The organism is Methylobacterium brachiatum (assembly GCF_020523825.1).
In the GTDB taxonomy this organism is placed as follows: Bacteria; Pseudomonadota; Alphaproteobacteria; order Rhizobiales; family Beijerinckiaceae; genus Methylobacterium; species Methylobacterium brachiatum.
This window is the reverse complement of record NZ_JAJALK010000003.1, coordinates 111,914-166,084: the sequence shown is the minus strand read 5'-3', so window position 1 is coordinate 166,084 and position 54,171 is coordinate 111,914. Positions and strand designations below refer to the sequence as shown.

57 protein-coding genes, 1 other RNA gene and 1 pseudogene (1 of these 59 running past the window's edge) are annotated in these 54,171 nt (G+C 70.3%); 29 read left to right on the top strand and 30 right to left on the bottom strand.

Going from position 1 to position 54,171, the window contains the following annotated elements:
* Positions 1-95 precede the first annotated feature (95 nt).
* Positions 96-848, bottom strand: a complete 753-nt coding sequence (locus LGR69_RS07855; RefSeq protein WP_230365687.1) for a L,D-transpeptidase — start codon at positions 846-848, stop codon at positions 96-98.
* A gap of 286 nt (positions 849-1,134) precedes the next feature.
* Between LGR69_RS07855 and LGR69_RS07850 the strand changes: the two genes are divergently transcribed.
* From LGR69_RS07850 to LGR69_RS07825, 6 genes are all read left to right on the top strand, one after another.
* Entirely contained in the window at positions 1,135-1,851 is a 717-nt protein-coding gene (locus tag LGR69_RS07850; RefSeq protein WP_007569187.1) for a protein phosphatase CheZ, read from the top strand.
* An 80-nt stretch (positions 1,852-1,931) separates the two neighbouring features.
* Positions 1,932-3,998, top strand: a complete 2,067-nt coding sequence (gene uvrC / locus LGR69_RS07845) for an excinuclease ABC subunit UvrC (RefSeq protein WP_230365685.1) — start codon at positions 1,932-1,934, stop codon at positions 3,996-3,998.
* A gap of 73 nt (positions 3,999-4,071) precedes the next feature.
* Entirely contained in the window at positions 4,072-4,671 is a 600-nt protein-coding gene (gene pgsA / locus LGR69_RS07840; protein WP_163006196.1) for a CDP-diacylglycerol--glycerol-3-phosphate 3-phosphatidyltransferase, read from the top strand.
* 89 nt (positions 4,672-4,760) lie between these two features.
* The gene (gene moaD, locus LGR69_RS07835) at positions 4,761-5,012 is read left to right on the top strand and encodes a molybdopterin converting factor subunit 1 (protein WP_230365684.1); all 252 of its coding nucleotides are present in this window, start codon (positions 4,761-4,763) and stop codon (positions 5,010-5,012) included.
* Between the two features lie 229 nt (positions 5,013-5,241).
* Positions 5,242-5,472, top strand: a complete 231-nt coding sequence (locus tag LGR69_RS07830; protein WP_007569193.1) for a hypothetical protein — start codon at positions 5,242-5,244, stop codon at positions 5,470-5,472.
* A 174-nt stretch (positions 5,473-5,646) separates the two neighbouring features.
* Positions 5,647-6,345, top strand: a complete 699-nt coding sequence (locus LGR69_RS07825) for a ribonuclease activity regulator RraA (protein ID WP_230365683.1) — start codon at positions 5,647-5,649, stop codon at positions 6,343-6,345.
* 58 nt (positions 6,346-6,403) lie between these two features.
* Here LGR69_RS07825 and LGR69_RS07820 read toward each other — a convergent pair whose 3' ends face one another.
* Positions 6,404-7,426, bottom strand: a complete 1,023-nt coding sequence (locus LGR69_RS07820; RefSeq protein ID WP_230365682.1) for an MDR family NADP-dependent oxidoreductase — start codon at positions 7,424-7,426, stop codon at positions 6,404-6,406.
* A 267-nt stretch (positions 7,427-7,693) separates the two neighbouring features.
* Here LGR69_RS07820 and LGR69_RS07815 point away from each other — a divergent pair, with 267 nt between their 5' ends.
* Together LGR69_RS07815 and LGR69_RS07810 are read left to right on the top strand one after the other, a co-directional pair.
* On the top strand, positions 7,694-8,260 hold the full coding sequence (locus tag LGR69_RS07815; RefSeq protein WP_230365914.1) for a TetR/AcrR family transcriptional regulator: 567 nt from the start codon (positions 7,694-7,696) through the stop codon (positions 8,258-8,260).
* Between the two features lie 234 nt (positions 8,261-8,494).
* On the top strand, positions 8,495-9,424 hold the full coding sequence (locus tag LGR69_RS07810) for a DMT family transporter (protein ID WP_230365681.1): 930 nt from the start codon (positions 8,495-8,497) through the stop codon (positions 9,422-9,424).
* A gap of 14 nt (positions 9,425-9,438) precedes the next feature.
* On the opposite strand, the gene LGR69_RS07805 is transcribed toward LGR69_RS07810, so the two are convergent.
* Positions 9,439-10,212 (bottom strand): SDR family NAD(P)-dependent oxidoreductase, encoded by a 774-nt coding sequence (locus tag LGR69_RS07805; protein WP_230365680.1) that lies wholly within the window; start codon positions 10,210-10,212, stop codon positions 9,439-9,441.
* Between the two features lie 190 nt (positions 10,213-10,402).
* Between LGR69_RS07805 and LGR69_RS07800 the strand changes: the two genes are divergently transcribed.
* Entirely contained in the window at positions 10,403-10,822 is a 420-nt protein-coding gene (locus LGR69_RS07800; protein ID WP_230365679.1) for a flagellar biosynthesis repressor FlbT, read from the top strand.
* Between the two features lie 16 nt (positions 10,823-10,838).
* On the opposite strand, the gene flaF is transcribed toward LGR69_RS07800, so the two are convergent.
* Positions 10,839-11,210: a flagellar biosynthesis regulator FlaF gene (gene flaF / locus LGR69_RS07795; protein ID WP_230365678.1), complete on the bottom strand. Its 372-nt coding sequence runs from the start codon at positions 11,208-11,210 to the stop codon at positions 10,839-10,841.
* Between the two features lie 169 nt (positions 11,211-11,379).
* On the opposite strand from flaF, the gene LGR69_RS07790 reads away from it, so the two are divergent.
* A complete protein-coding gene (locus LGR69_RS07790; RefSeq protein ID WP_050733344.1) occupies positions 11,380-11,622 on the top strand; it encodes a hypothetical protein in 243 nt (80 codons plus the stop codon).
* Positions 11,623-11,624: 2 nt separating this feature from the next.
* Here the strand turns inward: LGR69_RS07790 and LGR69_RS07785 are convergent, their stop codons facing one another.
* Entirely contained in the window at positions 11,625-11,765 is a 141-nt protein-coding gene (locus tag LGR69_RS07785) for a hypothetical protein (protein WP_007569207.1), read from the bottom strand.
* An 87-nt stretch (positions 11,766-11,852) separates the two neighbouring features.
* Entirely contained in the window at positions 11,853-12,170 is a 318-nt protein-coding gene (locus tag LGR69_RS07780) for a hypothetical protein (protein ID WP_047170971.1), read from the bottom strand.
* A 548-nt stretch (positions 12,171-12,718) separates the two neighbouring features.
* Between LGR69_RS07780 and LGR69_RS07775 the strand changes: the two genes are divergently transcribed.
* The gene (locus tag LGR69_RS07775) at positions 12,719-13,297 is read left to right on the top strand and encodes a hypothetical protein (protein ID WP_230365677.1); all 579 of its coding nucleotides are present in this window, start codon (positions 12,719-12,721) and stop codon (positions 13,295-13,297) included.
* Positions 13,298-13,427: 130 nt separating this feature from the next.
* On the opposite strand, the gene LGR69_RS07770 is transcribed toward LGR69_RS07775, so the two are convergent.
* Positions 13,428-13,937 carry a hypothetical protein gene (locus LGR69_RS07770; protein ID WP_007569212.1) on the bottom strand — a complete coding sequence of 170 codons (510 nt, stop codon included), beginning with the start codon at positions 13,935-13,937 and terminating at the stop codon, positions 13,428-13,430.
* Positions 13,938-14,403: 466 nt separating this feature from the next.
* Between LGR69_RS07770 and LGR69_RS07765 the strand changes: the two genes are divergently transcribed.
* From LGR69_RS07765 to LGR69_RS07735, 7 genes are all read left to right on the top strand, one after another.
* On the top strand, positions 14,404-15,132 hold the full coding sequence (locus tag LGR69_RS07765) for a Crp/Fnr family transcriptional regulator (RefSeq protein ID WP_230365676.1): 729 nt from the start codon (positions 14,404-14,406) through the stop codon (positions 15,130-15,132).
* A gap of 167 nt (positions 15,133-15,299) precedes the next feature.
* On the top strand, positions 15,300-16,019 hold the full coding sequence (locus LGR69_RS07760; RefSeq protein ID WP_230365675.1) for a cytochrome c biogenesis CcdA family protein: 720 nt from the start codon (positions 15,300-15,302) through the stop codon (positions 16,017-16,019).
* A gap of 86 nt (positions 16,020-16,105) precedes the next feature.
* Entirely contained in the window at positions 16,106-17,152 is a 1,047-nt protein-coding gene (selD, locus tag LGR69_RS07755) for a selenide, water dikinase SelD (protein WP_230365674.1), read from the top strand.
* Positions 17,153-17,228: 76 nt separating this feature from the next.
* Positions 17,229-19,205: a glycosyltransferase gene (locus LGR69_RS07750; RefSeq protein WP_230365673.1), complete on the top strand. Its 1,977-nt coding sequence runs from the start codon at positions 17,229-17,231 to the stop codon at positions 19,203-19,205.
* Positions 19,202-20,281, top strand: coding sequence for a glycosyltransferase (locus LGR69_RS07745; protein WP_230365672.1), 1,080 nt, complete (start codon positions 19,202-19,204; stop codon positions 20,279-20,281). The genes LGR69_RS07750 and LGR69_RS07745 overlap by 4 nt, the downstream gene beginning before the upstream one ends.
* 281 nt (positions 20,282-20,562) lie before the next feature.
* On the top strand, positions 20,563-22,041 hold the full coding sequence (locus tag LGR69_RS07740; RefSeq protein ID WP_122162421.1) for a GumC family protein: 1,479 nt from the start codon (positions 20,563-20,565) through the stop codon (positions 22,039-22,041).
* Positions 22,034-22,891: a WecB/TagA/CpsF family glycosyltransferase gene (locus tag LGR69_RS07735; protein WP_230365671.1), complete on the top strand. Its 858-nt coding sequence runs from the start codon at positions 22,034-22,036 to the stop codon at positions 22,889-22,891. The genes LGR69_RS07740 and LGR69_RS07735 overlap by 8 nt, the downstream gene beginning before the upstream one ends.
* 77 nt (positions 22,892-22,968) lie before the next feature.
* On the opposite strand, the gene LGR69_RS07730 is transcribed toward LGR69_RS07735, so the two are convergent.
* From LGR69_RS07730 to LGR69_RS07705, 6 genes are all read right to left on the bottom strand, one after another.
* Positions 22,969-23,535 carry an NUDIX domain-containing protein gene (locus LGR69_RS07730; protein WP_091862973.1) on the bottom strand — a complete coding sequence of 189 codons (567 nt, stop codon included), beginning with the start codon at positions 23,533-23,535 and terminating at the stop codon, positions 22,969-22,971.
* Positions 23,536-23,573: 38 nt separating this feature from the next.
* Positions 23,574-23,831: a sulfurtransferase TusA family protein gene (locus LGR69_RS07725; RefSeq protein WP_370881353.1), complete on the bottom strand. Its 258-nt coding sequence runs from the start codon at positions 23,829-23,831 to the stop codon at positions 23,574-23,576.
* Between the two features lie 25 nt (positions 23,832-23,856).
* Complete coding sequence (locus tag LGR69_RS07720; protein ID WP_230365670.1) at positions 23,857-24,180, bottom strand: hypothetical protein; 324 nt, start codon at positions 24,178-24,180, stop codon at positions 23,857-23,859.
* A gap of 193 nt (positions 24,181-24,373) precedes the next feature.
* Positions 24,374-24,769 (bottom strand): hypothetical protein, encoded by a 396-nt coding sequence (locus LGR69_RS07715; RefSeq protein ID WP_007569230.1) that lies wholly within the window; start codon positions 24,767-24,769, stop codon positions 24,374-24,376.
* 103 nt (positions 24,770-24,872) lie between these two features.
* Entirely contained in the window at positions 24,873-26,240 is a 1,368-nt protein-coding gene (locus tag LGR69_RS07710; RefSeq protein WP_230365669.1) for a glutamate--cysteine ligase, read from the bottom strand.
* A gap of 291 nt (positions 26,241-26,531) precedes the next feature.
* Positions 26,532-27,284: a 16S rRNA (uracil(1498)-N(3))-methyltransferase gene (locus LGR69_RS07705; protein WP_230365668.1), complete on the bottom strand. Its 753-nt coding sequence runs from the start codon at positions 27,282-27,284 to the stop codon at positions 26,532-26,534.
* Positions 27,285-27,515: 231 nt separating this feature from the next.
* Here LGR69_RS07705 and LGR69_RS07700 point away from each other — a divergent pair, with 231 nt between their 5' ends.
* Complete coding sequence (locus LGR69_RS07700; RefSeq protein WP_050733332.1) at positions 27,516-27,986, top strand: hypothetical protein; 471 nt, start codon at positions 27,516-27,518, stop codon at positions 27,984-27,986.
* A gap of 420 nt (positions 27,987-28,406) precedes the next feature.
* Positions 28,407-29,354 carry a 4-hydroxybenzoate octaprenyltransferase gene (ubiA, locus tag LGR69_RS07695; RefSeq protein ID WP_007565864.1) on the top strand — a complete coding sequence of 316 codons (948 nt, stop codon included), beginning with the start codon at positions 28,407-28,409 and terminating at the stop codon, positions 29,352-29,354.
* Between the two features lie 15 nt (positions 29,355-29,369).
* Here ubiA and LGR69_RS07690 read toward each other — a convergent pair whose 3' ends face one another.
* Positions 29,370-29,825, bottom strand: a complete 456-nt coding sequence (locus LGR69_RS07690; protein WP_230365667.1) for a DUF6101 family protein — start codon at positions 29,823-29,825, stop codon at positions 29,370-29,372.
* Between the two features lie 421 nt (positions 29,826-30,246).
* Here LGR69_RS07690 and LGR69_RS07685 point away from each other — a divergent pair, with 421 nt between their 5' ends.
* Positions 30,247-31,062: an inositol monophosphatase family protein gene (locus LGR69_RS07685; protein ID WP_007565866.1), complete on the top strand. Its 816-nt coding sequence runs from the start codon at positions 30,247-30,249 to the stop codon at positions 31,060-31,062.
* A 129-nt stretch (positions 31,063-31,191) separates the two neighbouring features.
* On the opposite strand, the gene LGR69_RS07680 is transcribed toward LGR69_RS07685, so the two are convergent.
* Together LGR69_RS07680 and LGR69_RS07675 are read right to left on the bottom strand one after the other, a co-directional pair.
* A complete protein-coding gene (locus LGR69_RS07680) occupies positions 31,192-31,428 on the bottom strand; it encodes a hypothetical protein (protein WP_007565867.1) in 237 nt (78 codons plus the stop codon).
* 160 nt (positions 31,429-31,588) lie between these two features.
* The gene (locus tag LGR69_RS07675; protein ID WP_007565868.1) at positions 31,589-31,798 is read right to left on the bottom strand and encodes a cold-shock protein; all 210 of its coding nucleotides are present in this window, start codon (positions 31,796-31,798) and stop codon (positions 31,589-31,591) included.
* Positions 31,799-32,114: 316 nt separating this feature from the next.
* Between LGR69_RS07675 and LGR69_RS07670 the strand changes: the two genes are divergently transcribed.
* Positions 32,115-32,504 (top strand): hypothetical protein, encoded by a 390-nt coding sequence (locus LGR69_RS07670; RefSeq protein ID WP_007565869.1) that lies wholly within the window; start codon positions 32,115-32,117, stop codon positions 32,502-32,504.
* 10 nt (positions 32,505-32,514) lie between these two features.
* On the opposite strand, the gene LGR69_RS07665 is transcribed toward LGR69_RS07670, so the two are convergent.
* Positions 32,515-32,718 (bottom strand): hypothetical protein, encoded by a 204-nt coding sequence (locus tag LGR69_RS07665; RefSeq protein ID WP_082316915.1) that lies wholly within the window; start codon positions 32,716-32,718, stop codon positions 32,515-32,517.
* Between the two features lie 147 nt (positions 32,719-32,865).
* Between LGR69_RS07665 and LGR69_RS07660 the strand changes: the two genes are divergently transcribed.
* Together LGR69_RS07660 and LGR69_RS07655 are read left to right on the top strand one after the other, a co-directional pair.
* Positions 32,866-33,444, top strand: a complete 579-nt coding sequence (locus LGR69_RS07660; protein WP_230365666.1) for a type 1 glutamine amidotransferase domain-containing protein — start codon at positions 32,866-32,868, stop codon at positions 33,442-33,444.
* Between the two features lie 270 nt (positions 33,445-33,714).
* Entirely contained in the window at positions 33,715-34,704 is a 990-nt protein-coding gene (locus LGR69_RS07655; RefSeq protein ID WP_230365665.1) for a hypothetical protein, read from the top strand.
* A gap of 4 nt (positions 34,705-34,708) precedes the next feature.
* Here the strand turns inward: LGR69_RS07655 and LGR69_RS07650 are convergent, their stop codons facing one another.
* Positions 34,709-36,367 (bottom strand): calcineurin-like phosphoesterase C-terminal domain-containing protein, encoded by a 1,659-nt coding sequence (locus LGR69_RS07650; RefSeq protein WP_230365664.1) that lies wholly within the window; start codon positions 36,365-36,367, stop codon positions 34,709-34,711.
* A gap of 140 nt (positions 36,368-36,507) precedes the next feature.
* Positions 36,508-37,806 carry a L,D-transpeptidase family protein gene (locus LGR69_RS07645; RefSeq protein ID WP_007565876.1) on the bottom strand — a complete coding sequence of 433 codons (1,299 nt, stop codon included), beginning with the start codon at positions 37,804-37,806 and terminating at the stop codon, positions 36,508-36,510.
* A gap of 360 nt (positions 37,807-38,166) precedes the next feature.
* On the opposite strand from LGR69_RS07645, the pseudogene LGR69_RS07640 reads away from it, so the two are divergent.
* A pseudogene (locus tag LGR69_RS07640) lies at positions 38,167-38,604 on the top strand (copper chaperone PCu(A)C); the annotation flags it as partial.
* Between the two features lie 354 nt (positions 38,605-38,958).
* The gene (gene rcdA / locus LGR69_RS07635) at positions 38,959-39,489 is read left to right on the top strand and encodes a protease adaptor protein RcdA (protein WP_007565878.1); all 531 of its coding nucleotides are present in this window, start codon (positions 38,959-38,961) and stop codon (positions 39,487-39,489) included.
* Positions 39,490-39,538: 49 nt separating this feature from the next.
* Here the strand turns inward: rcdA and LGR69_RS07630 are convergent, their stop codons facing one another.
* Both LGR69_RS07630 and rpmE read right to left on the bottom strand, forming a co-directional pair.
* Positions 39,539-40,318, bottom strand: coding sequence for a MetQ/NlpA family ABC transporter substrate-binding protein (locus LGR69_RS07630; RefSeq protein WP_230365663.1), 780 nt, complete (start codon positions 40,316-40,318; stop codon positions 39,539-39,541).
* Positions 40,319-40,763: 445 nt separating this feature from the next.
* Positions 40,764-41,012 (bottom strand): 50S ribosomal protein L31, encoded by a 249-nt coding sequence (rpmE, locus tag LGR69_RS07625; RefSeq protein ID WP_007565880.1) that lies wholly within the window; start codon positions 41,010-41,012, stop codon positions 40,764-40,766.
* Between the two features lie 242 nt (positions 41,013-41,254).
* Between rpmE and LGR69_RS07620 the strand changes: the two genes are divergently transcribed.
* A complete protein-coding gene (locus LGR69_RS07620) occupies positions 41,255-43,099 on the top strand; it encodes an ABC transporter transmembrane domain-containing protein (protein WP_230365662.1) in 1,845 nt (614 codons plus the stop codon).
* A 343-nt stretch (positions 43,100-43,442) separates the two neighbouring features.
* On the opposite strand, the gene LGR69_RS07615 is transcribed toward LGR69_RS07620, so the two are convergent.
* The 9 genes from LGR69_RS07615 to LGR69_RS07580 all read right to left on the bottom strand — a co-directional run bounded on the left by LGR69_RS07615 (position 43,443) and on the right by LGR69_RS07580 (position 50,604).
* Positions 43,443-44,165: a hypothetical protein gene (locus LGR69_RS07615; protein WP_230365661.1), complete on the bottom strand. Its 723-nt coding sequence runs from the start codon at positions 44,163-44,165 to the stop codon at positions 43,443-43,445.
* A gap of 312 nt (positions 44,166-44,477) precedes the next feature.
* The gene (locus tag LGR69_RS07610) at positions 44,478-45,491 is read right to left on the bottom strand and encodes a peptidoglycan -binding protein (protein ID WP_007565883.1); all 1,014 of its coding nucleotides are present in this window, start codon (positions 45,489-45,491) and stop codon (positions 44,478-44,480) included.
* Entirely contained in the window at positions 45,491-46,468 is a 978-nt protein-coding gene (locus tag LGR69_RS07605) for a MotA/TolQ/ExbB proton channel family protein (RefSeq protein ID WP_230365660.1), read from the bottom strand. The genes LGR69_RS07610 and LGR69_RS07605 overlap by 1 nt, the downstream gene beginning before the upstream one ends.
* Positions 46,469-46,711: 243 nt before the next feature.
* Positions 46,712-46,843 (bottom strand): hypothetical protein, encoded by a 132-nt coding sequence (locus tag LGR69_RS31790; RefSeq protein WP_268868443.1) that lies wholly within the window; start codon positions 46,841-46,843, stop codon positions 46,712-46,714.
* Between the two features lie 84 nt (positions 46,844-46,927).
* On the bottom strand, positions 46,928-47,746 hold the full coding sequence (locus LGR69_RS07600) for a TIGR00282 family metallophosphoesterase (protein ID WP_007565887.1): 819 nt from the start codon (positions 47,744-47,746) through the stop codon (positions 46,928-46,930).
* 3 nt (positions 47,747-47,749) lie between these two features.
* Positions 47,750-48,367 (bottom strand): 5-formyltetrahydrofolate cyclo-ligase, encoded by a 618-nt coding sequence (locus tag LGR69_RS07595; protein WP_230365659.1) that lies wholly within the window; start codon positions 48,365-48,367, stop codon positions 47,750-47,752.
* Positions 48,357-48,513: non-coding RNA, 6S RNA (gene ssrS / locus LGR69_RS07590), on the bottom strand. Before ssrS ends, LGR69_RS07595 begins: the two co-directional genes overlap by 11 nt.
* Before the next feature lie 99 nt (positions 48,514-48,612).
* Positions 48,613-48,861, bottom strand: a complete 249-nt coding sequence (locus tag LGR69_RS07585) for a hypothetical protein (RefSeq protein WP_122162409.1) — start codon at positions 48,859-48,861, stop codon at positions 48,613-48,615.
* Between the two features lie 222 nt (positions 48,862-49,083).
* Positions 49,084-50,604, bottom strand: coding sequence for a glucosamine inositolphosphorylceramide transferase family protein (locus LGR69_RS07580; protein ID WP_230365658.1), 1,521 nt, complete (start codon positions 50,602-50,604; stop codon positions 49,084-49,086).
* 255 nt (positions 50,605-50,859) lie between these two features.
* Here LGR69_RS07580 and LGR69_RS07575 point away from each other — a divergent pair, with 255 nt between their 5' ends.
* Both LGR69_RS07575 and LGR69_RS07570 read left to right on the top strand, forming a co-directional pair.
* Positions 50,860-52,965 (top strand): GumC family protein, encoded by a 2,106-nt coding sequence (locus LGR69_RS07575; RefSeq protein WP_230365657.1) that lies wholly within the window; start codon positions 50,860-50,862, stop codon positions 52,963-52,965.
* Positions 52,962-54,171, top strand: partial view of a VpsF family polysaccharide biosynthesis protein gene (locus LGR69_RS07570; RefSeq protein ID WP_230365656.1) — the 5' portion only. The gene runs 86 nt beyond the window's last position; only the first 1,210 of its 1,296 coding nucleotides appear in the window; it begins with the start codon at positions 52,962-52,964; its stop codon lies off the right edge, out of view. Before LGR69_RS07575 ends, LGR69_RS07570 begins: the two co-directional genes overlap by 4 nt.

The window sequence follows — 54,171 nt, the reverse complement described above, 5'->3', positions numbered from 1 at the left end:
AGTGTCATCACGGCATCGCGGCTTGAAAGTGAGGCTCGCGCCCAGCAGGTCCCTCTCAGAAGGTTGACGGGCGGGAGAAACCGGCGAGACGGGTGTCAAAGCACCTCGACGCGGGTCCCCACCGGAACGCGGTCGTAGAGGTCCACCACATCCTCGTTCATCATCCGGATGCAGCCCGACGAGACCGACTGGCCGATCGTCCCCGGCTCGTTCGTGCCGTGGATGCGGTAGAGCGAGGAGCCGAGATAGAGCGCGCGGGCGCCGAGTGGGTTCTCGGGACCACCGGCCATGTGCCGCGGCAGGTCGGGACGGCGGGCGAGCATCTCGGCCGGCGGCGTCCAGTCGGGCCATTCGGCCTTGCGGCTAACGGTCTTGAGGCCGCTCCAGGCGAAGCCCGGACGACCGACGCCGATCCCGTAGCGCAGCGCCCGCTGCCCAGGCTGAACGAGATAGAGGTGCTTGGCGGCCGTATCGATCACGATCGTCCCGGGCCGCTGAGGCCCGGCGAAGGCGACCTCCTGGCGCCGGTATTCCGGCCCGACCTCCCGGGCGATGCGGCCCGGATCCGCCTGGGGGACGCCGTAGGCCTGCTGCAGTGGGAGAGCCTGCAGGGGCTCCGGCTCGGCTGGCAGGAGTTCGCCGGAATATGCCGCCACCCGCTGCGGCGCGGCCGAGCGTTGCGGCCAGCCGCGGCCCCCTCCCCCGGCTTGACCGGTCACGAGATATTCGATGAGGCCGCCGCCATAGCCGCCGCCTTCGGCATAACGCGACTGCTGTGCCGACGCGGCGGCGCATAGCCACCCCGTGGCCACGACCGCACACAGACCCAGACGGACCGAACCACGCATCGGCGAACGCTCCCGTGGGGGCAGAGGCCCCGATTCGGGGACGATCCACCCGCGACCGGGCGATCCAGTGAATCAACATGGTGAATCACGCCGCGCCGTCCCCGCCCTCCCCGAATGCGCGCGATCAGCGTGAATCGTTAGTAAAACCCTGCGTGCCACAACCACCGATAGGTCAAATGTCGCTGGGGCATAGAAATCGTCGTCGGATGAGGTTGGCAGTCACAGTCCGCTAACCGATTGTGGTAGAGAGTTGCCACCACGGATCCTGAAGGCTCACGCCCCGACGATGACCCAAAAGCGCTATCGTATCGAAGACAGCCTCGGGCTTCCCGGGGTCTTACCCGCCGCACCGGCTCCGGAGGCCTCGAATGAGCGGCTGGACGAGATCCTGAGCGCGATCATGGATCTGCGCCGCATCACGCAGATGAGCGCGGACGAGACGATCGAGACGTGCCGGCGTGAGCTACACGATGCGCTGGCGATGCGCTCCGAACTCGACCTGATGAAGGAGGCGATCACCCGGACCAAGTCCGAGCTGGCGACGCTTCACCGCTCCGAGAACAGCGGCAAGGGCATGCGCCGCGCGGCGGACGAGCTCGACGCGGTGGTCGAATCAACCGAGCGCGCCACGACGCAGCTGCTGAACGCCGTCGAGGAGATCGAGTCGAATGCTGGCATGCTGTACACGGCGAATTTACCGCCGGGCATGAAGCAGCATGTCGACATCATCCAGGAGCGGGTGATCTCGGCCTACGAGGCCTGCAACTTCCAGGATCTGACCGGCCAGCGGATCAACAAGATCGTCGGCGTGATGAAGTTCATCGAGGAGCATCTCGATCGGCTGATCGCGGCCTGGACGCAGCTGGACAGCTTCCGCGACCTGATCACCGTGATGCCGGTCCCGACCGCGCTGGACGACGAGAGCAGCCTGCTCAACGGGCCGAAGCTCGACGACGATCCGGGCCACGTCGACCAGAACGACATCGACTCCCTGTTCGACTGATCCGGTCGGACGGGTCCGGCGCGGTAATTTTGTCGGCCAACCCGGTCCCACTCGGGGGCAGGAACGCTTAGATCTGCGGTATGAACCGCAGAGCCCTCTCAGACCTGCCCCCCGACACCTTCGACGACGGCCGCGACGCCGAGCGCGAGGAGAGCGCCGGCGAGTCCGAGGCCGCGCTGTCCGCCGAGGATTCGCCGGAGATCGATTTCGATTTCGATCCGGGCGCGGTCCAGGCCGGCACCGAGGTGATCCGTCGGTTCTGGTCGACGCTGCCGAACTCCCCCGGCGTCTACCGGATGTTCGATCATCGCGGCGACGTCCTCTACGTCGGCAAGGCCAAGAACCTGAAGGCCCGCGTCGGCTCCTACGCCCGTGGCCAGGCGCATTCGAACCGCATCGCCCGGATGATCTCCCAGACGGCGGCGATGGAGTTCGTCACCACCGCCACCGAGACCGAGGCGCTGCTCCTCGAAGCCAACCTGATCAAGCAGCTCAAGCCCCGCTTCAACGTGCTGATGCGGGACGACAAATCCTTCCCGTACATCCTGGTCACAGCCGACGGGCCGGCGCCGCAGATCGTCAAGCACCGCGGCGCGCGGCGGCGGAAGGGCAATTATTACGGCCCCTTCGCCAGCGTCTGGGCGGTCAACCGCACGGTCAACGCCCTGCAGCGGGCCTTCCTGCTGCGCACCTGCACCGACAGCTATTACGAGAACCGCAGCCGGCCCTGCCTGCTGTTCCAGATCAAGCGCTGCTCCGGCCCCTGCACGGGCGAGATCGGGACCGACGACTACGCCGCGATGGCGGATGCGGCGCGCGCCTTCCTGGCCGGCAAGTCCAACGCCGTGAAGGACCGGATGCGCGCCGAGATGCAGGAGGCGTCCGAGGCGCTGGAGTTCGAGCGCGCCGCCCGCTACCGCGACCGGATCGCGGCGCTCTCGGCGATCCAGGGGGTGCAGGGCGTCAACACCCAGGGCGTCGAGGAGGCCGACGTGTTCGCCCTCGACGAGCAGGCCGGGCAGTTCTGCATCGAGGTGTTCTTCTTCCGCAACTTCCAGAACTGGGGCAACCGCGCCTACTTTCCGAAGGCCGACCGGTCGATGACGGCCGAGGAGGTGCTGGGCTCGTTCATCAGCCAGTTCTACGACGACAAGCCCGCGCCGCGCACGGTGCTGACCAGCCACCCGATCGAGGATGCCGAACTCGTCGCTGCCGCCCTGTCGAGCCGGGTCGATTACCGGGTGGAAATTCACAGACCGAGCCGCAGCGAGCGGAAGAACCTCGTCGACTACGCCCAGCGCAACGCCAAGGAGGCGCTGGCGCGGCGGCTCGCCGACACCGCCTCGCAGGGCAAGCTGCTGACGGCCCTGGGACAGGCCTTCGGCATGGACCGGACGCCGCGGCGGATCGAGGTCTACGACAACTCGCACATCATGGGCACGAACGCGGTGGGCGGGATGATCGTCGCCGGCCCGACCGGGTTCATGAAGACGCATTACCGCACCTTCAACATCAAGTCGGAGGAACTGACGCCGGGGGACGATTACGGCATGATGCGCGAGGTCCTGCAGCGGCGCTTCAAGCGCCTCGTCAAGGAGGCACCCCGCACCGAGCGCGAGGCGGCCGTCGCGGCGGCCGAGGGTGTGGACGCCGAGCCGGTGCCGGCGCCCGCGGAGGATAGCGAGGCGTTTCCCGCCTGGCCGGACCTGGTGCTGATCGACGGCGGCAAGGGCCAGCTCGACGCCGCCCGCACGGCGCTCGACGAGATCGGCGTGTCGGACGTCCCGTTGGTCGGTATCGCCAAGGGCCGCGACCGGGATGCCGGGCGCGAGACGTTTTTCGTGCCGGGGCGGCCGCCGTTCAAGCTTCCGCCGCGGGACCCGACGCTCTACTTCGTGCAGCGGCTGCGCGACGAAGCCCACCGCTTCGCCATCGGCAGCCACAGGGCCAAGCGCAAGCGTGAGATGATCAAGAATCCTCTGGACGAGATCGCCGGCATCGGCCCCAGCCGCAAGCGCGCGCTGCTGCACCATTTCGGGACCGTGAAGGCGATCGAGCGAGCCGCCTTCGAGGATCTGGCCAAGACGCCCGGGGTGAACGCCGCGACCGCGCGCGCCGTCTACGATTTCTTCCATGCCGGCGCCTGAGAATCCCGCCGTCCCGGCCGCGCCCGCGCCCGAGACGTTGACGCCCGGGCCAAGCTCTGATTTCACCCCGTCGATGAACGCCGTCCTTCCCCGACGACGGTCGCCGGCCTGGACGCTCGCGAATTGCCTGACCTACGGGCGCCTCGTCGCGGTGCCGGTGATGGTCGCATTGCTGTTCTGGCCCGACTCGCACACCGCGCGCTGGACCGCGCTGGGCGTTTTCGTGGCGGCCGCGATCACCGACTACCTCGACGGGTATGTCGCGCGGACCTACCACCAGAGTTCCGCGCTCGGCCGGATGCTCGACCCGATCGCCGACAAGCTGCTGGTCTCGGCCTGCCTGCTGATGCTCGCCGCCGACCACACCATCGTCGGCTCGTCGGTCTGGGCCGCGATCGTGATCCTGTGCCGGGAGGTGCTGGTTTCCGGCCTGCGCGAGTACCTCGCCGAGCTGAAGGTCGGCGTGCCGGTCAGCAAGATCGCCAAGTGGAAGACGACCGTCCAGCTCGTGGCGCTCGGCTTCCTGGTGGCCGGCCCTGCGGGCGAGCGGGTCCTGCCCGGCACGGAGGCGATCGGCCTCGCGCTGCTGTGGCTCGCCGCCGCCCTCACGATCTGGACCGGCTGGGACTACATGAGGGCCGGGATCAAGCACGTGATCGACGATCCGCGCTAGGTCATCATCCCGGGACGCGGCTTCCGCGTCCCGACCAGGGCGATGATCGATGGGCGTGGTTGACGGTCCCTTTCCGGCATGGTGACGCGATGAAGCTCGTCTATTTCGCCTGGGTCCGCGAGCGGATCGGCCGCGCCGAGGAGGAGCTGGCGCCGCCGCCGGAGGTCACCACGGTCACCGATCTGATTGCCTGGCTGCGCGGGCGCGGCGAGGAATACGCCTACGCGTTCGAGGATCCGGGCGTGGTCCGCGCGGCCATCGACCGGACCCACGCCAAGCCGGATGCGGCCATCGCGGGTGCCGGCGAGATCGCGTTCTTCCCGCCGATGACCGGCGGCTGAGGCCCGGAGATCCCGGCACGTAGTCCGCCGATCTTGAAAGCCAGGGCTTTCCGGGGTCTCTTGCGGTGTCGCTCCGGCCGCGTTTCAAGCCGAACGGCGCGTGGGCCGAGCCGCGTTCCTCTACGGGTTCGGCCCGCTTTTCAGCACATGATCTAACCACCAGAAATTGCGGAACGCTCAAGCTGGGCCCGCCGTTACTCGGGACCGAAATCGGAACCGGAGTTCCCCGATGCGACACACCCTCCTCGCCGCCGCTGCCCTGCTCAGCCTCGGTGCCGCCGCCCAAGCCCAGACCACCGTCATCGAGCGCGACCGCCCCGCCGTGGTGGTCGATCGTCCGGCCTCCGAGTCGAAGTCCGTCACCGTCCACGATCATGGCGACGGCTGCGTCAGCAAGACGGTCCGCAAGGAAAACGAGATGGGCGATTCCAAGACCGTGAAGAAAGAATCGTGCGACTGAGGCAGGCACCGCTCAGGACAGACGTGGCCCGGGCGCAGGCTTTCGCGCCTCGGTCGTTCCGCGGAAAGAACACCGCAGAACAGTAACTTAGAGCTGTACCCGATCGGATCACGATCGGGTACAGCTCTCCGGCAGGGGGCGGCGATGGCGGCCTCAGTCGGGAAGGATATGCGGATGTCGAGTGACGCCCAGATCGTCGAAGTTCTCTCGAAGGTCACCACGGCCACGATCACGACGATCCTGCTGAAGAAGGGTCTGCGCAATGTCTGGCTGCGCGGGACGCGGCCCCTGAGGCCTGGGCAGCCCCGGATCGTGGGCCGCGCCTTCACCCTGCGCTTCGTTCCGGCCCGCGAGGATCTCGCCACCCCCGAATCGTGGTCGTCCCCGACCTCTACCCGCGCGGCGATCGAGGCGATGCCGTCCGGGTGCATCGCCGTCGTGGACGCGATGGGCGTCACCGATGCCGGGATCTTCGGCGACATCCTGTGCGCCCGCATGGCCAAGAAGGGCGTGGCCGCCCTGGTCACGGACGGCGTGGTGCGTGACGTTGCCGGCGTACTCGGCACCGGCCTGCCGGTCTGGTGCCAGGGCGCGGCGGCGCCGCCGTCCGTGGCGGGCCTGACCTTCGTGGCCTGGCAGCAGCCGATCGCCTGCGGCGGCGTCGCGGTCTTCCCCGATGACGTGATCGTGGTGGACGAGGACGGGGCCGTGCTGATTCCGGCGGCCCTGCTCGAGACCGTGCTGGAACTCGCCCCGGAGCAGGAGCGGTTCGAGGGCTGGATTATGGAGGAGGTCGGCAAGGGTGCCGCTCTCCCGGGGCTCTATCCGCCGAACGCCGAGAACAAGGCGCGTTACGAATCCAGCAAAGGCTGAACCGCCGGGCTATCCGGTCATCGCTTCGTGCGGACTGCGACGGTCGCGGGATGGCCCGTCACAGCTCGACCATGACGAGCCCCCTGAGCCTTCCTTCGCAGGCGTCGTGCAGGGCCTGGGGTGCACGCTCCAGCCCTTGGACCTTCGAGCAGGCGAAATGGAGCCCGGCCTCCCGCTGCCAGGCGATCCATTCCGGAAACACCTCCGCGCTGTCCCGGTCCGCGCTGTAGCCGCGCAGGGTCATGTCCCTGAGGATCAGCTGGAACGAGTCGAGCTCGACCGGCGCGGCGATGCTGGCGCCCGCCACGTTCAGCTCGGCCGTCAATGCGCCGAGCAGGACGAACCGTGCGCCCTCGCGCGCCGCCCCCGCGGCGGCGGCCAGATGCTCGCCGCCGACCATGTCGACGAACACGTGCACGCCGGCCGGCGCGGCCGCCTTGAGCTGATCGGCGATCGGGCCCCGGTTGCGCAGGATCACCGCGTCGTAGCCGAGATCGGCCTTCATCCAATCGGCCTTGTCGGCGCTGCCGGTGCTGCCGATCACCCGCGCTGCGCCGAGCTTGCGGGCGATCTGCCCGGCCATCGACCCGATCGCGCCGGCCCCGCTCGACACGAAGACGGTGTCGCCGGGACGAACCTGGATGCCCCGGGTCAGGGCCGCGTAGGCGGTCCAGCCATGGCCGAGATAGGCGGCGGGCTCGATCGGCCCGCGGCCGACCGCAACGCAGCGGCCGGCATCGACAACCGCGTAATCCCGCCATCCCAGGGGATGGGAAACGAGGGCGCCGACCTCGAATCCGCTCCTGGGCGGGCAGGCCACGACCTCGCCGATCGCACCATCCGCCAGGGCGTCCCCGGGCCTGAGCGCGGGGAACGGAATGCCCTCGACCGCCTGTGCATCTGGGCTCGCCATGAGCCGGGTCGAGATGGAGACGCGAAACCAGCGATTCCGGATGATCAGGTCGTTCGGACCGGGACTCGGCAAACCCGTTTCCGTGATCGTGAGATCGTGGGGTTGGATCATCCCCTCGGGATAGGTGAGCAGCCGGACGGCGCGGCAACGCTCGATGACATGGTTCATGGGAACTCCCTGGCGGGATTGCGGGATGCCGGCCGAGCCGCACCCACCCGAATCGACAGCGTCATCCCAGCAAATGACTGGTGGTCAGTCAAAATTTTTTTTGAGGGTTTTCAGCTTCATTTCCGTTGGCAGGCGCGAGCCGGCCGGCGGCCCCTTTTCAACGCACCGATCCCGGTTCAGGCAAGGCGGATCGCCCGCCCGTCATGGGATCGCACCGTGCCGACCAAGCCCAGGACCAAGCCGCCTCAAGAACGGCGCGAGGATCTGATGAACGCCGCCGAGCGCCTGTTCCTCGATCAGGGGGTGGCATCGACCACGATCGAGCAGATCACCGCCGCGGCGGGGGTCGCGAAGGGCAGTTTCTACCTTCACTTTTCGTCGAAGGAGGATGTGGTCGGCGGGCTGCGCCAGCGCTTTGTCGCCACCCTGCTCGACACCATCAAAGCTGCGGTCGAGCGGCGCGCTGACGGAGACTGGAGCGGGAAGCTCGCGGCCTGGGCGACGGCGTGCGGCCGAGGATACGCCGCCTCCGCACGCCTCCACGAGATCGTCTTCCACGACGTGCCGCCGCCCTCCCTGGACGGTCTGGCCGACAACATCCTGATCGACGATCTGACCCGGCTGCTTGCCGATGGCGACCAAGAAGAGGCCTGGACGATCGCGGATGCCCGCTTCACGGCGGTTTTCCTGTTCAACGCCCTTCACGGGGTCGGGTTGGACGCCGCACAGACGGGGCGGCTGGACGTGATCGAGTCCAGGATCGTGGAGCATTGCTTCCGGCTGGTGGGGCTGCCGGCCCCCGCAGTGAGCGCTGCAGACGACTCTGGCATTTGAAATATGTTCGGTCTGCCGCCGATCAATTGTCGCGAGTCTGACGACGCTGTCAGGCAGTTACGCGCCAGCATCTCTTTTTAATTCGTCCCTCGCACTCGTGGTTTTAAGATTTCAGACATTGAGTTAGTTCGAAAAAAGACTGTTTGTCGGCACCGTTGGCTTCGAGAGCAAGAAACGGGTTGGCCACTCCGGCCGCGGATTCATAGGCTCGGATCGACCTGTTGGAGATCCGCCATGCCGCCCGTCGGGACTCACGCCCTGTCCGCGCCCGAATGGGCGATGCTGCTTGGCCTGTCCGTCCTCTGGGGCGGCTCGTTCTTCTTCACCGGCGTCGCGCTTGCCGGGCTCCCGCCCCTCACCCTGGTGGTTCTGCGGGTCGGGCTCGCCGCCCTGGTCCTGAACCTGATCCTTCCGTTGACCGGGACACGTCTGCCGGGCACGCGCGACATCTGGGCCGCGTTCCTCGGCATGGGCCTCTTGAACAATGTTCTGCCCTTCAGCCTCATCGTCTGGGGCCAGACCCATATCGCGTCCGGCCTCGCCGCCATCCTCAACGCCACGACGCCGCTCTTCACGGTCCTCGTCGCCCACCTGCTCACCCCCGACGAGCGGATGACCGGCAACCGGCTTGCCGGCGTGCTGGTGGGCTTGGGCGGCGTCGCCGTGATGGTCGGCCCCGCCGCCGTTGCGGGATCCGGCGCGGGGTTCCTGGCCCAGCTCGCCGTGCTGGGTGCGGCCCTGTCCTATGCCGGCGCCAGCGTATTCGGGCGGCGCTTCAAGCGGATGGGCGTCCCACCCCTCGCGGTGGCCACCGGGCAGGTCACCGCCTCGGCTCTGGTGCTGTTGCCGGCTGCGCTGACGATCGACCACCCCTGGACCCTGCCGATGCCCGGCGCGCCCGTCTGGGGCGCGGTCTTCGGCATCGCCACGTTGTCCACCGCACTCGCCTACGTGCTGTATTTCCGGATCCTGGCGCGGGCGGGGGCGACGAACCTCTCGCTCGTCACCTTCCTGATCCCGGTCTCGGCGATCCTGCTGGGCGCCCTGGTCCTGGGTGAGCGCCTCGAAAAGCGGCACTATCTCGGCATGGCCCTGATCGGCGGCGGCCTGGCGGCCATCGACGGCCGCCTCCTCCGCAGAATCCGCGCCGCCGACGGATCGTGAGTTCAGCCCGCGTGTTACCGCCAGCCGGCGTCGATGAAGTAATTGTGCCCGGTGCACATGCGGGCATCGTCGGAGGCGAGGAACAGCACCAGGGCGGCGACGTCGGAGGGCTGGATCCGCCCGTCCAGGCACTGCGAAGCGACGATCTCGGCCTCGCCCTCGGGGGTATACCAGCGCTCCTGACGGGGCGTCTGGACGTTGCCGGGCACGACCGCGCAGACCCGGATGCGGTCCCGGCCGAGGTCGCGGGCGAGCGCCCGGGTCATCCCCTCGATCGCCGCTTTGGCGGTCTGGTAGACGGCCAGCTCCTTCAGGCCGAGATGCCAGCTGATCGAGCCGAAGTTCAGGATCACGCCGCCGCCGGCCCGGCGCATCGCCGGCACGGCGGCCTGCGCGGCGAAGAACAGGTGACGGAGATTCACCGCCATCCGGTCGTCCCAATATTCGGGCGTGACGTCCTCGAGCTTGTGGCGGTCGTCGTTGCCGGCATTGTTGACCAGGACGTCGAGCCCGCCGAGCGCCAATTCGGCCTCCGCCACCAGGGCGCGGACGGCGTCGACATCGGTGAGATCGCAGCGCCGGTAGAGCGGCGGGTGCGCCGCACCGGGGGACATGCGCGCGACCAGGGCTTGCGCCGCCTCGTCGGCGATGTCGCAGAACACGACGCGGGCACCCTGGGCGACGAAGGCTTCGACCAAGCCTTCACCGATCCCGGAGGCGCCACCCGTCACCAGCACGCGTTTCCCGCGAAGAGTTGGGTAGATGGCGTGCGTCGAGGATGAGGACATCGGCAAGTCTCCGAAGGCTGAGACGGCGCAGAATCGCCGACTCGGCGCCATCTCTTCGAAGAGTCGACGATTCGCACCGCCGCCGCAATCCTGTCCCGGTCCCCGGCCGATCCGCGCAGGTCGGCGGCCATTGTCCAAACGTTAACGCTTTCGGAATCACATCGCCGCGTCTTCTAGAAAGGAACACGCGATGCCCCTGCGCCTGGAACTCAAGCCGCTTGAGCGGCTGATCATCAACGGCGCGCTGATTCGCAACGGCGACCGGCGCTCGACCTTCCTGATCGAGACGCAGTGCAAGTTCCTGCGCGAGAGCGAGATCATCACAGAGAGCGAGGCCGACACGGCCTGCAAGCAGATCCACCTCACCCTGACGGTGATCTACCTGGCCGACGACCCGGCAGCGGGGATCGACCTGTTCTTCCGGCAGGCCGGGGAGCTGATCCGTCTGATGCCGGCGGCGGCGCCGCAGATCGCCGCCATCGCCGAGGCCGTCGAGGCCGGCACGTTCTATCCGGCGATCAAGCTCGGCCGGAAGCTCGTTGAGTGGGAGGCCGGGATGCTCGCCCAGGCGCTGCCGGCCGGGCCGCCCGAGCCCGGCGCGGCCGCCTGACCGCGCCGTCCGGGTCTCAGCCCGGATTGCCCTGGAGGCCGGCGGCGATCTCGTTGTTGATCTGCACGAGGTTGGCGATCTTCTCCGGGGTCGGCTCGATCATCGTGTCGACGCAGCTGCGCAGCACGAACACGCCCAGGTTGCCGATGCCCTGCTTGATTTCGGCCGGCAGCGGGTTCTCGTCGGCGGTCGCCTCGCTGGCCAGGATGGTCCAGACGCGCTGGTTGAACGACAGGGCCTCGTTCAGGCGCTTGGTGTCGCCGGCGGCGAGCCCGTGGCTGGCGCCGATCAGCTGCTGGGCCGCCTTCAGCAGGACCGCCGATTCGGCTTCGCGCGGCGTCAATGCGGACCGGGACGTCCGGGCATAGGCGTTGGCGGCGTAGTTCATAGGCGGTCCAGCCCTATCGCATCAGACCTGCCGGGTGGGCAGGCTTGCGTGTAGCTGTCGCAGATCAAGTGTTAAGGCCGCGTGAGCATCCGTCCGCCATGATGCCGCCGGGTTGGACAGAGACCAGGGATTGTGGTCGCGGAATGCCGGCCACCGGATCGCGTCAGAGATGCTGAACTTCTTGCTTGGAACCGTTGCCGGCGGCCTGATCGCCGCCGTACTGACCATCGCGGCAGCCCGGCAGCCGGAGGTTCAGGCGCGTCTCGGGCTGCGACCGGCCCCGGTTGTCGCGGCGCTCGCGGCGGTGACCAAGCCGCGCGAGCCGGATTGCGTCAAGCCGCCCGAGGCGCCCACCGTCGGGAGCCGGGATATGCTGTTCAACCGCCAGCGGTTCTGGTCGGTCGCGCCCTGATGTCAGAGCGTCCCGATCAGCACGAGCAGCATCGTCGTGGCGACGGTGGTGCTGATGAAGCCGCAGAGTGCGGCCGCGAAGGACGGGCCGGTGCGATCGGTGGTCGGGGCCTGGAGATCGGACGACAGCAGGGCGGTGGTCATCGGCGCATAACCTTGTCGGCGACGTGCGTCGCTATGTCGGGATGATGCTGCGGGGCCTGAACGTACGAGGTGCGCGGACGCACCCGGTCAGTCGCAGCGGTTGATTTTCTTGGCGATGCGGAGGCCGCGCAGCTCGCTGCGCAGGTCGATGGCCACCACGCCCTCGCCGCAGCGCTCGAAAGCGTCGCGGGCGTCGTCGTAGCGGTCGCCGACCTCGTCCAGCGTGTCGCAGACGCGGTCATGGTTACCCAGCCGCGCCTCCTGGCGCGCCTGGAAGCGCAGGGCGTTGGCCTCATCGACCTTGCGCTGGGCCTCGAGGCACGCCGGCAGGGCCAGCGCCGAGGAGGTCAGAGCGAGGAGCGACAGGGCACCGGCCAGGGCCGTCTTGGCGAGGCCGGTCGTCAGGGAGAAGCCGTAGCGGGAAGAGTCCGAACGGGCGCTCACGGGAATACTCACGACTTGGTTTCTATGGTGGCCCCACAAGACGAGGCCGCCGGGTTTCTCGGGACGGCGCGTATCCATCCCCTCTCTGTCCGCTGAAACGGTGAAGCTGCTGTGAAGGTTCCGACTGAACTACGCCTTCCGGCGTAGGCGCCCGATGCGGATTGCGCAGAGGCCTGCGACGGCCGGACCCGCCGGATCGGCCCGGCATCGCACGGCTATGCCATCGCCTCGCGCGCTCCGCGACCGCACCCGCTCAGGTTGAGCACGCCCCGATCCATCCCGTCCAAGCTGCAGGACGCCCAGTGGCCGGCACCATGATCGCGTCCGCCACCGCAATGCCGTCTGAGAAGCGCGTCGCGATAGAACATCCGACCTAAGGCACCGCCCGTTCTCTCAACAGGTGGCTCCGCGCTAGAGTATCGAGCGACCCAGACGGCATGACGCCGAAGCGAATAACCCGTCCACCACGGCGCGGATGGCGTCACACGCACTGAACCCTTGCTAAGGCCATGAACAAAAGCGCTCTGGCACCCCTCATCGTCTTTGTCCTGGCAGGCTTCAACGGCACGGACAACTTTCCGGCCCAGGAATACCGAACCCTCACGGTCGCCGACTGGCCGCTCAAGTTCGTCCAACATGATTTCGACGCCTTCTGCTATTCGACCTATCGCTGCGCGGTCCGATACAACGGATTCACATTCGCTGATGACCCGGACGACAAGCTGCAGATCTCGTCGGCGTCCTTGGGCAGTGGTTACCCGGACAATTTGAAGGCCAGCTATCTCGGCGTGCCGAATTTCCCGATGCCGGCCGACGTCTCATGGCGCTCCGCGGATGGCACTGCGCATCACGCCGAGGTCGACATCGCACACATATTTGCCGGCGGCCTGATCAAGCACAACGCGAAGCGCGAAGACATCGCGGAAGGCGTTTCGATCGCGAATCCGGAAATCATCCTCGAAGTCAACGACAGGACGATCAACGTCTACATGCGGGCGCACATCCCGATGAAAACGTTGCAGATCCCCGGCAATCGCTACAGTGATTACAGGGCCGATCTCGTCCTGGCGTGGAGCAAGACATACTAGAGCGTTTCCGCCGAAGCGGCCCGCTTCGACGCAGGAGAGTGCGTGAAACGAACACGTTGGGGCCGCTCGCAATCGCACCGTTCCGCGCCGCGCAGGCCCCACTTCCGCGGCGCGGGGTCTCGGAAGTTCGCTACGCCTTCCGGCGCAGGCGCGAGGTGAGGATGGCCGAGAGGCCGACCGGAGCCGGCCCCATCGGGTCGACCCCGACATCGTACTGCTTCGGCATCGGCTTGAGCTTGCCGTGGCTGTGCCCGTGCAGGTTGAGCGCGCCCCGGCCCATGCCGTTCCAGGTCCGGAACGCGTAGTGGCACAGCACCACCATCCGGTCTTCGACCAGGAGTTCCGCGTAATGGCGCACGGAGGCCCAGCCCGGAGCCCCGAGCGTGTCGGGGCCGTCGTTGTTGCCGACGATCAGGTGCTTCTCGCCATTGAGCCCGTCGAGGATCTCGCGGATCCGTGCGCCGCTCGGGCCGAGCGCGAAATCCCCGAGGTGCCAGACGGTGTCGCCCGGGGCCACCGCGGCGTTCCAGGCAGCGATCAAGCCGGCATCGTGGGCGTCGAGGTCCGGGTACGGCCGGTGGTCGAAGCGCAGGGCCCGTTGGTCGCCGAAATGGGTATCGCCCGTGAAGAAGGTGGCCACCGATCCGCTCCGTGGAATGTCCGCCCGCCCGCCTATCCGTCAGCGAGAGCATCCGCCGGAGACCTGGATGCCGGCGCGATCACAGCGCTGACGCGGGATCGACGACCGAGAGGCGGGCGCGCTGGCGGCACAGAGGGTCTACCGCACCAGGGCGCCCATCGTGATGCGCCGAAGCGTAGCGGCGGCTGGGTTGGCGCAGCGCCGATCGTGTCCGGCTCCGGCCCCCACCTTGCGCGCAAACGAGGCTGGCCTCATGCAAGATCCGCCTGTTGTTCTGCCGACCTTGAAGCAAGAAATGTAAGAAATTTACATTTCTACAGGCGCCTCAGACCGGATCATCTGCGCAGAAGAATTTTATATTGCGATGTTACGGGCCAGACATTAGCGCAGGCACAGCGTTCGCTACCTCCGGGGCGTTGATGATCGCGGGTCCGCTTGCGCTCGCGCCCGCTATGCATGAGCACCCGTGGTCCATCTCCGTCAGGCTGACCTGCACAACCGTCTCCTCCGGGCCCTCGATCCCGAGGATTTCGCGGTCCTGCAGCCTGCGCTGCGCCCGGAAGACATGCTGCTGCGGCAGATGTTGATCGCCCCCCACACGCGGATCGACACGGTCTACTTCGTGGAATCCGGTATCGTCTCGGTGACCAACGACGGCGCGAGCGGCCGGGTCGAGATCGGGCTGATCGGCCGCGAAGGTCTGGTCGGCGCCAGCCCGATCCTGCTCGGGGACGACCGCACCCCCTACACGCACTTCGTGCAGGCGGCCGGGCACATGCTGTCGGTCGATGCGCAGGTCCTGCTCGGGCTCGCGGAGGCGCGCCCGGCGATGCGCCGCCTCTTCCTGCGCTACATCCACACCCATTTCGCGCAGACCGCGCAGACGGCGTTCGCGAATGCGCGGGGCAACACCGGGACGCGGCTCGCCCGCTGGCTGCTGATGTATCACGACCGCAGCGCGGGCGACGTCGTCACGGTCACCCAGGAATTCATGTCGCTGATGCTGGGCGTCGAGCGACCCGGCGTGACTCAGGCGTTGCGCGTGCTGGAGCGGGATGGGCTCGTGCGCACGCATCGCGGTCTCGTCCGGATCGTCGACCGCGATGGCCTGCTCCGCCTCGTCGGCGACAGTTACGGGACGGCGGAGGCCGAATATGACCGCCTGATCGGCGGGCCGACGGCGCCGACCGACTGAGGGTGTTGGACGCCGCGACAGCCCGGCGCATCGCGATCCGGCCCACGAGCCTGGGTTACCGGGCGGCGACGATCGATCCCACCCCCGCCCGGCGATGCGCCGATTGACGCCATCGCGCCCCGGCGCGAAGCCTGCGGACCAACACGAAGACGGCGGAGGAACGGGCGATGCTGGGGACGGTCGGGTTCGCGTTCCTGGCGGGGCTCCTGTCGGTTCTGTCGCCCTGCGTCCTGCCGCTGGTGCCGATCGTGCTCGGCACCGCGGCCTCGGAGCATCGGCTCGGGCCCGTGGCCCTGGCACTCGGCCTGGCCCTGTCCTTCACGGCCATCGGGCTGTTCGTGGCGACGATCGGCTTCTCGATCGGGCTCGACGGAGACGTGTTCCGCGGCGCCGGAGCCGTGCTGCTGATCCTCCTCGGCCTGGTGCTGATGCTGCCGCGGCTCCAGGCGCAGGTCGCCACCGCTGCCGGTCCGGTGGGGGCCTGGGCCGAGGACCGGTTCGGCGGGTTCGGGTCCGGGGGCCTGACCGGCCAGTTCGGCGTCGGCCTGCTGCTCGGCGCGGCCTGGAGCCCCTGCGTCGGGCCGACCCTCGGGGCCGCCTCGCTGCTGGCCGCCCGGGGCGAGCATCTCGGCAGCGTCGCCCTGACCATGCTGGCGTTCGGGATCGGGGCCGCGGCCCCGCTGATGCTGCTCGGCTTCGTCTCCCGCGAGGCGCTGATGCGCTGGCGCGGCGGCCTCGCGGCGGCCGGCAAGGGCGTGAAGGCGGCGCTGGGGGTGGTGATGGTGGCGCTGGGGCTCCTCATCCTCACCGGCACCGACAAGCGGGTCGAGGCCGCTGCGGTCGCCGCCTCGCCGGACTGGCTGAATGCCATCACCACGCGTTACTGACGGGCGCAGCATCGTCCGAAGGCCGGCCTTCCGTCCGGGACGATGCCGGTGAACACCGCCTCGGCGGCCTTGGCCCGGAGTTCCGCATGACCGAGTCCCCCCGTCTGACCAGTCTCGCCCATGGCGGCGGCTGCGGCTGCAAGCTCGATCCGGCGATCCTGCGCCGGCTGCTGGCCGAGCAGCCGGCCGCCGGCCCGTTCGAGCGGCTGCTCGTCGGCAACGAGACCTCCGACGACGCCGCGGTCTGGGCGCTCGACGACGGCACCTGCGTCATCGCCACGACCGACTTCTTCACCCCGATGGTGGACGACCCCGTCGAGTTCGGGCGGATCGCCGCGACCAACGCGATCTCGGACGTCTACGCCATGGGCGGACGGCCGATCTTCGCCCTGGCGATCCTGGGCATGCCGGTGGGCAAGATCGAGCCCGACGTGGTCGCCCGGATCCTGCGCGGCGGCGCCGAGACATGCGCCGAGGCCGGGATCCCGGTGGCCGGCGGCCATTCGATCGACACGCCGGAGCCGATCTACGGGCTCGCGGTGATCGGCACCTGCCGCCGGGAGGCGGTGCGGCGCAACGCCGACGCGCGGGCCGGCGACGCGGTGATCCTGACCAAGCCGCTCGGCGTCGGGGTCTATTCCGCGGCGATCAAGCGCGAGGCCCTGGAGGCGGCCGACTATCGCGACTTCGTCGCCACCACCACCCGGCTCAACACGGTCGGCATCGAACTCGCCGCCGAGCCGGCGGTCCATGCGATGACCGACGTGACCGGCTTCGGCATCCTGGGCCACGGGCTCGAGATCGCCCGCGGCGCCGGCCTGACCTTCGCGCTCGAGGCCGGCGCCCTGCCGTTCCTGCCCCGGGCCGAGGCTCTGGTGCAGGCGGGCTTCGTCACCGGGGCCTCGCACCGCAACTGGAACGCGTTCGGCGCCGAGATCGACCTGCCCGCGGGCTATCCCGATTGGCGCCGCCACCTGCTCACCGACCCGCAGACCTCCGGCGGTCTGCTGGTGACCTGCGACGAGCCCCAGGCGGAGGCGATCCTGACGCGCATCCGGGCGGCCGGCTACGCCGCCGCGGCCCGGATCGGCCGCATCGAGGCCGGCCCCGCCCGGATCCGTGTGGACGGCTGATGGCGCGCGCGGTCCGAGAGGCAATCTTCACCCTTCGCGGCCAGACTGCCCGCCCCGCCCGACGCGCGAACCGCCCTTGACCGACGCCGCTTCCTCACCGCCCGCCCACGGCGTCGCCGGCTGGCCGTTCGGTCCCATCACCGCCGGACCGGGTCGGCCGGCCGCCCTGCCCGACGGACGGCCCTGGCCACGGATCCGCGTCGTCACCCTGGCGGATCCCGGCATCGACGCGAAGGCGACCGCCGCCTCGGTCCTGCGCCAGGATTACGCGGAGCTCCGGCACGACCTCGTGCCGCCCGGGTTCGGGCGTGCCCGCATCGAAACGCTCCTGGCCGAGCCCGGCTGCGACGCCCTGCTGTGGCTCCGCCCGGGCGATCTCCTCGCGCCGGGGGCGCTCACCGCCCTGGCCCTGGATGCCGCCCTGACCGGCGCGGTGGCGGTCGCGGGCCTGCGGGTCCTGTTCGCCGATACAGTCCTGGAACTCGACATCCCCGGGATGGAGGTTGCGGAGGGGGGGCCGTTCCCCGGCGGCGCGGTGCTGTGGATGCGCGCGGCGCTCCACCGCCACGCCGTGCTCGACGCCGACGGTGATCTGCACGCCTCGGCCGCCTGGTCGGCCCTTCCGGCCGCCGCTCGCTCGCGCGTCGGCCGCCCGGTTCTGCTGCAGCACGTGAACGAGGCGCCGATGGTGCGATCCGGCGGCCTGGCGATCGTCTCGCTGACCGGCACCGGCACCCAGGGCGGCGCCGGCGTCGCCCAGAGGCGGCTCGCCGAGGCGCTGGCACTCGCCGGCCACCGCGTGACCGGCATTGCGCTGAGCGACCGGCCGGAGGCAGCGGAATGGACCGACCGGTTCCCGCGGGCCGAGGCGGCGATCGCGGCCGCCGCGCCCGACCTCGTGCTGGCCGGCAACCTGCACGGCGCCACCCGCAGCCTCGACGTGGTCGGGCGGCTGGCCCGCAGCGGCCCGACGGCTCTGGTGCTGCACGACCTGTTCCCGCTCACCGGCCGCTGCTGCCATCCACGCGACTGCACCCGCGCCGCCACCGGCTGCGACGCCGCCTGTCCCGGACCGGACGAGTACCCGCAGCTCGCCCCCGGGCGGATCGCCGGCATGCACGCTCGCAAGCGCGCGGTGCTGGCCGAACCGGCCGGGCCGTGGCTGCTCGCCAATTCCGACTGGACCCTGGCCCGGGCCCGGGAGCTCGCCCCCCCCGGCGCGGTGGCCGAGCGGATCCAGCTGGCCTTCCCGACCGCGACCTTCCGGCCCGGCGACCGCGCCGCCCTGCGCCGCCGGCTCGGCCTGCCGGCGGGCGACGTGCTGATCCTGATCTCGGCCGTGATCGTCGACGGGCCCGACAAGGGTTTCTCGGATCTGCGTGCCGCGCTCCAGGCGGTGGCCCGGCCGGGGGTCGGCGTCGTCGCGATCGGCCGGCTCGACGATCCGGCCCGGCTCGGCCTGCCGAACCTGTTCGCCCCGGGGCTGATCGCCGACGAGGACACCCTGGCCGCCTGGTACGGCGCCTGCGACCTCCACGTCACCGCGAGCCGCCACGAGACCCTCGGCCAGACCCCGATCGAGGCCGGTCTGTGCGGCGTGCCGACCCTGGCCTACCGCACCTCCGGGCTGACCTCCGCGGTGATCGACGGCGTGTCCGGCCGGCTCGTTCCGGTGAAGCCCGGCACCCTGGCCCGGGCCCTGGCCGAGCTGGTGGACGATGCCGGGGCCCGGGCGCGGCTCGGCGCCTTCGCCCGGATCGCCCTGGAGAGCCGCCACAGCCCCGCCGCCGCCGCGCTGTCGCTCGACGCGATCGTCCGGGCGCGGAATCTGCTTCCCGGCGCCGCGCGGCTGGCCTTCGCCCCGGCGATGCTCGGCCATTTCCCGTTCGCGGCCGAGCGCCAGACGGGCGCGACCGGCACCGTGCCGGCGCCTTCGCGGCCGCTGGTACGCCGGCTGCGGCGCGCCAAGCAGATGGTGCTCGGCCGGCGCATGCCCCTGTTCGTGCGCCGCTGCCTCTACCTCGCCGGCACCCTGCGGCGGAGCGTCCCGTGAAGCCGGGGCCCAAGCGGATCTATCTCGACCAGACCCACCTGCGCGCGCACGTCACCGGGATCGAGCGGATCACCCTGGACCTGTTCGCCCCGGAGCGGCTGGCGCCCCACGAGGTCCGGGCGGTCACCAGCGGCTCGCTGCCGGGGATGATCGGCCAGCAGCAGCTCGGCCTGCCGCTGCGCGCGCTCGCCGACCGGGACGCGCTGTTCCTGTTCCCGGGCTTCCCGCCGGGGCCGCTCTGTGCGGTCGCGGCGGCGCGCTGCCTCCTCTACGTCCACGACACCTTCCTGCTCGACCGGCCGGAGGATCTGAGCCTGAAAAGCCGGCTCTACATGAGCCCGAGCTTCGCCCGCGCCCTGCGCTGGTGCCCCAACCTGTTCGTCAACAGCCGCACCACCGGCGCGGCGGTGCGGGCCGTCTGCGCGCCGAGGGCCCGGGTCGCCCTGCTGCGCCCGTCCGTGCGCGACGCCTTCAACCTCGCTGACCTGCCGGGGCCGGCCGCCTATGTCCCGGGCGCGCCGATGCGGATGCTGGCGATCGGCACGATCGAGCCGCGCAAGGATTATCCGGCCTCCCTGGCCCTGGTCGGGGCGCTCAACCGCGCGGGGGTGCCGGCGGAGCTTCACCTGGTCGGGCGGGTCGGCTGGGGCCGTCACGCCTTCCTGGACGACCCGCCGCCCTTCCTGCACCGCCACGGCTACCTGGCCGACGCGGCGCTGCGGGATCTCGCCGGCTCCTGCCACCTCCTGCTCTCGACCTCGAAGGCGGAGGGGCTCGGCCTGCCGCTCCTCGAAGTCCAGCATGGCGGGCTGCCCGTGGCGGCACCGGATGCACCGGTGTTCCGCGAGGTGCTGGGCGCCTCCGGTCTGATGATCCGGCCGGAGGCGCCCGAGGCCGCCGCGCCGGCGCTGATGGACTGGATCGTCGAGGGCGGGCTGGCCCGGGCGGCGGCCGCGAGCCGCGGGAACGTGGCGCGCTGGAATGCCGCCGCGGCCGAGGACCGGGGGCGTTTCCAGGCGTTCCTGGCCGGGGATCCGGCGGCCTACGCCGCACCGGACGCCGTGATCGTCGCATGAATCCGTTTACGTAGTCCCCAACAATTACGGGCCTGTTGGCGCCACAAAAACGTGACAGAGCGTTCTAGTTGGGTATGCGATATCTACACGAAGCCTGCTGCAGGTTGCGCTTCAAGGCGAGAGTACTGGTTCGGTATGCTGATTGCTGCAGTGACGGGACGACATCGCCTCGGCCGAGGTCTCGTCCCGGAACGGCACGCGGGTGACCGGAAAGGGGACGGGACCCGGATGGCGGTTCAGGGCGGCACGGACCGCCTCACGGTCGGTCAGGAGCGAGGCGCATGTTCGACTTCTCGACACGCATGAGCGGTGAGCAGCCCGTCCGCATGGTGCTGCCGCAACCCGCCGAGCCGCGCACGGAGGCGCGCGTGATCCTGCGCCGCCTGTGGCGGGGCAGCGGCTTCATCCTGCTCGGCGCCCTGTTCATGGTGGCGGCCGCAGTGGCGCTGCTCGGCCTGATCCCGCCGCGCTACACCTCGTCCATCCAGGTGCTGGTCGATCCCAGCGATCTCCGGGTCGTCGAGAACGACGTCAACGCGCGCCAGCCCCAGGCCGATAGCGGCGTGTCGATCGCCGAGAGCCAGGTCCGGGTGATCCAGTCCGACAACGTCCTGCGTCGGGTCATCGCCACGCTGCATCTCGACCAGGACGACGAGTTCGTGATGCCGGACGGCAACAACCCGACGCTCGCCTGGATCAAGGGCGCGCTCGGCATGGTGCCGCCGGCGGCGAGCCGCGACCCGGTCAACATCGCCCTCGACACGCTCCAGACCAAGCTCAGCGTGCGCCGGGCCGAGCGGACCTTCGTGATCGACGTGTCGGTCCAGTCACGCGATCCCGAGAAGGCCGCCCGGATCGCCAACGCGATCGGCGCCGCCTACTTCGCCGAGGAGGCAGCGGCCCGCACCGAGACCGCCCGGCGCGCCTTCGACGCCCTCACCGGACGGCTCGGCAGCCTCAAGCGCGACGTCGAGCAGGCCGAGGGCGAGGTGGTGCGCTACCGCGAGGCCCACAAGCTCGTGGCCGCGAGCGGCCGCCTGCTCACCGACCAGCAGCTCGGCGACCTGAACCAGCAGCTCGTCACCGCCTCGATCAAGACCGCCGAGGCGAAGTCGCGCCTGGACCAGGCCCGCAAGATGCGCACCTCGGATCCGAGCACCGCCCTGCCCGAGATGCTGCAATCCCTGGAGATGCAGGCGCTGCGGCAGCAATACGCCACGCTCTCGCGCAACACCGCCGAGCTCGCCACACGGCTCGGCGAGCGCCACCCGGCCATGGCCGAGCAATACGCCCAGCAGCGCGACCTCCAGCGCCTGATCCAGCGCGAGAAGGAGCGGATCATCGACACGACCCAGAAGGATTACGACCGGGCTGCGGCCAGCGAGGCGGCGATCCGGGCCAATCTCGACCGGGTCAAGAACGAGACGGTGAGCAGCGACCGCGCTTATGTCGGCCTGCGCGAGCTGGAGCGCACCCTCGAGGCCCGCCGCGGGGTCTACGAGGCCTATCTGAAGCGCGCCCGCGAGGCGAGCGAGCAGGAGCGGCTCAACACCACCAACGTCCGGATCATCTCGGAGGCGACCCCGGCCCGGCAGCGGACCTTCCCGCCCTCGCCGAAGATCGTGCTGCCGGTGGCTCTGGTGCTCGGCCTGCTGCTCGGCGGCGCCATCGCGTTGGCGCTCGGCGCCGACAGCGACCGCCGCCGGTTCCGCCGCGCGGCCGCCCGGCCCGGAACGAGCTTCCGGGCCGCCGATGCGTGATGTCGAGGCCCCGGGCCCGGCAGATCCAGAGGCGGCATGGCAAGACCGGGCCGGGCCGGACCGTTCCGCATCGCCCGGTCGCGGGGCGTCGGACCCGTCCACGACCGTCACGCTGTTCGGCTACAGCTTCCACACCGGCTCGGCTCCGGCGATCGTCGCGGCGGTCGCGGCGCATCACGCGGTCGGCCCCCGGACGATCGTCACCGCCAATGTCGACCACATCGTCCAGCTCGCCGAGGATGCGGATTTCCGCGACGCCTACGCCCGTGCCGCCGCCCGGACCCTCGACGGCATGCCGCTGGTCTGGCTCGCCCGGGCGACGAGCGGGCGGCCGGCCGAGCGGATCACCGGCCACGACCTCCTGGCCTGCGTGCTGGCCGACCCGCCGCCCTTCGCCCGCCGGGTGTTCTTCGTCGCCGCCCGGCAGGATGCCGCCGACACGCTGACCACGCGCCTCCAGGCCGCCGGCCTCCCGGACGGCGCCGTGGCGAGTGCGGTCCCGCCCTTCGGCTTCGAGGACGACGCATCCTACGGACGGGCCCTCGCCGAGCGGATCCGCACCCACGGCACGACCCTGCTGGTGATGGGCGTCGGCGCGCCGAAATCGGAGATCTGGGTCGATCGCCAGGGCCGCGCGCTCGGCAATCCGGTGGTGTTCTGCGTGGGCGAAGCGCTCTCGGTCGCGGCGGGCTACGTACCCCGCGCCCCGTGGCTGATGCAGCGGCTGGGCCTCGAATGGGTCTTCCGCTTCCTCTGTGCGCCGCGGCGGCTGTTCCGCCGCTACTTCATCGAATCCTGGCGCTTCATCGGCATCGCCGCGCGGGACCGGGCTTCGGGGCGGCGGGATTGAGGGCCGGGGCGGCGCCCGTTGCGCCGGCCTGAGCCCGTCCACGCCCGCATCCGTCACGTCAAGGCGTTGCAGGCGCCCTACGCAAACAGCTCCGGCCGCCGCAATTGCAGCGCGAACAGCAACAGCAGCGACTTCATGTCGGTGAGCGCGCCGCGGCGGCTCATCGCCACCAGTTCCGACAGCGGGATCTCGTGGACGGCGACCGCCTCGCCCTCGGCGGCCAGGCCACCGCCCGCGCCCATGCGATCGGATTCGCCGTAGGCTGCCAGGAACAGGTCCATCCGCTCGGTCGAGATGCCCGGCATCGTCCAGGCGCTCGCCACGAGGTCGAGGTCGCCGAGCCGCAGCCCCGTCTCCTCGACGGCCTCGCGCCGGACCTCGTCCTCCGGGGCGCCGTCGTCGAGAAGGCCTGCCGGCACCTCGACATGGCTCGGCGGGCCGCCCGAATAGAGCACCGGCGCCCGGAACTGCGAGACCAGCGTCGCGACCCGCCGGACCGGGTCGTAGGGCAGAACCGCGACGGCCCGGCCGTGATCTTCCATTTCGCGGGTGATGCGCGTGCCGTCGTCCTGCATCACCTCGGCCACGAGGTACCGGGCCCACCCCTCGTGCACGAGGCGCACGCCCCCGATCCGTGGTGCCATGCCGTCTCCGCCTCAACCTAGGGAACGCGACGGATCGCTCAGGAATGCGGCGGCTTCGCGGAGGCCCTCATGCGGAAGCGCAGGCGATCCCCGTCCCGCTCGGCCGAATCGAGTGCGGCGCCCTCCTCCCGCACCATGTTCGGGATGTCGATCATCGCCATCGGATCGGTGCAGGTCACCACCAGGACGCGCCCGGCCCCGAGGGCGCGCAGGGCCTTGCGCGTGCGTAGCACCGGCAGCGGGCATTTCAGCCCCGTGAGGTCGAGCTCGACGCTCTCCGCCGCATCATCCAGCAAACGTATGGCTCCAGGGCCGGCGTCCCTACCACTCGTGATAGCCGAAGATCGGGCCGCGATAGGTGTCCGGCGCGAACACATAATAGGTCGGGCCGTAATAGCCGTATTCCATGTTGCGGCCCGGGGTCGGCGCGTAGGCGTAGCCGTAGCCGAACGGCACCGGATAGCCGTACTCGCCGTAATAGCTGTATTCCGGCCGGACGACCCGCGCGCCGGCGACGACGGCCGAGCGCCCGACCGGGGCGGCCTGCGGGGCGCGATACGGGCCCAGATCGGCCGCGGAGCAGACGCCGCCGGCGGTCACGGTGGAGACCAGGCCGGCCGCGAGAGCGGCGGTGAAGCGGATCATGGCACGGACTCCTCGACAAGGGATTCGGCCTCGGAGGGATCCGATCTCATGGCCGGAATCCGATAAGCCTTGCGGGCCTTGTTCGAAGCTTGCGGCGCACGTTTAACGTGCGGCGGGTCGCGTGCGTGCGCCGGCAAACAAAAACGCCCGGCCTCGCGGAGGCCGGGTGTCTTCAAGCCGGTTGGATCAGGGCTTACCAGCCGTAATCGTAGTAGCCGTAGGCCGGGGCGTAGCCGTAAGCCGGATAGGCGTAACCGCCGACCGGGGCGTAGCCATAGGCCGGGTAGCCGTAGCCGCCGCCGTAATAGCCGTAGCGGGGCGCCGCGCTGGCTGCCAGGGCACCGCCGATGATGCCGAGGGCGGCACCGGCCGCGACTGCGCCGGCGACCCGGCCGCCATAGCCGCGGCGGTAGCCGTAGCCGCCGTAATAGCCGCGCCGCCAGCCGACCGTGTCGATCTGGGTGGTCGGGCCGCCGACCTGCACGGCGGTCTGAGCCGGCAGCGGCGCAGCCTCGGCTGCGGTGAACGAACCGGCGATCATGGCCAAGGCCGAGGCGCCGGCGACGACGGATGTGGTGATGCGGGACATGGACACCTCCTCCACGCGCTGAACGATCGGCGTGTGAACATCCAGGTATCGCACTTCGTTCCAGGCGCCGGTGTGCGGCCGCACGACGCTTAGGATCGGCGGTTCAGAACACGCATTCCGTGAAGGCCGGGCGCACGCAGGCGCTCCAGCGGCCCTCGTAATCGGCGAGCAGATCGTCCGCCCGGGTGCGTCCCGCGGTGACGATCGCCTCGAGCGGCTGGAGGTAGACCGTCTCGTCGCGACCCTCGGCATCGCGGCGGTCACGGGCGCGCAGGCCGGCGCGGGCGATGGCAAGCGCCTCGGCGGCGACCGCGCCGAGCGTGGTGTTGGCCACCGGGGCGGCGAGGCCGAGGCGCGGCGCGGTGGCGCGGGCGGCCTCGCGGTTGGCCGGGCTCCAGCCCTTCACGAGATCCAGGGAGGCGTCCAGCGCCGCCTCGTCGTAGAGCAGCCCGGCCCAGAAGGCGGCCTGGGCCGCGATCATGCCGGGATCGCCGACATCGGCGCCGCGCATCTCCAGGAAGCGCTTGAGCCGCACCTCCGGGAAGGCCGTGGAGGCGTGGTTGGCCCAGTCGGCGACCGTGGCGTACTCGCCCGGGAGCTGCGCCAGCTTGCCGGCCATCAGGTCGCGGAACGAGGCGCCCGAGACGTCGTGGTAGATGTCGCCGCGCTTGACGAAATACATCGGCATGTCGAGCAGCCAGTCGACATAGGCCTCGTAGCCGAACCCGGATTCGAACGCGAAGGGCAGCATGCCGGTGCGGTGGGGATCGGTGTCGCGCCAGATCTCGGAGCGGCGGGACAGGAAGCCGTTGGGCCGCCCGTCGGTGAAGGGCGAATTGGCGAACAGGGCGGTCGCCACCGGCTGGAGCGCCAGGGAGGCGCGCATCTTGCGCACCATGTCGGGCTCGGAGGCGAAGTCGAGATTCACCTGCACGGTGGCGGTGCGCAGCATCATGTCGAGGCCGAGGGAGCCGACCTTCGGCATGTAGCCGGCCATGATCTTGTAGCGGCTCTTGGGCATGACCGGGGTCTCGTCCCGGCGCCAGCGCGGGCTCATGCCGAGCGTCAGGAAGCCGATATCGAGCGGATCGGCCGCGCGCTTGGTCGCCGCCAGATGGGCGGCGAGCTCGGAAGCGGTGGCGTGCACATCCGGCAGCGCCGCGCCGGACAGCTCGAACTGCCCGCCCGGCTCGATCGAGATCGCGCCGCCCTCCTCGGCCGAGAGGCCGATGATGTTGCCGAGATCGAGGATCGGCTCCCAACCCGTCTCCCGGGCGAGCCCTTCCAGCAGCGCGCGGATGCCGCGCTCGCCGTCATAGGGCACCGGCTCGCGGCTCTCCCGGTAGAACGGGATCTTCTCGTGCTCCGTGCCGATGGCGAATCGCGCGCGCGGCTTCTCGCCGGCGGCGAACCACTCGATAAGTTCGGCGCGCGTGGTGAGCGGCGTGGTGTCGTTGCTGTCGCGCGCCATGCGCTGCCTGCCCGTGCCTGTGAACCATACGCCCGGGACGGGAGCGCACCGGAATGCTCCGACGAGTCCGTCCGGCTCAACCCCGTCCCGCGAGCGGAGACCGGACGGACGCCCGCGCCGGCTTCGAGAGCACGGCGCGGGCGGCGTCCGGTTCGGGACATAATCGAGGCTTCGGGAACCGACAACGCGGCGCCGTGGACCGGGGCCCCTGTTCACCCCGCTTCGGCGGAACAATCCCGTGGCCCGCCGCTCTCATGTGCGCCGGCACACACGCTTCGGCCGGCCTACGCGTCAGCGCGCGTCGCCGAGCACCGCCTGGACCAGGGTCAGCACCGCGACCGCCGCCGTGTCGGCCCGCAGGATCCGCGGCCCGAGCGACAGCGCGACCGTGTTCGGCCGCGCCCGGATCGCCGCGCGCTCGTCGTCCGAGAAGCCGCCCTCCGGCCCAACCAGGACGGCGAGGGGCGGCGGCTGCGCGGGATCGGCGGCCTCGCGCAGGGCGCGGACCGGGTCGCTGACGGGGGCGTCCTCGTCGCAGAACACGAGCAGCCGCTCGGGCGCGAGACCCGTGAGCGCCGGGCCGAGCTTCTCCGGCTCCGGACAATCGGGGATCGCCAGGATGCCGCATTGCTCGGCGGCCTCGACGGCGTTGGCACGCAGGCGGTCCATGTTGATCCGCTCGCCCTGCGTGTACCGGGTGATGACCGGGCGGATCGTCCCGGCGCCCATCTCAACCGCCTTCTGGGCGAGATAATCGAGCCGCGCGCTCTTCAGGGGCGCGAATAGGTAGTGCAGGTCGGCGCGCGGCGTCTGGGCGCGGGTGCGCTCGGAGACGTGGAGATCCGCGCCCTTCCGGCCGGTCTGCACGAGGTGCGCGCGCCATTCCCCGTCCCGCCCGTTGAACACCAGAACCGGATCGTCGGGACCCCGGCGCAGGACATTGAGCAGGTAATTCGCCTGGGCCCGGTCGAGCGGCAGGACCACGCCGGCGGCGAGATCCGATTCGACATGGAGACGCGGGGCGGTGAAGTCGTAGGCCGGCATGGCCGGGTGGTCGCGCGCGCCGGCGGTGCTGTCAACGCGAGTCGAGGCGCCCGGCAACCCGCAAACCTGTTGCGAAAAGGTTACGAAGGCCGGTTTTTGGCGCTTCCCCCACACCAGCATGGCCTCGCCGGTTTGCCGCTCGATTGACGCCACATTCCTATGGCGAACCCAAGGGAACGGAGTGGGGCCGGCGGTGCGCGGGTTCCGGCAGGCGTCTGAGGGAGTCGCAGGATGGCATACGGGAGCTTGAGTCTGGGGGCGGCGGCGCTCGTCGGCGGCCTGCTGTTCGGCACGGCAGCCTTCGCGCAGGGCGCGGCCCCGGAATGCGGGACGATCCAGAAGACGCTCGCCGAGCGCAAGGCGCTGGTCTCCCGCGCCAACGCCGCGTCGAACAGCAAGAAGAAGATGACGCCGCAGGAAGCCTGCGCGCTGTTCGGCAAGCTCCAGTCCAACGGGGCCGAAGGCATGAAGTGGATCGCCGCCAACAAGGAATGGTGCTCGATCCCGGATTCCTTCGCCGAGGGCTTCAAGGCCGACCACCTCAAGGTCAGCGGCATCCGCACCAAGATCTGCGGCGTCGCGGCCCAGGCGACCAAGATGGAGGCGCAGGCCCGCGCCCAGGCCCAGAACGGCGCCAGCAGCGGCCTGCTCGGCGGCCCGGGCCTGACCGGCAGCTTCAAGCTGCCGCAGGGCGCCCTGTAGAGGCGTCCAGGCCGGGGCGCACGTCCCCGCACCAAGTCCCCACGCAGCGCGCTTCGGATTGCCTCACGCTCGACAGCGTGTCCTATCGATCGATGACACGCGCCATCCCGCCCGTCCCTGCGCGACCGGACTCACACATCTCCGGACGATACGCAGGTCCCCTCTCCCGTGCGGGAGAGGGACAGGGTGAGGGATGCGACCCCACCGGAAAGCCCTGGTCCCTCACCCCAGCCCTCTCCCGCACGGGAGAGGGGGCACGTTGAGCCCCACAACAGCGGGGGCGCTCGAACCGGCATGGTCCGTGACCCGTGCGAGAGACAGGACACAGCGCTTCGGGCGCTTGCTGCCGGCCCTGATGTGTGAATCTGCTAGCTCCGTGACGGAGCGAGATGGCGCGTGGGACGACCGGAGATCCGACCGATGAGCGGGACGGCGGCAGAGGACGGGCGTCCGGCCGACGCGGTGAGCGGGCATTGGGTCGAGCGCGCGGCGCCGCGGCCCTGGCGGCCCTATCTGCGCCTGGCGCGCATCGACCGGCCGATCGGCTGGTGGCTCCTGCTCCTGCCGTGCTGGTGGTCGTCCGCCCTGGCGGCCATCAAGGCCGACCTGTCCTTCCCCGATCCCTGGCACGGCCTGCTGTTCCTGATCGGCGCGGTGGCGATGCGCGGCGCGGGCTCGACCTACAACGACATCGCCGACCGCGACCTCGACGCCCAGGTCGAGCGCACGCGCCAGCGTCCCCTCCCCTCCGGGCAGGTCCGGCCGCGCCACGCGGCGCTGTTCCTGCTGGCTCAGTTGCTCGTCGGCTTGGCGGTCTTGCTGCAGTTCAACGAGCAGGCGGTGCTCGTCGGGCTGTGCTCCCTGCTGCCGGTCGCGATCTACCCGTTCATGAAGCGGGTCATGCCGATGCCGCAGGCGGTGCTGGGCCTGGCCTTCGCGTGGGGGGCGCTGATGGGCTGGGCGGCCCTGTTCGCCCGCCTCGATGCCCCGGCGCTGCTGCTCTACGCGGGCACGATCTGCTGGGTGGTCGGCTACGACACGATCTACGCGGTCCAGGACATCGAGGATGACGAGATCGCCGGCATCCACTCCTCGGCCCGCCTGTTCGGCCGGCACGTCCGGGGCGCCGTGGGCCTGTGCTACGCGCTCGCCGCGCTGTTCGTCGCGCTGGCCGCCTGGGGCGCAGGCGCGGGACTCGTGGGTTTTCTCGGGGTCGCGGCCTTCGCCGCGCATCTCGGATGGCAGGTCCTGTCGCTGCGGGAGCGCGACGGGCGGGGTGCGCTGACCCTGTTCCGCTCGAACCGGGATGCCGGCCTGATCCTGTTCGTCGGGCTCTCGGCTGACGCGCTGCTGCGCAGCCTCTCCTGAGATCCGGCAGCGCGATCAGGTGCGGGCGATGATCTCGTTCTCGCCGCGGAAGATCTGCGGACGGGCCGGCAGCCGGCCGGTCTTGCGGCGGGCCAGGAAGCGCGGGCGGCGGGCGCCGAGCCCGGCATGCCGGCGGCGGATGCGCACGCGCCCGAGGATCAGCCGGCCGATCTGCTCGGAGACCGGCACCAGCACGCCGTCCTCGCGGACGATCATCCGGACCAGCCCGGCCCGGGCGGCGATGTCCCGCCAGATGGCGACCACGTCGTCCTCGTCGAAGCAGCCGAGGCGGTGCAGCTCCTCGCCCTCGGCATCGACCAGGATCAGGCTGAACCGGTCGGCGCCGCAGATCTCAGCGTCCTCGGTGGCGTAGGCCAGGGCGATCCCGGCGGCCTTGCGGGCGCCGGGGACCCGGCCGATCACCGGCAGGGGCGACGGGGCGAAAGCGGAAGCGGCCCCTTGGGCATCCATGAAAGGTCCTTCGCGACGTTCGTCCGTGAACGAGGAAGTGTTCATCTGTCCGAGTCCCTGGGGCAAGTGGCGACCCGTGTCGGGCCGTCCGTTATGCCAAGCAAAATCGCACCCGAACTCCTCCGCACAGCTTAAGCACCGTCGTTAAGCGATTCTGGACGGGGATGTCATTTGAGGAATGCTCAATGCTTCCTTGAATGCTCAACAACTCCTTGCGAAGATCGATCAGTCTCGATCGATCCCGGTGGTGGAGTGCGGATCCTTGTGGCCGTGGGGCTGGCGCCCTACAACGGAGGCCACCGGGCGGCACGGCCCTCCGGTACCCACAACCTCCTGCCGAGCCGGCTCAGTACCTCCGACCTGCCGGGCGGAGGCCCCGACGTGGCCCGATCCGGGCCTGACGCATTCCCTGCGGAGCGCGATGCCCGAGCCCCTCTCCGACGCGGCCGTATCCGCCCTGATGCCGGACCTGCGCGCGGTCATGCGCGAGGCCGCCGATATCGCCCGCCCGTTCTTCAGGCTGGGCGGCCAGACCTCCGCGCGGATCTGGTCGAAGGCCGGCGGGTCTCCGGTGACGGAGGCCGACGTGGCGGTCGACACCTTCCTGAAGATCCGCCTCAGCGCGCTGGTGCCGGAGGCGGCCTGGCTGTCCGAGGAGACCGCGGACGACCCGTCGCGCATCGGCCACGACCTCGTCTGGATCGTCGACCCGATCGACGGCACCCGGGCGTTCCTGTCGGGCCATCCCGACTGGTCGATCGCGGTCGCGCTGCTGGCCGGCGGCCAGCCGCGGATCGGCTTCGTCCACGCCCCCGTCGGCAATGCCGATTACGAGGCGGTGCTCGGACACGGCGCCACGCGGAACGGCGAGCCGATCCGGGTCGATGCCAAGGAGACGCTGCCCGGCGCGCGGATCACCGGGCCGAAGCCGATGCTCGACCGCCTATCCCGGGGCGCCGGCGCCGATGTCGATTTCGAGCGGATCGACCGCATCCCGTCGCTGGCCCTGCGGCTCGCCCGGGTGGCGGAAGGCTCGGTCGATGTCGGGCTGATCTCCGGCAATGCCCGCGACTGGGATATAGCGGCGGCCGACCTGATCCTGCGGGAGGCCGGCGGCGTGGTCTGCGACCTCAAGGGTCAGGCGACCACCTACAACCGGCCCGACCCGGTCCATGGCGAATTGCTGGCGACACCGGTCGCCCTGCGGGACCTGGTTCTGGCGGCCTGGGATCGATAGGGCCGCGCCGGGGCGCAAGCGGGCGACGCGTGTCGGCCCGAGCCCACGCAAAAGCCGCGCTCGATCATCGATCGAACGCGGCTCCAGACGCTCTGAACGTGCGGGGACCCTATCGGGCCGGATCGGCCCTCAGGCCGCCGCCGCCTCGCGGATGACCACGGCGTTGGGCGCGAGCCCGAAGCGCTCGGCGAGATGCCAGCGCAGTTCCCGGGGGGAATGGTAGTTGTAGGACCGATCGATCAGGTTGCTGAGATCGGTCCCGGCCTCGTTCGCGGAATTGGCCCGCGCCAGCCGACCGACCCGGAAGGTCGACGCATCGGTGACGGGGGAGCGGACGCCGCGGCGCCGCGTGTATTCGAACATCATTATCGCGTGTGTCTTTTCTTTTCTGGACCGGACGTCTGTGCGCGCCCGGCGTCGTTTCTGCTGGTTGCCTCCGACGCCCCCGCGGCCCGGGCGATTGCCCGGATGGAAGCGTCGGAAGGGGGAGCCGCCTGGTGCGGCTGGTTCAATCCCGTTCGCGGGTTCAGGCGGCCTGAAGGTTGCCGGCGGCGTCCTTGCCGCTGCGCTTGTCCGTCAGGATCTCGTACGAGAGCCGCTGGCCCTCGACCAAGTTACGCATGCCAGCCCGCTCTACGGCGGAGATGTGAACGAAAACGTCCTTGCCGCCGTCATCGGGCTGAATGAAGCCGTAGCCCTTGGTCTCGTTATACCACTTCACAGTGCCGGTATTCACGTAGGGTACCTCGTTCGTCCATAGGTCATGCGCACGGCGAAAAAGCCGCGCGATGCACCACGGTCTTGCTGGGTTGGCCAGTGTGGCAGGGCGCGAGACGCCGGGCGTTGGAAAGCGCCGGTCTCGATGGGAAAGCCCCCCGAGGCTCTATTTAGGCGCTGGCTGCGGCGGCAACAAGGCGTTTCGGGCGCGGCCTCTCGGTCGCAGGCCCGGCGGGCCAACCGTAGCGGCGCGACGCCCCCTGTGATTTCCGGCGTTCTCGTTGCATATACGGAACGCGGACAGACAGTTAAGGCGCGTGGCTCCCGGACGATACATGGCAGGCATTTCGGTCTCGCTGGACGGTGCGAACATCCAGCTCTCCTTCCAGAAGGACGATCAGGCGACGGCAGTGGTGATGGATGCCCGCGCCGCCCGCGCTTTGGTGCGGGCCGTCGGGCAGCTCCTCACGGCGATCGACGACACCGACGAGCCCGACCTGACCGAGGGCCTGGGCGACGAGGAGGTCGCGATGCTCGACGTCACGTCCTCGGCGATCGAGATCGGCACCGACGAGGAAGGCCAAGCCGTGGTCGCGCTCCAGGCCGGCGCGCTGCCGCCGTTCCAGCTGCGCCTGACGGACGAAGAGGCCCGCCACGTAGTGACGAGCCTCTCGGAAATCCTCAGCGCGCCGCGCGACGTACGCACCTCGCACGGCGGTCACTGAACCCGCCGGATCACATCCGCGTGCCGGGATCGGTCGGCGATCCGGGGAAGACGTCGGGCTCGGAGCCCGGGCCGCCGGGCTCGCCGACGCCGGGATCGTTCACCGGATAGGGCGTGCGCGGTCCGGTCGGTCCGATATCGGGCTCGTCTTCGGGCAAGGGGGGCGGCGGCGGCAGATCGCCGGGCGTGGGATCGGGAACGCCGGGATTGGCCATGGCGCGTCTCCTGCTGGTGTTCGGGATGCCGGATCAACGGGCCGCCCCTCCGGGGGTTCCGCAGGCGAAGCCCGGATCCGATGCGGCGCGGAACAGCGCCCAGGCACCTCCGTTGACCGGGCAGACCCCCCATCAAGGAGGCCCGCCATGCCCGATATCCGCCAAGCCAAGATCCTGATCCTCGCCACTGACGGCTTCGAGGAGAGCGAACTCACCGTCCCGCACGCCCAGCTCGCCGAGGCCGGCGCCACCGTCTCGGTGGCCGCGCCGCAATCGCGCGAGAGCAAGGGCACGATCCGCGGCTGGGACAAGACCGACTGGGGCAAGGAGGTGGCGGTCGACATCGATCTCGAGCGCGTCGACCCCGCCGAATACGATGCGCTGGTCCTGCCGGGCGGCCAGATCAACCCGGACAAGCTCCGGCTGGAGCCGAAGGCCCTGGAGGTGATCAGGAGCTTCCTCACCTCCGGCAAGGTCGTCGCCGCGATCTGCCACGCGCCGTGGCTGCTGATCGAGGCCGGCGCGGCCAAGGGCCGCGACCTGACGTCGTTCGCCTCGATCCGCACCGACGTGATCAATGCCGGCGGCCGCTGGCACGACGAGGCCGTGGTGACCGACCAGGGCATCATCACCAGCCGCAACCCGGGCGATCTCGACGCCTTCTGCGCCAAGATCGTCGAGGAGGTGCAGGAGGGCGGCCACGGCACCCGGCAGCTCGCCGCCTGACATCCGGTCCGCGCAACCGCCCCGGGATCGGCTCCGCCCGGTCCGGGGCGCCCCCCTCGGAGGAGCCTGCCGGCGAGGCGGGCGCGAATGACCAGGGTCCGCGGTCATTGACGGATCGTACACCGGGACGAAGCAGGCCGCCCCGTTCGGACACGTCATCTTTACACGGGGCGGCGACGCTCACGGCAGCGCATCACGGCGTCCGCCGTTGTCCGAGGGGCCCGCTTGTCCAGCAGGAATGAACGCCGGAATCGGTGCCTCGATCTGGATGTGTTCAAGACGCTTCTCGTCACGGGCATGATCTTCGCCCACGTCGTCCAGATCGTTCAGGCGCCGGGCGACAGGCTGGCGGAAGGCCTGTCGAACGTTATCAACCTCATCAGCTTCTCGGGTTTCCTGTTCGCGTTCGGCTGGGGAACGGCCCTGTCCCGCCGCAGGGATCGGGCCGGGACGGTTTGGGCCCGGCTCAAGGGCCCCGCGCAAATCCTGCTGGCCTTCTACCTGTCGGGCATCGCGCATCTGCTGCTGATCGAGCGAACCGGCTGGTCCGGCACGCGGATCCTGGGCGTCGTGACGCTGACCGACCTGCCCGGCCACAGCGAGTTCCTGGCCTCGTTCTTCGTCCTGAGCCTCGCGATGATCGGGATCGGGCGATGGCTCGGCCCGCTCGCCGCGCAGCCAGCGATCCTGGCCCTGGGCCTGGCCCTCTCGGCCCTGTCCGGATGCGTCCAGATCGAGGCCTTCGATCTGCCCTGGCTGAGGATCCTGTTCAGCGCGCCGAACACCACGTATTTCCCGCTCGCGCCCTACGCGATGTGGCTGTTTCTCGGAGCCTTCTATGCCGGGAAGCCGGAACCGTTCGGCCGCCTCGCGCTGTGCCTTGCCGCCCTGGCGACCTACGGGTTTCTCGCCGTGGCGATGACGGCCGAGCGCCCGCCCGCCCGCTTCCCGCCCTCGACCCTGTGGGTCGTGGGACCGGCCCTGTTCCTCCTGCTCTATCGGGCGGCCAGCATGGCGATCGTCCGGCGCGTCGCCCTCCCCCGCTTTATGACGAGCCCGGGGCGACATGTCCTGATCTACCTGGTCGCCTCGAACCTGGCGCTGTTCACGTGCCGGACCCTGTTCGGCCACCCGGTCCAAGGTCTGTGGCAGACCGCGCTCGTCACCACCGCCCTGATCGCCGGAATCGCGACGGCGATCGAAGCCGCCTCGACCGCGATGCAGACATCGCGATCGCCAGCCCGGGCCGCGCCGACGTGAACTGTCAGCCGCGCGCGCCGTCGCCGGTCACCTCGAGGACGGCGCAGGCGCGGATCGGACGGCCGTACTCGTCCGTCCCCGCCACGGTGACCCGGTGGGCGCCGGGCGGGAGGTCGTCCGGCAGGCGGGCGGTCCAGATATGGGTCGAGGGCGTCGCCTGGACCCAGCTCTTCTTGGTCTCGGGGTACCGCGCGTAGAGCTCGGTCACGAACGAGTCGAGCCGCCGGGTACGGACCATCGGCTCCGGCGCCCGGTCGCCGATCCCCACGGTCAGGGTCGTGCGCGGGCCGCCGTCGAAGACGTTGACCACGAGGTTGGTCGAGGCCAGCGCCTCCTGCGGGACCGGCGGGCGCAGGCCCTGCATCGGATGGCTCGCCCGGACGATCTCCGGGGCGGCGGGACGCAACTCGCTCTCGAAGGCGATGCGCATCGTCGCGTCCGGCTCGCCCTGGGCGGGGACGAAGCGGGTCGTGTAGTCGGTGCCGCGGATCGAGAGCACGTGGAAGCCGTTCGGCGTGCCGTCGCGGCTGTCGGCCGAGGGGATGCCGGTCCGTGTATCCGGCCCGCTCCACCACGAGCCCGACACCGCCGTCATCACGTGGTGGTGGTGCCCGTCCGCCGGGTAGTGATGCTCGGTGGTGTGGGTGTGGCCGGCGAGGCTGAGCACCTTGCGGCCGGCCAGCACGTCGAGCAGCACCGCCCGGTCGATCGTCGCGCTGCGCGGGTCGTCGCCGGTATCGGTGAGCAGCGGGATGTGGGTCGCCAGCACGATCAGGTCGTCCGGCGGGATCTCGGCCAGGAGGTTCTTCAGAAAGGCGAGCGTCCGCTCGCCGATATGGCCCCGGTAGGTGTTGGCCCCCACGGGAACCGGCGGCCCCATCCACTCCACGTTGTCCAGCATGACGAACAGCACCCGCCCGTGCCGGAACGCGTAGCTCGGCGCGCCGAACACGCGCTTCCAGGTCTCGCGGCTGTAGCGCGCGTCCGGGGCCTGCATGTTGAGGTCGTGGTTGCCGGGCAGGCTGTACCAGGGCAGCCCGATCCGGCCGACGATGCGGTTGGAGCGCCCGTAGAGCGAGAGGTCGTCGAACAGCACGTCGCCGGTGGTGAGGCCGAACGCCGCCGGGATGGTCATCGCCCGGGCGACCGCGGTGTCGCGCACATGGTCGAGCTCGAACCGGCTCTCCGGCTGCGGATCGGTGAACAGGATCACGTCGAAATCCGCGGGTTCGTCGACCCGGGTCAGGGTGAAGTCGATCGAGGCCGGAAGCGGGCCGGTGGGTGCGAGGCCCCGGTAGCGCAGGCCGAGGCTCGCCGGCGTGCCGTTGGGCTGGTGGATGTAGGAGTGCCGGGGCACGTTGTCGGCATCGCGCGGCAGGGCGTAGCCCGGCGGCTTGATCACGAAGACCGCGCCGTCCCCGGGCATCGGCAGACGATAGCGCCCCTGCCCGTCCGTGCGCGCGACCTCGCGGCCGTTGGAGACCAGCACGCCCGGCAGCGGCGCGCGGTCGGCGCCGGGCGCCGGGACGGCATAGACGATGCCGGTGGCCTCCCCGGATTCCTGCGCCCCGGCGCGGCCGGCGATGAGCCCGAGGGCGGCGGCGCCGGCCACGGTCTCCCGGCGGGTGAGGCGTGCGGGTGCGGGATTGGAATCGCGCGACATCGGGGGCTCCTGCTCGGCGGCAAAGGCCAAGCAGAGGCGTTTGACCGCCCGATGACAGCGCGGCCCCGAAACGCACGAGGCCCGCACCCCGGATGGGATGCGGGCCTCGGATGAAGCCGTCGGGCCGAGGCGCGGAGCGCTTACTCCTCGTCGCCGGGCTCGAAGGTCTGGGGCAGCGGCTCGGCGCTGGCGACCGGGGTCGGCGCCCCGATGGTCGAGGGCACGTTCACGCCGTCGCGCTTGTAGATGTCGTCGCGGAACTGCACGAGGCCGTCCGGGGTCGCCCAGGCGGTGATGTAGGTCCAGTAGACCGGCACGGGCTGGGCGATGTTGGCGTCGACGCGCTTGCCGCTCTCGATCGCCTGCTCGACCTGCTCACGGCCCCAGCCGGGGGTCTCCTTCAGCAGCCAGGTGATGTACTCGCGCACGTTCTGCACGCGCACGCAGCCCGACGAGATGAAGCGGAAATCGTCGCCGAACACGCCCTTGGTGTTCGTGTCGTGCATGAACACGCCGTAGGGGTTCGGGATGTTGATGCGGACGATGCCCATCGAGTTGAAGTCGGCACCCGATTCCTGCCGGTAGGTGTAGCGCGTGCCCTCATCCGAGTTCCAGTTGATCGAGCGCGGCGAGACCTCGCCATTGCCCGACAGGATGTGGATCTTGTTGTCGGTGAGGTAGTTCGGATCCTTCTGCATCTTCGGGATCAGGTCCTTCTTCACGATGGAAGCCGGGACCGTCCAGGTCGGGTTGAAGTTGATCTGCGTCGCCTTGGTGTTCATGATCGGCGACTGGCGGTCGATCTTGCCGACGCCGGCGGCGTGCAGCGTGACGACCTGGCCGTTCTCCACGGTCTCCACCAGGGCGGCCGGGATGTTCATGATCACGAAGCGCCGGCCGAGATCGCCCGAATAGGAGCGCAGGCGGACGACGTTGGTCTCGAGCTGGTGCAGCCGCACGTCGGCGGGCACGTTCATCGCCTGCTGGGTGGCGAGGCTCATCGCGCCGGTCTGGCTGAGGCCGTGACGGGCCTGGAAGCGCTTCACGCCGGCCGCGACGTAGGAATCGTACACGCCCGAGCCGCCGGCGGCCGGATCGAGGTCGCCGGTGACGATCAGGCGCTGGCGCACCGCGGCCACTGCCGGACCCTTCGCGCCGACGCGCAGGCGCTCGGCGCCCGAGACCGGACGCCAGCCGCCGCGGTTGACGATCTCCCGATAGCGCTCGACCATCTGCTCGGTGGCCGCCACGGTCTGGGGCGACAGGATCGGCACGGTCTCGCGCTGCACCTGCATGCCGGCAGGCGAGGCGTAATCCTGCGCCCACTCGGCCTGGGCATAGTTGCCCTGGTCTCGGGCCTCGGCGGCGCCGAGCCCGAGCGTGCCGAGCGCGGCGACGCCCAGGATGGCGGTGAACCGGTTTGTTGCCTTGGTGCGCATCAGTCGCTGGCTCTTGTCCGGAGTTCGTCAGTTCATGGCGAGAGCGGGTCTACCCGGTCGCCACGGTGTCGGGATGGCCTTAAGACTCCCTATCGAAGGGGCCGGATTGTGGCATCGGCGTGCGCCAACGCACCTGACGACTGGCTGCGGCGCGGCGACAACTGTCACCCGCGGGACGGTGTGGCAGAGATGCCACCGTCGGGCGGTCCGGGCTGGCCGCGCCGGGAGCCCACGGCCCGCGCCTCAGGTCGCCGCCGCGGTCGCGGGCGGACCGATTGCTAGACGAGTCAGGACGGAAGCATGCCCATGAAGATCCTTTGCACGGCCCTGCTGGGCCTCGGCCTGTTCGCGAGCACGGCGCAGGCGGCCCCGGAGGCGGCGCCGGTCAAGGCCGGCGATCTCACGATCGACACGCCCTGGCTGCGCGCCACGCCGAACGGCGCCAAGGTCGCGGGCGGCTACGTGCGGATCGTCAACACCGGCTCGGCCCCCGACACGCTCACGGGCGCCTCGGTGCCGTTCGCGACCTCCGGCGAGATCCACTCCATGTCGATGGAGGGCGGCGTGATGAAGATGGCCCCGGTTTCGGGCGGCCTGACGATCAAGCCCGGCGAGACGGTCGAGCTGAAGCCCGGCGGCTATCACCTGATGTTCGAGGGCCTGACCGGCGCGCCCAAGGCCGGCGATACCGTGGCCGGGACGCTGACATTCCAGCGCGCCGGCACCGTCCCGGTCACGTTCTCGGTGGCGCCGATCGGCGCGAGCGCACCGGGCGGCGGCCACCAGCATCACCATTAGCAGACATCGATCGCCCCGGAGGCGGGGACACGCTGCGCGTGTTTCGGGACAGTCCACGCCGCTTGATCTGGCCCGCCCTCGCCCAGCAGTTGAGGGCGGGCAGGCCCTGCACGCAAGCGGTTCCAAGATCGGCCGGAGGCACCGCGTATTCGGCGGTGTCGAGGTCTCCTTTCGAATGCTTGCACGCGACGACGAGCGCCATATCTTAACCATCGGCCCGGTCGTTAAGGTTAAAAAAGATCTAACCCTGATGCGGCCGCGGTTCGGCGCTAGGATTGCTGCGTCGTCCGGGAGCCATGGCCGGAATGTCCCGGTCCGGGACGGCTAGGCCCGTCGGCGGCACAGGAGAGGCACATGAACGGCTTCGATGTCACGTTCCGGGACGATCGGGACTGGGTCGATTTCGGCAAGACCTACGTCAATTCCGTGGCGTTCAAGACGCTGTTCCGCGACGGCATGCTGCTCGTGGAGGAGACGGCGGCCTATCTCGACGGCGAGGGCCGGGACGAGTCGCGCCTCGTCTCCCGGGACGCGACGCTGAGCTACGCCGCGGAGAGCATGCGTTTGACCACGCTGCTCATGCAGATCGCGTCGTGGCTGCTGGTCCAGCGCGCGGTCGCCGAGGGCGAGATGACCCCGGCGGAGGCGCTGCAGGAGAAGCACCGGGTCAAGCTCGGCAAGGCCGAGCCGCCGAAGCAGTCGGATTTCAACCTGCTGCCGGTGCGCCTACAGCAGCTGATCATGCGGGCACGGCGCCTGCACGCCCGCATCCTCCACCTCGACTCGCTGATCGCGGACGACCGTCCGACGCCGGCACCGGTCGAGAGCCCGGTGGCGGCCCAGCAGGGCCTGCTGCGCATGGCGTTCCGCCTGGGCGAGGGCTGAGCGCGGCCGCGCGGCCGGACCCGGGGGGTTCCGACCGCGGGCGCGGGGCTCAGAAGGCCGGCAATTCGCCCGGCCGGTTCTGCGTGATGTAGGCCCGGATCGTGTCGTTCTGGTAGGCGTGGACGAGCTTGGGCACCCAGGAGGCGTTCTTGTCCGCCTCCCGCACAGCGATGAAGTTGTTGTAGGGGTTGTTGACCGACGACTCGATCGCGATCGAGTCCTTGCCCGGCTTCAGGCCGGCTTCGACGGCGTAGTTCGTGTTGATCACCGCGGCGTCCAGATCGTCGAGGCTGCGCGCCAGCTGGGCCGCGTCGATCTCGCGGAACTGCAGCTTCTTCGGATTGGCGGTGACGTCGAGCACCGTGGGCAGGATGCCGACGCCGTCCTTCAGCGTGATCAGCTTCTGGGCCTGCAGCAGCAGCAGGGCGCGACCGCCGTTGGACGGGTCGTTCGGGATGCCGATCGCGGCGCCGGTCTTCAGGTCGCCGACCGCCTTCACCTTTCGGGAATAGAGGCCGATCGGCGAGACGATCGTGTCGGCGACCGGCACGATCTTGTAGCCCTTGGCCTTGATCTGGTTCTCCAGGAAAGGCTTGTGCTGGAAGGCGTTGGCCTGGATGTCCCCGGCATCGAGGGCAGCGTTCGGCACGAGGTAGTCGGAGAAGACGACGAGGTCGAGATCGAGCCCGTCCTTGGCGGCGATCGCCTTCACCTTCGCCCAGACATCCTCGGAATCGCTCATGATGCCGACCTTGATCTTCTCGGCCGCGAAGGCCGGGGCGGCAAAGGTGAGCAGGATGGCGAGGGCGGACGACAGCCAGCGTTTCATGGAAGACGACCCCGAAAACGGCGCTCGCAGCTTTCGAGCGCCTGAGATGGTTTTGGGTCTCTCGGGGACGCTTCGAAGACCGTCCGACGATCACCCGGGAAGAACGACCGCGACCGGATCGATATGCGATCGGGACGACCGATGATCGTTGCGCGGTCCGATCATCGACGGGAGCGGACATTACGATGGCGCGGCTTGGCCGGAAAAGAGGCCCCTCGCACAGGCCAACCCGGCGAGAGCCGTCGCGGCGCGTCTTATCAAAAGATTATTTTCTTCGGCGGGTGATCATGTGGACCAAACCCGCCGCCCGGCCGGAAAATTTGCGATCGGATTTTACGGGAAAAACCCGCCCCAGGCGGGGTGGCGTGACAAGCGCGCAAGCAGAAACGGGCGGCCCCGCGAGGGACCGCCCGTTGTGATTCGGGTCCGCCTGATCCGCCGGGGATCAGCGCTTGCCGAGATTGCCGAACCGCGAGTTGAAGCGCGAGACGCGCCCGGCACGATCGAGCATCTTCTGCTCGCCGCCGGTCCAGGCCGGGTGGGTGAGCGGATCGATGTCGAGGTTGAGGGTGTCGCCCTCCTTGCCGTAGGTCGAACGGGTCCGGTACTCGGTGCCGTCCGTCATCACGACCTTGATGAAGTGGTAGTCGGGGTGCTCGGTCCCCTTGGCCTTTGCGGCCGCGTCCTTCGCCATGACCTGTCGTTCCTGTTCTGGCACGCCGGCGGGGAGCGCAGGAGGCGCCGCCCGGCCCGGAATGCGGAAGGTGTCAGCGGTTGCACCGAACCGTAGGTTCGTGGCAACGGCACGTCCAAGCCGACCGTGGTGGCGGCCCGCGGCCATTGAACACGCGCAATCGGATGAGGGGCGGCGTATATCGCAGGCTCTCTCCCGGAACAAGCGCCGTGGACCGGGTGGGAAGAGACGCGTGAGGCGTGATGGCCCGTAAGACGAAAGCGGCCGCTTCCGGCCGGCCCAAGGCACCGCTGAGCGCGCTCCGGCCGCTCCTGCCCTTCGCCCTGCGCTACCGCGGGCGGATCGCCGCCGGAATCCTCGCCCTGATCTGCGCCTCGGCCTCGACCCTGGTGGTGCCGATCGCCATGCGGCGGGTGATCGACCACGGCTTCACGGCCGACGGCGCCAACGTCATCGATGCCTATTTCCTGGCCCTGCTCGGGGTCGTGGCGGCCTTCGCACTGTCGAGCGCGGCCCGGGTCTATACCGTGGTCACCCTCGGCGAGCGCGTGGTCGCGGACCTGCGCAGCGCCGTCTTCGCCCGGCTGACGATCCTCGATCCCGCCTTCTTCGACCGCTCGCAATCCGGCGAGATCGTCTCGCGGCTCACCGCCGACGCGACGCAGATCAAGTCGGCCTTCGGCGTCTCCGTCTCGATCCTGCTGCGCAACCTGTTCCTGTTCGTCGGCGCGACCGCCATGATGGTGATCACCAGCCCGCGGCTCTCCGTGATGGTGCTGGCGGCGATTCCCGTCATCGTGTTCCCGCTGATCGTCTCGGGCCGCGGCGTGCGGCGGCGCTCCCGGGCCGCGCAGGACCGTCTGGCGGACGCCTCCGCCTACGCCGCCGAGGCGGTCGGGGCGGTGCGGACCATGCAGGCCTTCGGGCGCTCGGGGACGACGGCCGCGAAATTCGCCGCCGCCTCCGAGGAGGCCTATGCCGCCGCCCGCGATTCGATCCGGGCCCGCGCGCTGCTGACCGGCGTGGCGATCTTCCTGATCTCCGCCTCGGTGGTCGGGGTGATGTGGTACGGCGCGCAGGGCGTCCTCAACCACACCATGACCGGCGGCGAGCTCTCGCAATTCGTGCTCTACGCGGTGTTCGGCGCGGGCGCGCTCGGCCAGCTCTCCGAGGTCTACGGCGACCTCGCCATGTCGGCGGGCGCGGCCGAGCGGCTCACCGAGATCCTGGCGGCCGAGCCGGCGATCCGCACGCCCGTCCCGGCGTCGCGGCTGCCCGAGCCGGCGCGCGGCGCCGTGACCTTCGAGTCCGTGCGCTTCGCCTATCCGACCCGCCCCGGCCACGCCGCCCTCGACGGGCTGAGCTTCGCGGCCGCTCCGGGCGAGCGCATCGCCATCGTGGGCCCGTCCGGCGCCGGCAAGTCGACGGTGCTGCAGCTGCTCCTGCGCTTCTACGATCCGCAGGGCGGCCGCGTTCTGGTCGACGGCACCGACATCGCCCAGGTCGACCCGGAGGCCCTGCGCGCCCGCATCGCCCTGGTGCCGCAGGACCCGGTGGTGTTCTCCGGGACCGTGTCCGAGAACATCCGCTACGGACGCCCGGAGGCCGGCGAGGCCGAGGTGCGGCGCGCCGCCGACCTCGCCAACGCGCACGGCTTCGTCACCGCCCTGCCGCAGGGCTACGACACCCAGGTCGGCGAGCGCGGCGTCACCCTCTCCGGCGGTCAGCGCCAGCGCATCGCCATCGCCCGGGCGATCCTCAAGGACGCCCCGATCCTGCTCCTCGACGAGGCGACCTCCGCGCTGGACGCCGAATCCGAGCGCGCGGTCCAGGCCGCCCTGGACACGCTGATGCGCGGACGCACCACCCTGGTGATCGCCCATCGGCTCGCCACGATCCGCGCGGCCGACCGCATCCTGGTCCTCGACGACGGCCGCATCGTCGAGACCGGCACCCACGAGAGCCTGCTGGCCCAGGGCGCGCTCTACGCGCAGCTCGCGAGCCTGCAATTCACCGACGCCCTAGACGAGACCGCCCGCGGCAAGGGTCTTCGCATCCGCGGCGAACGCATGCCCGCCGCCGAATAAGCGGCGCGGAAGCCTTCCCCGCGGGTCTCGGGCGCGGATGACAGATGTGCGCCGCGCCGGCGAGGGGCGGGAATGGGCGCGCGGTGGAGAAGCCCGCGGTGATCCGCCTCCACTTGGACCTCGCGCGCTTCCCAGCCTGCCGTTCTCGCGCAGCCGACCCCAATCGAGCCCCTGGACGGGCTGATGCGTCCCCTCGGCGGCAGCTGAACGGCGTACGCACGGGCCTCTAACCGGCGGGATCGTCGGTGCTGTTCCTGATGACCGGCGGCGCACCCGGGATCTTCGCCGACAAAGGACACGCTGGCCGGTTGCGGAGCCTGATACGGCCCCGGCTCCCGATGGCTCAGGCAGCGCGAATGCTGCGGCCGAGGCGGTGGGTCCGGCCGGACGAGGGTTCGGCCGGGGGCGAGTCCGGCCGCGCCGCCGTGGCCGCCAGCGAGGCCGAGGCCGCGCGGAGCGCCCGGATCGGGTCCGCGATACCATCGATACCGGACAGGTCCTGATCGGGCGCACCCGCAACCCGCTGCGCCTGAGCCGCGATCACGTCCGATACCGCCGCGGCCTGCTCGGACAGTTCCCTGGCCCGGGTAGCAGCCGCCGCGAACCCCCCACCCGCCTGGGCGGCCGCGAGGGTGGCTCGCAGCGCCATCACACTCGCCTGGGCGGTCATCTCGGCGAGAGAGTCGATCGTGTCGGCGGGTGTCGGATGGGCCGGCTGAACGCTCAGAGTGACCAGCCCGTGCTGGAAGATCCGCACCGCCTCCGCGACCGCGTCGGCCTCCCGGGCCTGCCGGAATGCGATCGCCGCCCCGGACGCGTCCAAGCGCAGGCCGTGAAGGCCGGCGGATTCAGCGCCCCGGGGGGCGGCTGACCGGGACCGCGCCAGCCACCAGCCGCCGATCATCGCCAGGGCCAGAGCGACCAGGCCGGCAAGGACTCCCGGCTCGAACGTCGCTGCTGCGGACGGTGATGGCCGCCCCCAGCCGGGCCCGGCGGCGAGCAGCGCGCCGAGCACCGCGAAGATCGCGACGAGAGACGCGCATCTGGAAAGGGTCAGCTTGGACATCGGTGCAACCATCCCCGCCTCGCCGTCAACGATACGTCGAAATGGCTAATCCGCCGTTAAATGATCTGACCGCCGGTCAAATTCGACCGATCATTATTCACGATTGGCGATCGAATAAACAATAGCTTTGCGAGCCCGGATTGAATATCGGGCGAGGCACGATGATCGCACGACTATCCTGGACGCAGAATCGGACGTCCAAGACTCGGACAAGGGATCCCGAAAGGCGGATGCCGCAAGGGCCGCTCCCCGCCCGGTGCCTGACCTTACCGGGCACCAGAGCGGTCGATGGAAAGCGTCGGTCCGCCGACCCTACCGCTCCGTGAGCTTCATCTCGATCCGGCGGTTCTTGGCGTAGGCCTCCTCGGTCGTGCCGGCGTCGAGGGGCTGGAACTCGCCGAATGCGCCGGCCAGGAGATGCTGCGGCGGGATGCCCTTGCCGGCGAGGTACTGCACCACCGCGATGGCCCGGGCCGCCGAGAGCGCCCAGTTCGATGGGAATTGCGACGTGTTGATCGGCCGCGCATCGGTGTGGCCGTCGACCCGCAGGACCCAGGGCAGGTCCGCCGGGATTTGCCGGGCGAGGTCGGCGATGGCCCCGGCGATCCGGTCGAGCTCGGGGCCGGCCTCGGGCTTGAGCGTCGCCGAGCCGCCGGGAAACAACACCTCGGATTGCAGCACGAAGCGGTCGCCGACCACCCGGATGTCGGGGCGGTTGCCGAGGATCTGGCGCAGGCGCCCGAAGAAGTCCGAGCGGTATCGGGCTAGCTCCTGGACCTTCTGGGCCAGGGCGACGTTCAGCCGGCTGCCGAGCTCGGCGATGCGCACCTGGGATTCCCGGTCCCGGGTCTCGGAGGCGGCAAGCGCATCCTCGAGGGCGGCGAGCTGCCGGCGCATGGCGCTGATCTGCTCGTTCAGCAGATCGACCTGGGACAGGGCCCGCTTGGTCGCGCCGCGCTCGGCCTCCAGCTGCTTGTCGAGGGCGCCTGCGGCGCCCTGGCTGACGGTCGCGGCCTCGGCCTGGGACTTCGCCTGATCGCGCTCGGCCTCGACGCCGGCCAGGGTGGTGCGGAGGCTGCGGACCTCGTCCTCCTGGCTGCGGCGGTTCGAGCGCTCGAGGGCCAGGAGGTCGGTAAGATCGGCGATCTGGCGGTTGAGCTTGACCAGAGTCGCGTCCCGCCCGGTCAGCTCCTGCGACAGAAAGAACTGCCCGACCACGAAGACCGTGAGCAGAAAGACCACCGCCAGCAGCAGCGTCGCCAGGGCATCGACATAGCCCGGCCAGACATTGACGGAGCGTCGGGAGCGGGCCGCGGTCGAGGCCACTACACCCGCTCCCGGCCCAGCCGGTCGAGCACCTGCTTCAGCTCGCGCTCACGGCTCGCCTGCGCCTCGACCCAGTCGCGGATCATCTGCTGCTCGGCCCGCATATGCTGGACGAGGCCCTGGATGCCCTCGGCGAGGTTGGTCATGGCGAGCGTCGCGGCCCGGCCGCCCCCGCCCTCCGAGACGATCGCGGTCAACCGCTCGATCGCCTCCTTGAGATCCTGGTTGCCGGCGGCCGGCCGGATCGCGGCGGCGCCCTCGGTCTCGGCCGCCAACGCGCCGGACAGCAGCCAATCCTGCAATTCGTTGTGGAAACGGGCATGGGCCTGGCTGGCCTGCAGCTCCAGGAAGCCGGTGATCAGCGAGGAGGCGAGGCCGAACAGCGAGGCCGAGAAGGCGAGGCCGATTCCCGAGAGCGGTACCGCCAGGCCCGATTTCAGCTCGTCGAACATCACCCCGGCATCGCCGCCGCCGCGCATGCCCTTGATCACCCCGCCCACCGCCGAGAGGGTGTCGATCAGGCCCCAGAACGTGCCGAGCAGGCCGAGCAGGATCAGGATGCCTGCGATGTAGCGCAGGATCTCGCGATCCTCGTCGAGGCGCGCCGCGATCGTGTCGAGATAGCCCGAAGTTCCCGGCAGAAGCGCCCCGGTTTTCCGGGCGGCGATCATCGGCACCATGGGCGCCAGCAGGGCCGGCGGCTTTTTGGCCTGGCCGCCGCTCGCCACCGCGTTGACGTAGCTGACCTCGCGGTACAGCCGAAAAACCTGCCCGAAGGCGATCAGCACCGCGATCAGCAACACGCCGAGGATCAGCCCGTTGAGTCCCGGATTGGCCAGGAAGGCGGGCGTGATCTGCTTGAACAGGATGAAGGCGAGGAAGCCCACCAGGATCAGGAAGATCACCATCCGCCCGAGATAGATCCCGGGCCGTGCCAGCGGCTGTATTTTATTCTCGTTGTCGTCGCGGGCGGCCATCGGTCGCTCTAGCCTGATCTCACCATGAAGCCGCCGGCGGGCGGGATCCGTCGTGGCCACTGTGGGGGTAGCCCTGCACGCGATCAAGTCTCTCCACGGTCACGCTTGTGCGGCGATCGAGCCCCCCGGAAGGGGTGACGGCTCCGATCGTCCGACCCGCGCCGGCTCACGCCCCGCGCAAGCCGCCTATCCGGCGTAGCACGCCACCGAGGCGCGGCGCCGAAGGGCCTCGGACCGCGCGAGCTAGCGGTGCTGGTACCAATCCCAGACCAGGAAGGCCGGGAACGGGAGCATGATGGCGAAGAAGATCCAGTCGAACATCTGCGGCATGGCGCGGTCCCTTGGCGAGGTCCCTGGATTCGGGGGTCTCTGCAATCTACGGATGCGGACCGCCGAAGTTCCGGACCTGTGCCATGCCGGGACACCCGGCACCCTGCGCGGGCTGCCGTCGATCCGCCTCTACTCCCAGAACCGCGGCCAGCTCTCTTCGAGATTCGGACCGAGGCGAACCGCCGCGACCCGGGTGGCGAGGCCGTCCGCCTGGGTTTCCACGGCGACGCCGCACAGCGTGGCCTCGCCCCCGGCCACCTCCCAGCGGGAGCCCGGCGTCTTCTGGATCATCCGGCGGATCGGCTCGTCCTTCTGCATGCCGATGACCGAATCGTAGTCGCCGCACATGCCGGCATCCGACATGTAGGCGGTGCCCCCGGGCAGGATCCGGTGGTCGGCCGTGGGCGTGTGGGTGTGGGTCCCGACCACGAGGCTCGCACGGCCGTCGAGGTAATGGCCGAAGGCCTGCTTCTCGCTGGTCGCCTCCGCGTGCACATCGACCACCACGGCGTCGGCGGCGGCCCCGAGGGGACAGGCCGATAGCTCGCGCTCCACCGCGGTGAACGGGTCGTCCATGGCGTCGAGGAAGACCCGCCCCATCACGTTGACGACGAGCACACGGGCGCCGCCCTGCGTCTCCACCACGGTGGCGCCGCGGCCGGGCGTGCCGGGCGGGTAGTTCGCCGGCCGTACCAGGCGCGGCTGGCGGGCGATGAACACCAGCGCCTCGCGCTGGTCGAAACTGTGATTGCCGAGCGTCACGGCATCGGCACCGGCCTGGATCAGCTCGTCGCAGATCGTCTCCGAGATGCCGAAGCCGCCGGCTGAATTCTCGCCGTTCACGACGACGCAGTCGAGACGCCAGCGCTCGCGCAGCTTGGGCAGGCGCTCGCAGACGACGCTACGGCCCGGGCGACCGATCACGTCGCCGAGAAAAAGCAGCCGCATGGATCAGGACTTCCTGTCGAACCGGATCACGCCCGCTTCGGTGATCACGAACTGGAGCGGTCGGTCATGCGGCTCGGCCGGCACGCGATCAACCCGTTGCACGGAGAATCCGACCCCGACGGTCAGCACGGGCCGGGTGCGGGACAGGCGCGCGATCGCGCCGTCATAGTAGCCGCGGCCGTAGCCGATGCGCTGGCCGGTCCCGTCGAAGGCGGCGAGCGGCACGATCAGGGCGTCCGGCTCCACGGGCGGCAAAGAGGGGTCGGGCTCGCTGAGGCCGAAGCGGCCGGCGACCAACGTATCTCCGGCCCGCCATTCGCGGAAGATCAGGCCTTCGGGGGTGACGTGCGGCAGCGCGACCCGCTGACCCCGGGCGAGCAGGCCCTCGGCGGCCGGGCGCGGATCGACCTCGCTGCGGATCGGCCAGAAGGCGCCGACCAGCCGCGCCTCGGCCAGCTCCGGCAGGGCGAGGAGCGCCTGCACGATCCCGGCGGACGCCGCGTGCCGGGCGGCGGGCTCCAGCGCGTCCCGGGCGGCGAGTGCCGCGCCGCGCAGCCGGGCTTTGAGCGCCGCATCCGTCTTGGCGGGGTCGGCTTCAGGAGAAAGAGAGTGCGGAGCCACGTGAGCCGTTGGAGGATCGATCCCGGGAAACCTACAGAGTAGGTGGGCGCCGTGTTGGCCAAGTCCAGGGACGAGGCCAGGGACAGCTCCCGAGGGAGTCGATAAGGCCCCGGGGAAAGTGCTCCTGACGAACTCTGCAGCCCCGCCTTCGCAATGTAGCGATCTCGTGGGGTTCCTGCCAGGGCCCGACGGACCGAAATGTTCAGGCCGGGACCGGCCCGGTGGCCTGCATCCGGCGGACGCCGTCAGCGCGTCCGGTCGGCCGCCCCGGCGACGACGGCGCGGGTGCCGGCCAGGATCTCGGCCCGCACGGTTTCCGTCGGAGCGGCGTCCCAGAGCCGGATCAGCTCGATCAGGCCGGCATGCGCCACCGAGGTCGGCTCGGAGAAGAACGCTTCCACCGGAATGCCCGCGACCGCGGCGATCCGCACGAGCCGGGCATTCAGGGCGCTGCGCGCGTGCGTGTCGGGCTGGATCGTCGCGCTCACACTCATGAAATCGCCACTCCGATCGGTCGGGAGCCTTCGATATCAGAGACGCTCAAGCCAAAATACAATCTATGCAATTAGTTCCGGCGAATTGAATCAGGTATAAGTTGCGTTATCCACCAGAACGGGTCGGCGTCGAGGGCCGGATACCGTTTTGGCGGCTAAAGCCGCCCTCGCCTCAGGCTGTACCGTGGCCGCCGGCAGCGGAGGCAGTGCTCGCGCGCCGGGTCAGACGCGGCCGGGAAAATGGATCCGCGGGGCCCGCGCCGAGCCGTCGATGCACTCGATGCCGCCGCCCGTGTTCACGGTATGGAGCCGAGACCCGGGCCAGGCCGGGCCGGGCTCGATGCGGCCGATCAGGGTCTGCGAAAAGCCCTCCGGGTCGAGGCGGTCGATCCGCGCCAGCCCGAGGGCGCGGCCATAGCCCGTCGCGCAATCCTGGACCGGGCGGATGAGGCGTCCGCCGCGCTCGACGATGCGCCCTGCGGGCCGGGCGGTCGCGGGATCGATCAGCACCGGATTGGCCGGATGCGGCGTATAGGGGCCGCGGAAATCGGGGGCCGACCAGAGGCACAGCGCGTCGTGATAGGATCCGGACCCGGCGGCCGCCTCGGGGACGGCATCGCGCAGGGTGGCGAAGATCCACCAGCGGCCGCCCTTTTCGAGGATGGTCGCGTCGCTGGCGACCACGCCGGAGAGCAGCGTCGCCTCCTTCACCCAGCCGCCGGGATAACGGGTGGCGCGGTAGAGATCGACCGTGCCGGAGGCGGAGCTTTCCGGCACCATCCAGGCCTCGCCGTCGCGCTCGAACACGAACGGGTAGGACAGGTGATGGGGCTCCTCCAGCACCGGGACGGGCGTGCCCTCGGGGCCGTCCGGGCCGAAGCGGACCGCGGAGATGATCGCCTTGCCGGTGGCGTGCGGGAATTCCTCGACGAAGACGTGCGTGCTTCCGCCGAAGGCCAGCGGGAACGGGTCGGCGTAGAAGCGGTGGCCGTCATCCGGCAGGTCGGTCCAGCCGGCCTCGGGATGGCGCCCGAGGTCGATCAGGTCCGGCCCGTCGAGGCGCCGCCAGCCGCAGCGCCAGTGCGGGGCGCGGTAGCAGAGATGGTACAGGCGGTGGATGACTGCGCCCGCGATCATCCGCGCGGCCCGGGTCCCGAGCTCGCCGCCCGACAGGGTCCGCCCCGGGTCGGAGGGCGGCAGGGGCGCGACCGAGGGCGGTTCGCTGCGCCCGGCGGCGCGGCGTCCGAGGGCGGCCGCGATCAGCGTCACCGTCCGGGCGAGCGCGTCGTCGACGCCGGCGAGCAGGATGCCCGGCCGGTCGGTGCCGAGCCGGCCCTCGGCCACGATGGTCCCCGCCGCGACGAGGGTCAGCCGGGGGACCGCCCCGGCGAGCAGGCTCGCCAGGAGGGCGTCGTCGCCGCGCCGTCCGTCATAGGCTAGCTGCCAGGTTGCCGGGCCGGCCGGGAGATCGCCGCACAGGTCGAGGATCACGTCCGGCTTCGCGTCGGGCCGCCGCCACGGGTCGAGGGCGGTCGGCGGCAGGCGCTCGGAGCCGAGGCGCGGCAGGCGGTGGATCAGCGCCTCGAGCCGGAACAGCAGCTCGATCGTGTCGGGCCACCCGTCCGGCACGACGGCCGCGTCGACGCTCACGGTCCGGATGCCGGGCGTGCCGGCGAGCCGCTGCAGCAGGGCGATCTGCCAGCGGCGCGGCTCAGCCCCGTCGAGACGAACTCTCACATGCATGATGAGCGCCTTCGCCCCGTCGATGGTCTGCCGGATAACGGCCGCAGATCCGATCTAATTCCCAAACGGTAACGAGACCGATAACCCTATAGGCAGCGGACTTTGGTTGACGGCGTTTACCAGACGCCGAGTAATTGGTGGTTGCGCCGATGACCCTCGGCAGTCTTGAGGGATTGTCAGCAGTCTGCGCGACTCTTGCAGTAGGAGATGGGGCCCGCGAGGGACCGACCGAGTTCGAGACGATGGTGACCGATCGTGGCACAGATCGACCGTAACATTGCCGTGGCGACCTGGCTCGCACCGGTCCATCCGGCACAACCGGAGCGGACGGGTCCGACCCGGCCCGACACCACCGCCGAGTTCGGCGACCTGTGGCGCATCCTGTGGCGGCGCAAGCGCACCGTGCTGGGCACCGCCCTGGTGCTCGGCCTGCTGGTCCTGGCCTATGCCCTGATCACCCCGTCCCTCTACACGGCGACCGCGCAGATCCTGATCGACCCGCGCGACCGGCAGGTGGTGCTCAACGACGTCAATCCCGCCGCCCTCTCGCCGGATGGCGGCATCGCCCAGGTCGAGAGCCAGGTGAAGGTGATCGAGTCGGACGCGGTCCTGGGCCGGGCGGTGGCGCAGGCGGGGCTCGAGGGCGAGCCGGGCTTCGGGGTCGCGCAGGCCGGGCTGATCTCGCGCACCGTCGCCTCGCTGCGGGAGATGGTGCTCGGCCCGAAGGCGGAGCGCCCGGTGGATGCCCGCGGCCGGGCCCTCGACCAGTTGCGGCGCAAGCTCGCGGTCAAGCGCGCCGACAAGGTGTTCGTGATCGACGTCGTCGTCACCACGGCGGATCCGGACCTCTCGGCCCGGATCGTCAACGCCATCGCCAACGCGTACCTCGCCGACCAGACCGAGGCCCGTTCCGACGCCGCCAAGCGCGCCGCGGGCGACCTGCGCGGCCGCCTCGACGAGTTGCGCAACACCGTCAACGCCGCCGACAAGAAGCTCGAGGATTACAAGGCCAAGAACGGCCTGATCGCGTCGAGCGGCCGGCTGGTGAACGAGCAGCAGCTCACCGATTCGAACGCCCGCCTGGTCGCCGCCCGGGCCCGCACCGCCGAAGCGAAGGCGCGCCTGCAGGGGATCAAAGACGCGCGCGGCCAGGCGATCGGCTCCGGCGCGATGCCGGAGGCCATCCAGTCCTCGGCGGTGGACCGGTTGCGCGGCCAGTACGCCGAACTCGCCGCCAAGGAAGCGGACCTGCGCACCAATCTCGGCGAGCGCCATCCCTACATCGCCGCCGTGCGCACGCAGATGCAGGACGTCCGCCGGCTGATCGATGCCGAGCTCAACCGCATCGCCGGCGCGGCCGAGACCGAGTACCAGCGCGCCCAGGCCAACGAGCGCTCGCTCGCCGCCGATCTGGAGAAGTTGCAGCGGCAATCCGCGGTGACCTCGCAATCCTCCGTCCAGCTGCGCGAGCTGGAGCGGGAGGTCGAGGCGGCCCGCACCGTCTACAACACGTTCCTGGTCCGCACCCGCGAGATCAAGGAGCAATCCGGCATCGACAGCTCGAATGCCCGGATCATCACCTCGGCCCGTCCGCCGCAGGATGCGAGCTGGCCGCCGCGCCTGATCCTGGTCGCCGCCGCCCTCGCCGGCGGCCTCGGCCTCGGCGCCGGCATCGCGCTCACCCGGGAATATCTGGAGCCAACGGTGCTGTCGCCGCGCCAGCTCGAGCGGCTGTCGAACGCCCCCGTCGTCGCGGTGATCCCGGGCCTGCAGCCGGGTGGGGCCAGCACCGCGGCCGCGAGCTTCACCCTGGACCATCTCGCCACCGCGGAGGGAACGCGCGGCCGGTCGCTGGCGCTTCTGGTGACCTCGGGCGAGGCCGAGGCGGCGGAGCGCCGGGCCGTGATCGCGCTGCTGGCCTCGGTGGCGGTGGGGCGCGGTGACCGGGTTCTTCTGGTCGATGCGGATCTGCGCGCCGATGGCGGCGGCTCGGCCGGCCTGCTCGACGTGCTGCGCGGCGAGCAGAGCCTCAACGCGGTGACGCAGGTCGATCCGAAGACCGGCGCGCGGCGGATCGGGCTCGGCGACACCCAGAAGCCGATCCGCGACGCGCTGGTGCCGGCCAATATCGAGCGCTTCCTGGCCGGCGTGAAAGGCCGGTTCGAGCTGGTCCTGATCGATGGCGGCGTCCTGTCGGAGAACCTGCGGCTCGGCCCGATCGCCGCGGCGGCGGACCGGCTGCTGCTGGTCGTCTGCAACGGCGCCACCCGCCAGCGCGACCTGATCGATCTCGTCGACACCTCCGAGGCCCTCGGTCGGCCGGTCTCGGGCTCCCTGCTGCTCGACCGGCGCAGCGCGTGAGCACGGCGCGGCCCGCAGGCTTCGCGCACCGGCTGGCCGCGCGGTCGCGGCCCGGCGCGGGCCTGGCCCGCGCGGAATCGCTGGCCTTCGTGTTGCTGACCGTGGTGCTGGTCGGCGTGTCGGGCGGCCTGCTCTGGGCGCTCGGTCTCAATTACGACGGGATCAGCGGCTCGGCGCCGTCGAAAATCCATCCGGCGACCTACATGGCGGTGGCGCTCGTCGGTTGGACTATGCTGCGCGCCGGCAACCCGGTGATCCCGGTGGCGCAGGCGCTCAACCGCCGCCCGGCCTGCGTGCTGCTCGCGACCTGCGGCGTGCTGCTCCTCGTGCTGATCGCCGCCCGCGGCGGCACGGGACTGGCCGGTTCGATCGACACCTTCGTGCTGGCCGGCCTGATCCCGATCCTGCTGATGGATCGCGACGCCGCGACCCTGCGGCGGATCGAGACCGTCTTCCACCTGATGATGCTCGCCAACGCGATGCTCGGCCTGTTCGAGTTCGCCAGCGGCCAGCGCTTCTTCCCGTTCCGGTTCGACGGCATGGCGTTCGAGACCGATACGCGCTCGGCCGCGCTCCAGGGCCATCCGCTGGTCAACGCGACGCTCACCGCCTGCTACATCCTGGCGCTCGCCAAGGGCGGGGGCCGGCTGAGCCCGGCGCTCCGGGCCGGAATGATCGCCGTGCAACTCGTCGCCCTGGTGACCTTCGGCGGCCGCTCGGCCACCGTGACCACCCTGGCGCTCGGCGGCCTCGTCGGGCTGTTCGCCCTCAACCGGACCCTGCGGAGCAACCGGATTCCCCTAATCGGGGCGGCCTGCGCCTGCTTCGTGCTGACGGCGCTGCCCGTGATGGTCGCCGTCCTGGCCGCGGTGGGCTTCTTCGACACGTTGCTGAGCCGGTTCGTCTCCGACGGCGGCAGCGCCCAGGCCCGGGTCGACATGCTGGCGATCTTCGACGCGATCCCGTTCCGGCAATTGCTGCTGGCCCCGGACCTCCTGCAGGTGAGCACCCTGCGGCGGATCTACGGCCTGGAATGGGGCATCGAGAACTCGATCGTCTCCGACGTGCTCTACCACGGCATCCTGGTGACGACGCTGCTGGTGGTGGCGGTCGGCCTCTACCTCACCGAGATCGCCCGGCATTGCCGGCGCGGGGTCTGGCTGCCGATCCTGACCTTCGTCATCCTGGTCAACACCTTCGAGGGTC

What these genes read in the sequence shown, in the direction of transcription:
- LGR69_RS07855 (WP_230365687.1), bottom strand. Translation starts at nt 848, where the DNA reads ATGCGTGGTTCGGTCCGTCTGGGTCTGTGTGCGGTCGTGGCCACGGGG.
- LGR69_RS07850 (WP_007569187.1), top strand. Translation starts at nt 1,135, where the DNA reads ATGACCCAAAAGCGCTATCGTATCGAAGACAGCCTCGGGCTTCCCGGG.
- uvrC (WP_230365685.1), top strand. Translation starts at nt 1,932, where the DNA reads ATGAACCGCAGAGCCCTCTCAGACCTGCCCCCCGACACCTTCGACGAC.
- pgsA (WP_163006196.1), top strand. Translation starts at nt 4,072, where the DNA reads ATGAACGCCGTCCTTCCCCGACGACGGTCGCCGGCCTGGACGCTCGCG.
- moaD (WP_230365684.1), top strand. Translation starts at nt 4,761, where the DNA reads ATGAAGCTCGTCTATTTCGCCTGGGTCCGCGAGCGGATCGGCCGCGCC.
- LGR69_RS07830 (WP_007569193.1), top strand. Translation starts at nt 5,242, where the DNA reads ATGCGACACACCCTCCTCGCCGCCGCTGCCCTGCTCAGCCTCGGTGCC.
- LGR69_RS07825 (WP_230365683.1), top strand. Translation starts at nt 5,647, where the DNA reads ATGTCGAGTGACGCCCAGATCGTCGAAGTTCTCTCGAAGGTCACCACG.
- LGR69_RS07820 (WP_230365682.1), bottom strand. Translation starts at nt 7,426, where the DNA reads ATGAACCATGTCATCGAGCGTTGCCGCGCCGTCCGGCTGCTCACCTAT.
- LGR69_RS07815 (WP_230365914.1), top strand. Translation starts at nt 7,694, where the DNA reads ATGAACGCCGCCGAGCGCCTGTTCCTCGATCAGGGGGTGGCATCGACC.
- LGR69_RS07810 (WP_230365681.1), top strand. Translation starts at nt 8,495, where the DNA reads ATGCCGCCCGTCGGGACTCACGCCCTGTCCGCGCCCGAATGGGCGATG.
- LGR69_RS07805 (WP_230365680.1), bottom strand. Translation starts at nt 10,212, where the DNA reads ATGTCCTCATCCTCGACGCACGCCATCTACCCAACTCTTCGCGGGAAA.
- LGR69_RS07800 (WP_230365679.1), top strand. Translation starts at nt 10,403, where the DNA reads ATGCCCCTGCGCCTGGAACTCAAGCCGCTTGAGCGGCTGATCATCAAC.
- flaF (WP_230365678.1), bottom strand. Translation starts at nt 11,210, where the DNA reads ATGAACTACGCCGCCAACGCCTATGCCCGGACGTCCCGGTCCGCATTG.
- LGR69_RS07790 (WP_050733344.1), top strand. Translation starts at nt 11,380, where the DNA reads ATGCTGAACTTCTTGCTTGGAACCGTTGCCGGCGGCCTGATCGCCGCC.
- LGR69_RS07785 (WP_007569207.1), bottom strand. Translation starts at nt 11,765, where the DNA reads ATGACCACCGCCCTGCTGTCGTCCGATCTCCAGGCCCCGACCACCGAT.
- LGR69_RS07775 (WP_230365677.1), top strand. Translation starts at nt 12,719, where the DNA reads ATGAACAAAAGCGCTCTGGCACCCCTCATCGTCTTTGTCCTGGCAGGC.
- LGR69_RS07760 (WP_230365675.1), top strand. Translation starts at nt 15,300, where the DNA reads ATGCTGGGGACGGTCGGGTTCGCGTTCCTGGCGGGGCTCCTGTCGGTT.
- selD (WP_230365674.1), top strand. Translation starts at nt 16,106, where the DNA reads ATGACCGAGTCCCCCCGTCTGACCAGTCTCGCCCATGGCGGCGGCTGC.
- LGR69_RS07740 (WP_122162421.1), top strand. Translation starts at nt 20,563, where the DNA reads ATGTTCGACTTCTCGACACGCATGAGCGGTGAGCAGCCCGTCCGCATG.
- LGR69_RS07735 (WP_230365671.1), top strand. Translation starts at nt 22,034, where the DNA reads ATGCGTGATGTCGAGGCCCCGGGCCCGGCAGATCCAGAGGCGGCATGG.
- LGR69_RS07730 (WP_091862973.1), bottom strand. Translation starts at nt 23,535, where the DNA reads ATGGCACCACGGATCGGGGGCGTGCGCCTCGTGCACGAGGGGTGGGCC.
- LGR69_RS07720 (WP_230365670.1), bottom strand. Translation starts at nt 24,180, where the DNA reads ATGATCCGCTTCACCGCCGCTCTCGCGGCCGGCCTGGTCTCCACCGTG.
- LGR69_RS07715 (WP_007569230.1), bottom strand. Translation starts at nt 24,769, where the DNA reads ATGTCCCGCATCACCACATCCGTCGTCGCCGGCGCCTCGGCCTTGGCC.
- LGR69_RS07710 (WP_230365669.1), bottom strand. Translation starts at nt 26,240, where the DNA reads ATGGCGCGCGACAGCAACGACACCACGCCGCTCACCACGCGCGCCGAA.
- LGR69_RS07705 (WP_230365668.1), bottom strand. Translation starts at nt 27,284, where the DNA reads ATGCCGGCCTACGACTTCACCGCCCCGCGTCTCCATGTCGAATCGGAT.
- LGR69_RS07700 (WP_050733332.1), top strand. Translation starts at nt 27,516, where the DNA reads ATGGCATACGGGAGCTTGAGTCTGGGGGCGGCGGCGCTCGTCGGCGGC.
- ubiA (WP_007565864.1), top strand. Translation starts at nt 28,407, where the DNA reads ATGAGCGGGACGGCGGCAGAGGACGGGCGTCCGGCCGACGCGGTGAGC.
- LGR69_RS07690 (WP_230365667.1), bottom strand. Translation starts at nt 29,825, where the DNA reads ATGGATGCCCAAGGGGCCGCTTCCGCTTTCGCCCCGTCGCCCCTGCCG.
- LGR69_RS07685 (WP_007565866.1), top strand. Translation starts at nt 30,247, where the DNA reads ATGCCCGAGCCCCTCTCCGACGCGGCCGTATCCGCCCTGATGCCGGAC.
- LGR69_RS07680 (WP_007565867.1), bottom strand. Translation starts at nt 31,428, where the DNA reads ATGATGTTCGAATACACGCGGCGCCGCGGCGTCCGCTCCCCCGTCACC.
- LGR69_RS07670 (WP_007565869.1), top strand. Translation starts at nt 32,115, where the DNA reads ATGGCAGGCATTTCGGTCTCGCTGGACGGTGCGAACATCCAGCTCTCC.
- LGR69_RS07665 (WP_082316915.1), bottom strand. Translation starts at nt 32,718, where the DNA reads ATGGCCAATCCCGGCGTTCCCGATCCCACGCCCGGCGATCTGCCGCCG.
- LGR69_RS07660 (WP_230365666.1), top strand. Translation starts at nt 32,866, where the DNA reads ATGCCCGATATCCGCCAAGCCAAGATCCTGATCCTCGCCACTGACGGC.
- LGR69_RS07650 (WP_230365664.1), bottom strand. Translation starts at nt 36,367, where the DNA reads ATGTCGCGCGATTCCAATCCCGCACCCGCACGCCTCACCCGCCGGGAG.
- LGR69_RS07645 (WP_007565876.1), bottom strand. Translation starts at nt 37,806, where the DNA reads ATGCGCACCAAGGCAACAAACCGGTTCACCGCCATCCTGGGCGTCGCC.
- rcdA (WP_007565878.1), top strand. Translation starts at nt 38,959, where the DNA reads ATGAACGGCTTCGATGTCACGTTCCGGGACGATCGGGACTGGGTCGAT.
- LGR69_RS07630 (WP_230365663.1), bottom strand. Translation starts at nt 40,318, where the DNA reads ATGAAACGCTGGCTGTCGTCCGCCCTCGCCATCCTGCTCACCTTTGCC.
- rpmE (WP_007565880.1), bottom strand. Translation starts at nt 41,012, where the DNA reads ATGGCGAAGGACGCGGCCGCAAAGGCCAAGGGGACCGAGCACCCCGAC.
- LGR69_RS07620 (WP_230365662.1), top strand. Translation starts at nt 41,255, where the DNA reads ATGGCCCGTAAGACGAAAGCGGCCGCTTCCGGCCGGCCCAAGGCACCG.
- LGR69_RS07615 (WP_230365661.1), bottom strand. Translation starts at nt 44,165, where the DNA reads ATGTCCAAGCTGACCCTTTCCAGATGCGCGTCTCTCGTCGCGATCTTC.
- LGR69_RS07605 (WP_230365660.1), bottom strand. Translation starts at nt 46,468, where the DNA reads ATGGCCGCCCGCGACGACAACGAGAATAAAATACAGCCGCTGGCACGG.
- LGR69_RS07600 (WP_007565887.1), bottom strand. Translation starts at nt 47,746, where the DNA reads ATGCGGCTGCTTTTTCTCGGCGACGTGATCGGTCGCCCGGGCCGTAGC.
- LGR69_RS07585 (WP_122162409.1), bottom strand. Translation starts at nt 48,861, where the DNA reads ATGAGTGTGAGCGCGACGATCCAGCCCGACACGCACGCGCGCAGCGCC.
- LGR69_RS07580 (WP_230365658.1), bottom strand. Translation starts at nt 50,604, where the DNA reads ATGCATGTGAGAGTTCGTCTCGACGGGGCTGAGCCGCGCCGCTGGCAG.